Origin of the sequence: Nonomuraea zeae (genome assembly GCF_005889725.1) — a bacterium.
Taxonomy (GTDB): Bacteria; Actinomycetota; Actinomycetes; order Streptosporangiales; family Streptosporangiaceae; genus Nonomuraea; species Nonomuraea zeae.
Genome location: NZ_VCKX01000081.1, coordinates 1 through 43,742 on the forward strand (window position 1 = coordinate 1; position 43,742 = coordinate 43,742).

Consider the following 43,742-nt stretch of genomic DNA (forward strand, 5'->3'; position numbering starts at 1 on the left):
CTCCCCACCCGTGATCACCCCGCCCGTGATTGTCCGTGCCGCCCCGTAGGGTGCCGTGGCATGACACCCTCCGCACAACCGCCGGACCTCGCGGCACACCGCCCCAAGCTGGCGTCCGCGACGCCGAAGACCGCCTGGAAGGCCGTCAGGCAGCTCGCGATCCACGGCCGGGGCGAGGCGCTGGGGCTGGCCGCCGAGTTCGCCGGGATCGCACAGCCCGCCCTCGACGACCTGCTCAGGCTCTGGCCGCAGGCCCTCGACCCCGACGGCTTCGCCGAGCGGCTGCTCGCGCCCGCCTTCGACGCGGAGGGCCGCACCGATCTGGTGGTGCGCAGGCGTGACTCGCTCACCGGGCTGCGGCATCTGACGATGCTGCGGACCCTGCGCCTCGACCACTGCAAGGGCCTGACGGACCTGTCGGAGCTGGCCTCGCTGACCGGGCTGGTGGCCTTGGAGCTGGACGGCTGCGTGGCCGTCGGCGACCTGCGGCCGCTCGCCGGGCTCCTGGCGCTGGAGACCGTCAGCCTGCTGAGCTGCACCGGGGTGACCGATCTCGCCCCGGTGCTCGGCCTGCGCCGCCTCAGGCGGCTCGACCTGCGCAGCAGCGGGGTGACCAGCGTCGAGGGGGTCGGCGCGGCCTTCCCCCTGCTCGAACATCTCAGCCTGGACAACTGCCGGTTCATCGAGGACATCCGTCCCCTGTCCGGGCTGAGCCGGCTGACCGGGCTGAATGTCAGCCGTACCAAGATCACGACCATCGAGGGCCTGCACGACCTCGGCTCCGTCACCGAGCTGACCATGCACTGCGCCCGGCTGACCGGCCTCGACGGCATCGCCGCGATGCCCGCGCTGGAGCGCCTGTGGCTCAGCGGCTGCACCAATCTGAAGAGCCTCGACGGGCTCGGCCACCATCCCCGCCTCACGAGCCTCGGCCTGCCGAGCGCGCCGATTCCCGACCTGCGCCCGCTGTCGCGGCTGCCCGCGCTGACCAGCCTCGCCATCGACCGGTTCCAGAAGCTCGGCTCGCTCGACGGGCTCGAAGGGCATCCGTCGATCGGCGAGCTCAGCTTGTGCTACGCCACCGATCTGCGTGACTTCTCCGCGCTCGCGCGCATGCCCGCCCTGCGTGACCTGACGCTCCAGGGGCTCGGCCAGCTCGCCGACCTCGTCCCGTTCTCGGGGCTGTGGCAGCTGGAGAGCCTGCGCGTGGTCTACACCGACACCCTGCGGACCCTCGGCGACGTCGGCGGGCTGCCCGCCCTGCGCACGCTGGAGCTCGACAACTGCGGCGCGCTGCGGGACCTGGGGACGGCGGAGGACCTGCCCTCGCTCAAGGAGGTCCTGATCGAGGACTGCCCGGCGCTGCCGTCCTCCGTGCTCGCCGGGCTGCGTGCCCGGGGCCTGCTGGCGAGCTGACGGCCCCGGGCGCGCGGCTCAGACGCCCGACGGATGCCAGACGGTCTTGGTCTCCAGGAAACGCGTCATGCGCCTGGTCCCCGGGTCGGCCCCGAAGTCCTCCGCCGAGGGGCGCAGGACGCGCTTGAGGTTCTCGGCGGCGGCCTGCTCGCAGCGCAGCGCCAGGTCCTCGTCCTCGACGCCGGTCAGGTCGATCCCGTTGACGTCCATGTGGGCGGCCAGCCAGGGGGCGAGCTCGGCCTGCTGCCCGGTGAGGAGGTTCACCACCCCGCCGGGCAGGTCGGAGGTGGCCAGCACCTCCGACAGCGTGATCGCGGCGAGCGGCGCGGGCTCGGAGGCGACCACGACGCAGGTGTTGCCGCTGACGATCACGGGCGCTACCACCGACACCAGCCCGAGCAGCGGGTCGGCGGGCGCGATCACGCCCACCACCCCGGCCGGCTCGGGCGAGGACAGGTTGAAGTACGGGCCCGCGACCGGGTTGGCCGTCCCGTGCACCGCGGCGATCTTGTCGGACCAGCCCGCGTACCAGACGAGCCGGTCGACCGCCGCGTCCACCTGCTCCAGCGCCGCCTTCTTCGCGCCGCCCAGCTCCTCGGCGAACTGGGCGCGGCGGCCCTCCAGCATCTCGGCGATCCGGTAGAGGATCTGGCCCCTGTTGTAGGCGGTGGCCCCGGACCAGCCGGGGAATGCCTTGCGCGCGGCCACGACGGCGTCGCGGACGTCCTTGCGCGAGGCCCTGGAGGCGTTGGCGAGGAAGTCGCCCTTGGCCGAGGTCACGGGGTAGGACCTCCCACTCTCCGAACGCGGGAACGCCCCGCCGATGTAGAGCTTGTAGGTCTTTCTGACGGACAACCTACTCATCGCCCCGGCCTCTCCACGTGGACTCCTGCGACATCTGGACCGGCACGAAGACCTGCCCGCACCGGCTCACGCCGCAGCGGTGGGCGTACCAGCCGGTGCGCACGGGACGCCCGGCCCTGGCGAAGGCGTGGCCTCGGGTGGCCTGCGCCCGCCGTCTCGGGCGGCGGGGGCGGCGATGGTCACACATCAAGGTAGGCCTCCAGCCCGTGCAGCCCGCCCTCGCGGCCGTAACCGCTCTCCTTGTATCCGCCGAACGGCGAGGCAGGGTCGAACTTGTTGAACGTGTTGGCCCACACCACACCCGCGCGCAGCCGATCGGCCACCCACAGGATGCGCGAGCCCTTCTCCGTCCATACCCCGGCCGACAACCCGTACGGCGTGTTGTTGGCCTTCTCCACCGCCTCCGCGGGCGTCCGGAACGTCAGCACCGACAGCACCGGGCCGAAGATCTCCTCCCTGGCGATCGTGTGCGACTGCGCCACCCCGGTGAACAGCGTCGGCGGGAACCAGAACCCGCGCTCGGGCAGCTCGCAGGCGGGCGACCAGCGCTCGGCCCCCTCCGACTCGCCCACATCGGACAGCTGCCGGATCTTCGCCAGCTGCTCGGCCGAGTTGATCGCCCCGATGTCGGTGTTCTTGTCCAGCGGGTCGCCGACGCGAAGGGTGCCGAGGCGGCGCTTGAGCGCGTCGAGCAGCTCCTCCTGCACGGACTCCTGCACCAGCAGCCGGGACCCGGCGCAGCACACGTGACCCTGGTTGAAGAAGATGCCGTTGACGATGCCCTCGACGGCCTGGTCGATGGCGGCGTCGTCGAAGACGATGTTCGCCGCCTTGCCGCCCAGCTCCAGCGTGAGCTTCTTGCCGGTGCCGGCCACCGCGCGCGCGATGATCCGGCCGACCTCGGTGGAGCCGGTGAAGGCCACCTTGTTCACGTCGGGGTGCGCCACGACGGCCGCGCCGGTCTCGCCCGCGCCGGTGACGATGTTCACCACGCCCGGGGGCAGCTCGGCCTGGCGGCAGATGTCGGCGAACAGCAGCGCCGTCAGCGGCGTCGTCTCCGCCGGCTTGAGCACGACGGTGTTGCCGCAGGCCAGCGCCGGAGCGATCTTCCAGGCCAGCATCAGCAGCGGGAAGTTCCACGGGATGACCTGGCCGGCCACGCCCAGCGGCCTCGGGACCTGCCCGTCCGCCGTCCCGCGGCCGAACCCGGCGTAGGCCAGCTTGTCCGCCCAGCCCGCGTAGTAGAAGAAGTGGGCGGCGACCAGCGGCACGTCCACGTCGCGCGACTCGCGGATCGGCTTGCCGTTGTCGAGCGACTCCAGCACGGCCAGCTCGCGGGCCCGCTCCTGGATGATGCGGGCGATGCGGAACAGGTATTTCGCCCGCTCGGCGCCGGGCAGCGCGCTCCACACCCCGAACGCCTTGCGCGCGGCCTGTACCGCGCGGTCGACGTCGTCGGAGGTGGCGGTGGCGACCTCGGCGAGGGACTCCTCGGTCGCGGGGTTGATCGTCTTGAAGGCGGGGCCGCCGCCGTCGACGAACTCGCCGTCGATGAACAGCCCGTAGGACGGCTTGAGATCGACGACGTCGCGCGACTCGGGTGCGGGGGCGTACTCGAAGATCGCCATCATCAGTCCAGGGTGAAGTAGTCGGGACCGGCGTACCGGCCGGTGGCCAGCTTCTGGCGCTGCATCAGCAGGTCGTTCAGCAGCGAGGAGGCGCCCAGCCGGAACCAGTCGGGCGACAGCCAGTCGTCGCCCGCGGTCTCGTTGACCAGCACCAGGTTCTTGATCGCGTCCTTGGTAGTGCGGATGCCGCCCGCGGGCTTGACCCCGACCTGGCGGCCGGTGGCGTCGCGGAAGTCGCGTACCGCCTCCAGCATCACCAGCGTCACCGGCAACGTCGCCGCCGGCGCAACCTTCCCGGTCGAGGTCTTGATGAAGTCGGCGCCGGCCAGCATCGCCAGCCAGGAGGCCCGCCGCACGTTGTCGTAGGTGGCCAGCTCACCCGTCTCCAGGATCACCTTCAGATGCGCGTCGCCGCAGGCCTGCTTGACCGCGACGATCTCCTCCAGCACCTTCGTGTACCGGCCGGACAGGAACGCCCCGCGGTCGATGACCATGTCGATCTCGTCCGCGCCGGCCGCCACCGCCAGCGCGGTGTCGCTCACCTTGACCTCCAGCGACGTGCGCCCGCTCGGGAAGGCGGTGGCCACCGAGGCCACCTTCACCCCCGACCCGCGCAACGCCTCCACGGCCACCGCGACGAGGTCGGGGTAGACGCACACCGCCGCCACCCTCGGCGCGCCCCCGCCCGGGTGCATCGCCTTGGTGCACATCGCCCGCACCTTGCCGGCGGTGTCCGCTCCTTCGAGCGTGGTCAGATCCACCATGGAAATGGCCAGGTCAATGGCCGCGGCCTTGGCCGTCGTCTTGATCGAGCGGGTGCCCAGCACCGCTGCCCGCTGGTCCGCGCCGACCCGGTCAACCCCGGGCAGGCCGTGCAGGAAAGCTCGCAATGCCGCCTCCGAGGAGGCGACCCCCGCGAGCGAGGTAGTCACAGTTGACACCCTCACAGCATCGCCGACCAGGGCCTCTACCTCCAAACCGGATCTATTACCTAGGCCCTGTCATGTCCTCGACCAGGCACTAGGTATGCGCCATAGGTAGCGGGACGCCGGAGATAAGGCATCCACCCGATGTGCCGGGCGGGGCCTTAGACCGAGCATTAAAGGTGTCAGGAAGAAGCACCACATAACAGGGAGACACCCCATGTACCCCGAGATCGAGTACCAGCTCATGAAGGACCACGCCAACGAGCTGCGCAAGGCCGCCGACGAGCATCGCCGCGTACGCGAGGTTATGCGGGGCAACAAGTCCGAGCGCCGCTCCCTCTTCGGCAAGCGTCGTTCCTCATGATCACCCCACGAGCGCCCGGCCACAACCTCCCTCGTGGCCGGGCCTCCATACCCCCTTAAAAAGCGTCGAAAGCAATCAATGGGACATGACATGCTGGATGACATGCGGGGACGTACGGTCAGTCCCGTCTTCGTCGGGCGGGAAGAGGAGCTGGAAGCTCTCTCCGAAAGCCTCGACGAGGCACGAAAAGGCCAGGTGACGGCCGTACTTCTCGGAGGCGAGGCCGGGGTCGGGAAGACCAGGCTCGTCCAGCGCTTCGCCGAGCGCTGCGTCGAAGGGGGCGCGCACGTCCTGTTCGGCGGCTGCGTCGAGCTGTCCACCGAGGGCCTGGCCTACGCGCCCTTCACCGCCGCGCTCCGGCAGCTCGTCAGAGAGCAGGGCCCGGCCGCGGTCGCCGCGCTGCTGCCCGAGGGCGCCGAGCGCGATCTCGCGCGGCTGCTGCCCGAGTTCGGCGAGCCCAGCGGCGACGGCGAGACCGACACCGGGCGCGCCCGGCTCTTCGAGCAGTTCCTCACGCTACTCGAACGCCTCGCGGACACCCGTCCCACCGTCCTGGTCATCGAGGACATCCACTGGGCCGACCGGTCCAGCCGCGACCTCATCGCCTTCCTCAGCCGCAACCTGCACGCCCCGCAGGTGCTGATCGTCATGACCTACCGCTCCGACGACCTGCACCGGCAGCACCCGCTCAGGCCGGTGCTGGCCGAGCTGGGCAGAGTCGGCGGCGTCCACCGGCTCGACCTGCCGCGCCTGTCGCGGGACGAGGTCGCCGAGCAGATGGCCGGGATCCTCGGCGAGGTCCCCCAGTACGCCAAGGTCGAGAAGGTCTACGAGCGCAGCGAGGGCATCCCGCTGTTCGTCGAGGCCATGCTGGAGGGCGGCGAGGACTGCTCGTTCCCCGAGTCCATGCAGGACCTGATACTCAACTCCGTCGAGCGCCTGCCCGAGGAGACCCAGCGCGTGCTGCGCGTGGCGGCCGCCGGGGGCATCAGGGTCAGCCACGCGCTGCTCGCCGCCGTGAGCGGCCTGTCCGACGTCGAGCTGGAGACCGCGCTGCGCCCGGCCATCGCCGGCAACGTGCTGCAGATCGCCGACAGCCGCGCCTACGTCTTCAGGCATTCGCTGATCCGCGAGGCCGTGCACGACGAGCTGCTGCCCGGCGAGCACCAGCGCCTGCACGCCAGGTTCGCCGAGGAGATCTCCAAGAACCGCCTGCTCGTGCCGCCCGGGCGTGCCTCCGTGGAGCTGGCACACCACTGGTACGGCGCCCGCAACGACCACTGGGCGCTGATCTCCGCGTGGGAGGCGGCCCAGAAGTCGTTCAAGGCGTTCGCGTACACCGAGGCCGTCCCGCTGCTCGAACGTGTCCTCATGCTCTGGGACCGGGTGCCCGACGCGGCCGAGCTCATCGAGGCCGACCACACCACCGTGCTCGAACGCGCCTCGGAGGCCGCGAACGCGGGCGGCGACGTGGACAAGGGCATGAAGTTCGTCAAGGCCGCTCTGGCGGAGCTGGACGAGACGAGGGAGCCGGAGCGGGTCGCTCAGCTCATCGTGCGGCGGGCGGCGTTCAAGAGCTCCAAGGACCACCCTGGCGTCATCGAGGACCTCTACGAGGCCCTGCGGCTCGTCCCGGAGAACAGCCTCGACCACGCCGAGGTCGTCACGCCGCTCAGCCGCCGCCTCATGCTCAAGGGCGAGATCGCCGAGGCGGGCCGGCTCATCGCCGAGGCGCTGCGCCGGGTCAGGGAGCTCGGGGACCGGTGTCTCGAAGCCGACCTGCTGATGAACCTGGCGCTCGGCCACTCGCTCGGCGGCGAGCTGGAGTCCGCGATCGTCATCAACGAGCAGGCGCTGGAGATCGGCCGGAAGGAGGGCTCCGGACGGCTGATCACCCGGGCGATCGGCAACAACATCGACGCGCTGATCGACATGGGCCGCGAGGACGAGGCCCTGCGCATGTCGGAAGACGGCTGGAAGATCGCCAAGAAGTACGGCCGGCTGCGCGGCAGCGGCCTGTTCATCAAGAACAACTGGGCCGAGGCGCTGGAGTCGATCGGCCGCTGGGACGAGGCCGTCGAGATCGTCGAGGGCGCGCTCGGGCACGGGCCCGCGCTGCGCACCAGGCACGCCCTGCTGCGCGTGCGCGCCGACATCGCGCTGGCCCGGGGTGAGCTGCAGCTCGTCGAGGGCATCCTGGGCGAGATCGGCGTGCTCAAGGGCCGCCCCAAGGACCTCGTCCAGGACGTCATCAGCAACGCCCGCCTGCTCATCGGCTGGCACCTGCTCAGGGGCGAGCCGGGAGCCGCGCTCGCCGTGGCCGAGCAGGTGCTCGCGCATCCCAGGCAGTCGAGCAAGGCCATGCTGAGCTGGCGGCTGCTCTCCCTGCTCCGCACGGTCTGCGACGCCGCCGAGCCTGCCGAGCCCGAGAGGACGGCGGCGGTACGCGAGCACGCCGCGGGCGTGGCGGCCGAGCTGTCGCTCATCGGGCCGGTCGCGGAGGCGTACCGGCTGTCGTACAGCGGTGACTTCGACGCCGCCGCGGCGGCCTGGGAGCGGCTCAGGCGCCCGCACAACCAGGCCAAGGCCCTGCTGCGCGCGGCGACCGCCGCGGCCCGCAGCGGGGACCGCGAGGGGGCGGCGGCCCGGCTGCGGGTGGCGCTCCCGCTGGCCCAGGCGTTGCGCGCGACGCCGCTGATCGACGAGATCGAGGCGCTGTCGCGCCGGGTGGGCCTGGGCCAGCCGGCGCAGGAGCCCTCGGAGCTGCTGACGCCGCGCGAGCTGGAGGTGCTGCGCCTGGTGACCCAGGGCCGCACCAACAGGGACATCGCGGCCGAGCTGTTCATCTCGGCGAAGACGGTGAGCGTGCACGTGTCCAACATCCTGGCCAAGCTCGGCGTGACCACGCGCGGCGAGGCCGCCGCCGCGGCCCACCGGCTGTCCCTGCTGTCCCGATAGGCCGGGTAGGCGGGGGGTAGGACCTGGTAGGCCGGGTAGGCCGGTGGCGGACGTTTCAGGGCGTCAGAGGAGCGCCTCGCCCAGAAGCAGGATGCCGAAGACGGCGAACGCCGCGGCGGCGCCGTACCGGATGACCTTCTCGGGCAGGTGCTTACCCAGTAACCGGCCCACCACGATGGCCAGCGCGTCGGCCGCCACCATGCCGATCGTCGAGCCGATCCAGGTGCCGACCCAGCCGTGCTGCGTCGCCAGCGTGATGGTGGCCAGCATGGTCTTGTCGCCCAGCTCGCTCAGGAAGAACGCCACGGTCACCGCGATCAGGGCGTTCCTGGTGGTCCGCTGGGCCTTCTTCGACTCCTCCTCGGTCAGCTCGTCGCCGCGCAGCGTCCAGATCGCGAACCCGAGGAAGGCCAGCCCCGCGACCACCGCGATGGCCGTCGTCGGCAACGCGTCGCCGATGAGGCCGCCCACCGCCACGCTGAGCAGGTGTACGACGGTCGTGGCGACCGTGATGCCCAGAAGCACGGTCCAGGTCTTGAAACGGGTCGCGAACGTCATGGCCATGAGCTGGCTCTTGTCGCCCAGCTCGGCCACGAAAATGACGCCGAGACTGATCCAGAACGCTTCCAACGGTCCTCTTCCGCGCGGCCGAGCCGGAAAGAGGCACCCAGGGAGTTTTCGGGCACGACTTCGGCCCGGCAGCGTCTTTGTCACATGACTGCCAGGCCGAAGGTCTCGTCCGCCCGTGAAGGCCCGCGTGACCGGGCGCGATGAAGCGCCAGCATGTCGATCACACGATTGGGACTACTCCCCTTCGGTATTTCAACCCACCATAACAGCCCAGAACGGCGTCCTATTCCGCCAGGGCGCAGCCGACCATCACCGGCTCGTTGACCAGCGTGACCCCGAACTTCTCGCGCACCCCGTCACGGACCTCCCTGGCCAGGGCCAGCAGGTCGGCCGTGGTGGCCTCGCCCGCGGGGTTGGTGAGCGCCAGCGTGTGCTTGGTCGAGATGCGTACGGGCCCGCGCTCATATCCCTTCGGGAACCCCGCGTGCTCGATCAGCCATGCGGCGGGCACCTTGACCGATCCGTCAGGCATGTCCCATCGCGGATGCCCAGGAGCGCGCACCGCCAGCTCATCGGCCTGCGCGGGCGTGAGCACCGCGTTGGTGAAGAAGGAACCGGCGCTGCGGGTGTCGGGGTCGTCCGGGTCGAGCACCATGCCCTTGCTCCGGCGCAGCCCCAGCACCGCCGCCCGCGCCTCCGCGAGCGGCACCCGGTCCCCGGCCGCCACCCCCAGCCGCCCGGCCAGCTCCGCGTACGCCAGCGGGCGGGACAGCTCCGAGACGTCCAGCGCGTACGTCACCCCCAGCACCACGTGCCGGGACAGGTCGCGCTTAAAGGCGCTGTCGCGGTAGGAGAACCCGCACTGCCGGCCCTCCACGTCGATGACCTGCCTCGTGCGGCGGTCGTAGGCCCGCACGCACCAGATGGTCTGGGAGACCTCCTGCCCGTAGGCGCCGACGTTCTGGATGGGGGTCGAGCCCACCAGCCCGGGAATGCCCGACATGCACTCGATGCCCGACCAGCCCTCCGCCACGGCGCGGGCGACCAGCGGATCCCAGTCCTCGCCCGCCTCGACCGTGACCAGCATCTGCCCGCCGTCGCGCGAGACCGTCACGCCCCGGGTCGCGACCTTGATGACGAGCCCGTCGAACCCCTCGTCGGACACCACGAGGTTGCTGCCGCCGCCGAGGATCAGCGTGGGCACCGCCTTCCTGTCGGCGTCGGCCACCAGGGACACGAGCTGCTCCGACGTGGTCGCCTCCGCGAACTCGCGGGCGGGGCCGCCCAGGCGCAGCGTGGTATACGGTGCGAGCATCTCCATGGGCAACTAGCTTATGAGGCGCGCAGCATCCGCAGCACCCCGTCGTAGTTGCGACGGCACTCGCGGGCCCGGTAGTCGGGGGAGACGTCGTGCCGGCCGAGCCGTTCCACCGGCAGGCGCACTTCCGGGACGACCAGCTCGCCGCGCAGGGCGAGCGAGAGCTCCAGGTCGGCGTACCCGCCGTAGTTCGCGTCCTCGGGCAGCGCGCCCAGCGCCGCCGACCTGCGTACCGCCATGAGGTCCCCGGCCAGCGCCCGCACCTTGCCCGGCCCGGCCTCCCGCCAGCGCATCCCACCGTCCGGCGGCTCCGAAGCCTCCCGTACGTCGTCCAGGGGCTCCATGCCCCGCCACCCGGCCGCCACGGCGCCTTCCACGATGGCCGCGACCAGCGGGGTCAGCGCGTCGCCGAGCAGCGCGACGCTCGTCTCCATCAGCACGTGCACGTCGGACTCGTCCAGCCGCAGCAGCTTGGCCCGGCTCTCGCCCCAGCCCGCCGTGCCGCCGCGCCAGTGCGGCTCCTCCGCGACGTGCCAGACGGCGATCCGCTCGGGATGCCGCTCGGCCAGCTCCTGCAGCACGTCACCGGCGCCGTCCACGTTGCCGAGGTCGAGGGCGAGCACCTGTACGCCGGTGTGCTCGATCACCGACCGCACGCACCTCTCGACGTCCAGCGGCCAGCCGTCGACGAGGAGGCACACGGCGGCGGTCACGTCCTGCGTCTCCACGCGCCGCCGCTCGGCGTTGACGCCCAGCTCGTCGAGGCGGTTCATGGCGAGCGAGGCGTCCCAGGCGCGCTGGGCGTGCAGCATGCCGCCGCCCGTGTCGCCGTGCTGGCCGGGATCGCCGGAGAAGCCCAGCTCGGCGGCCGGGTTGAGCCGGGCGTGCGTGCCCGCCGTCCCCACACCCGTCGCCGTGCGGGGCCTGGCGCCCGCGCCCTCCTGGCCGCCCGTCGTGTCCCGCCCGCTTCCCGCGCTCCCCGCGATCTGCTCGATCCGCGCGGGCCGCAGGGACGACGTGGAGGTGTCGTCGGTCACGGCGGACACCGGGATCGCGCGAACCGAGGGCCAAACCTGTCGCACAGCTTCAGTCATAGGACACGGGTACCCGAGAGCAGCGCGACATATCATCCGCTTCCGGGATGATCAGGACAGCTGCACCACCGCGCGCGCCTTGGACAGCACCCGAGCGTCGCCCGACTTGGCGGTGAGCCCGATGACCACCCGCTTGTCCTCGAGCTTCTCCTCCACGATCCCGCTGACCGAGACCGTCGCGCCCTGGTCGTCGTCGGGAACGACCACCATCGACGAGAAGCGCACCCCGTAGTCGACCACCGCGCCGGGATCTCCCGCCCAGTCGGTGACGAACCGGCCGGCCTGCGCCATCGTGTACATCCCGTGCGCGATCACGTCGGGCAGCCCGACCATCCTGGCGAACCGCTCGTTCCAGTGGATCTGGTTGAAGTCACCGGACGCACCGGCGTACATCACCAGGTTGAGCCGGCGCACGTTGTAGTCCACGGCCGGCAGCTCCTGCCCGACCTCGACCTCGTCGTACTTCACCGTGGCGGTCATCTCAGCCTGCTCCCCCACGCTCGACGATGGTGTTGTAGGTGACGCAGACGGGCTCGCCCTCGACCGTCGTCACGTCGCTGCGAATGGTCAGCAGCTCGTTGCGCCCGGCGGTCCTGATGTCGGTGATGGTAGCGGTCGTGATCAGCTCGTCGCCGGCGCACACGGGGCGTACGTACTCGAAACGCTGCTCGCCGTGGACGACCATGGCGAAGTTGAGCCCCAGGTCGGGATCCACCAGCGCCTCGCCGCCGCTCTGCATGCCGAACACGATGGGGAACGTCGGGGGCGCGATCACATCGGGGTATCCGGCGGCCTGGGCGGCCTCCCTGTCGCGGTAGAGCGGGTTCCCGTCACCGATCGCGGCGGCGAATTCCCGGATCTTCACCCTGCTGACCTCGTATGGGGCGCTGGGCGGATAGCTCCTGCCCACGAAGTCACGGTTCAAGGCCATCAGTGCTCCCTCGCATGTCTTCAGCCGGGCGCTGCTGAGGCCGACGCTAACAGAACAAGGTTCGGCTGTCCCTGCTCATGGCCGGGTTTTTGCTCTCCCCCACGACCCGCATCACCGGGCCTGGCCGATGACCAGCGGGCCGGCCCGGCCGCACCGTGCGGGGCAGCGGCAATCGGCCCGGAAAACACGACAAACCGGCGCCCTGCGATGGAGCGCCGGTTGTGCGATATTCACGATGCAGAGGCAGGAGTGCTGCCCGAGCCCTTGACGGGCGAGTGCTGCCCGAGGCCCTATCGGGTCTCGCGGTGCGCGCGGTGGGTGCGGCAGTTGGGGCAGTACTTCTTCAGCTCAAGCCGATCCGGGTCGTTGCGCCGGTTCTTCCGCGTGATGTAGTTGCGGTGCTTGCACTCCTGGCAGGCCAGCGTGATCTTCGGCCTAACGTCTGTGGCAGCCACTTGGGAGTGCCTTTCTACGTCGGGATATGGACACACCCGTACCCAGGCCGATCGACCTGGGATAGGGCAGTAGCGGAGGCCGGACTTGAACCGGCGACACAACGATTATGAGCCGTTTGCTCTGCCTGACTGAGCTACTCCGCCTTTGAGCCGGTAAGACCCCCCGGCCCCATAGAGGATACCCGACGCTGCGAGCACATTAGTAACTCGCCCAATCGGGTGGGGTCCCACCAGTATGCCTCAGGACCCCCGCCAAACCGAAATCCGTCACCAGCGCCGGTATACCTCTTCCGCCCAACCGTACAGCCCGCTGATCTCCACCACCTCCCCGTCGTCGGCCACGACCGTCCCCCGGTAGTGGCCGAACGCCTGCGCCTCCCTGCTGCGCATGTACAGCGCCCTGCGCACGTCGGCGAGCCTGACGTGCTCCGGCACGAACTCCAGGTCCACCCGCGCGCCGGTGACCCGCCAGGGCGCGTGCCAGTCGGAGGTGTCGTAGCGCCAGACCAGTTCCTCGCTGATCTTGTGGACGCGGCCGTCGAGGATGAGCGCGTTCTCGACGCTGCCGGTGCCGTCGGTCCACTTCCCGCCGATCTGCACGGCCACGTCCCGGCCGCCGGGCCGCCCGGCCGCGGCCCCCCAGTTCCACAGGATGTCGGACGGCCAGCGGCCCCTGCCGAGGTCGAGCGTGGCGAGCGCGTCGCCGGCGGAGAAGGTCCGCGTCCTGCCGTTCACCCGCACGGTGCCCTCGGCGGGCCGCCCGACGTCCTTGACCGTGTACTGGAAGCGCCGCGACGACCAGGGCACCACCAGAGCCAGGCTCTCCCTGTCCGGCACCCGGTGCACCAGCAGGTCGGCCTCCATCTCGGCCGACTTCAGCCGCAGCCGCGTCCCCTCGGCGGTCTCGTCCACGCTGATCCGCACCGCGCCCGCCCCGATCCGCACGCTGCCCTCGCCGCAGCGCTCGGAGAAGGAGACCTGCCTGGCGGGCACCAGCAGCCCTCTGCTGGAGGTCTGCTCGCCGGTGCGGCGGTCGAGGAACCAGGCCGACTCGCCCGCCAGGTAGTCGAGGCTGCTCGCGCTGAACGCGAACACCTGCTCCGGGCTGGTCACGCACCAGTAGTCCCAGCGCATCGTGCGGCCCCAGCCGCGGAGGTTGGCCCGGTGCAGCGGTACGCGGCTCCAGCCGACGGCCGCCGGGTTGAGCCGGCCGTCGGGCAGGCACAGGTCCACCCGCTCGGTGATCTCTCGCTCGCGTACGGCGTGCGGACTCGTTCGCATGGTGCTCTCCGTCATCGGCCCAGCCCAACGCTGAGGTACTTGTAGTCCAGGTAGTCGGCCACGCCCAGGCCGCCGCCCTCGCGGCCGTACCCGCTGTTCTTGATCCCGCCGAACGGCGCCTGCGGCGGCGCCAGCGGCCCGCCGTTCACGGTGACCATGCCGAACTCCAGCTCCTCCGCCACCCGCAGCGTCCTGGTCAGGTCGGCGGTCCACACGTAGGCGGTCAGCCCGTACGCCGTGGCGTTCGCCCTGGCGACCACCTCGTCCACCGCGTCGAACTCGATGACCGGCGCGACGGGACCGAACGTCTCCTCCCGGCAGACGAGCATGTCGTCGGTGACCCCGGAGAGCACGGTCGGCGGGAAGAAGGTGCCGGGACCGTCGATCCGCCGCCCGCCGGTCACCGCCTTGGCCCCTCTGGCCAGCGCGTCCTCGACGTGCCGCTCGACCTTGGCCAGCGCGGCGGCGTCGATCAGCGGCCCCATGTCCACGCCGGGCTCGATGGCCTCGGCGTGCCGGGCCAGCGCCGCGGTGAAGTCCGCGGCCACGTCACGGTGCACGAAGATGCGGTTCGGCGACGTGCACGCCTGCCCCGCGTTGAGGAACTTGCTGCGGGCCACCGCCGCCGCGGCCGCCACCGGGTCGGCGTCGGGGAAGACCAGCACGGGCGCGTGCCCGCCGAGCTCCACGCTCAGCCGCTTGACGTCCTCCGCGCTGCGCCTGATCAGCTCCCTGCCGACCTCGGTCGAGCCGGTGAAGGACACCTTGCGCACGCGCCGGTCGGCCATCACCGTCTCGGCGAAGAGCGCCGGCCGGGCGGTCGGGACGAGGTTGAACACGCCGGGCGGCAGCCCGGCCGCGGTGAACGCCTCGGCGACGGCGATCGCCGACAGCGGGGTCAGCTCGGCGGGCTTGAGCACCACCGTGCAGCCGGCGGCCAGCGCGGGCCCCAGCTTGCGAGTGATCATCGAGACGGGGAAGTTCCACGGCGTGATGCCCGCGACCACTCCGACCGGCTCGGGCAGCAGCCAGATGCGGTTGTCCGCGGTGGCCCCCGGCACCGTCTGCCCGTAGAGCCGGCGGGTCTCCTCCGCCGCCCAGAGCAGGTGCTCGGCGCCCGACAGCACCTCCGCGGTGGCCTCGGCGAGCGGCTTGCCCTGCTCGGCGGTCATCGTCGCGCCGATCGACGCGGCCCGCGCCGTCAGCTCGTCCGCCGCCCGGCGCATCAGGCCGGCGCGCTCGTGCGCGGCCAGCGCGCGCCACCCCGGCAGCGCCGCCGCCGCCGCGTCGACCGCCCGGCCGGTCAGCTCGGCGCCGCCGTCGGCGACCTCGGCGATCGCCGCGCCCGTGGCGGGGTCGAAGACGGTGAACGTACGCCCGTCCGGCTCCGCCTGCCACTCGCCGCCGATCAGCGCCCTGCCCGCGGCCTCAGCCGTTTCCATCTGTCTCCCGTATCCCGTCGATGAGTGCTTTCATGGCGGCCATCTCGTGCGCGTGCTGGAGCTCGCTGGCCAGCGCGATGTCGCCGTCCACCAGCGCGTTCCTGATGGCGACGTGCTCGGCGTGCGACTCCGGCAGCCGCCAGGGCACCAGGCGGAAGCCGCGCTGGGCGGTCTCCGTCCTGGCCCACAGGGTCTGCAGCATGCGGTGGGTCATCTTGCTGTGCTCGGTGTCGCACAGCAGCGAGTGGAAGCGCCGGTTGAGCCCGGCGAACGCGGCCACGTCGCCGTCGCGCACGGCGACCTCGCACTGGGCGAGCACCTCGTCCACCGCCGCCAGCCGCTCGCCGGTCAGGGGCTCGCCGCCGAGCTCTAACGCGAGCGCGGTGAGCGCGGCCCGCACGCTGTACAGCTCGCGCACGTTGTCCACGGTCAGCTCGGCCACCACCGCGCCCACATGCGGGCGCTCGACCAGCCACTCCTCCGAGCAGAGCTGTTTGATGGCCTCGCGCACGGGCGTCTCGCTGATGCCGACGGCCTCCGCCACCACCCGCGTGATGATCTTCGTGCCAGGAGCGGCCTCACCGGTCATGATCAGATGCTTGATGTGCTCCGCCGCCAGGTCTGCCTTGGTGCGGAAAGGGGAACGCGTTACGGCCATGATCGACAGCCCTTCAGACCTGCTGGACGGTGAGCGGCTCGATCGCCGCGTAGTCCAGCTCTACACCGAGTCCAGGACCATCCGGAACGCCCACGAGACCGGAGGAATCGGGCAGCAGCGGCTCGGTCAGCATCGAGTGGAACACCTCCGGAACGATCACCGGCGGATCGTAGGGGTACTCCAGCCAGTCGCAGTTCGGCAGCGACGCGCATAGCTGCAGGTTTCCCGCGACGCCGAGCCCGGTGGCCCACGCGTGCGGGATCACCCGGCGCTGCCTGGCGGCCGCCATGGCGCCGAAGTCGCGCAGCGCGCCGATCTCCTCGCTCTCGTTGGCGTCCGGCTGGAAGATGTCGAAGCAGCCGTCCTCCAGCATCCGTACGAGCTGCCCGATGCCCCGGTTGTGCTCGCAGCCCGCGATCGGGATCGGCGCGGCGGCGGTCAGCTCGCACAGCGCCCGGTAGTCGTGCCGGGGCAGCGGCTCCTCCAGCCAGGCCACGTCCAGGTCGGCCAGCTCCCTGGCCGTCGCGAGCGCCCGGTCGTAGTCCCAGATCATCCGGCTGCCGTCCGGCGCGTAACGCCAGCGGGCGGCGGCCTGGTTGGCGTCCACCATGATGGCCACGTCCGGGCCCACCGCCTCGCGCACGGCCGCGACCTGCGCCACGTCCTCGGCGATCGTGGCGGAGTGGACGCGCAGCTTGATGCCCTGGAAGCCGTGCTCGACCGCCCGCAGGCTGTCCTCGGCCCGCTGCTGCGCGCTGCGCACCTCGCCGAAGCTCGCGTAGGCGCGGACCGCTCCCGAGTGCCCGCCCCACAGCTTGTACAGCGGCTGCCCGCAGGCCTTGCCGACGGCGTCCCACACGGCCACGCCGACCACCCAGGGCCGCGGGAAGACGTACTCGGCGACGTACCGCAGGCGGTTGGCCACGTGCGTGGTCGCGAACGGGTCGAGGCCGACGAGCTGGGGCCTGATCCACCCGCGGATGGCCTCCAGCAGCATCGGCCCGGTGCCGTGGCCCATGTCGCCGCCCGACACGCCGATGATGCCCTCGTCGGTCTCCACCTCGACGATGACCGCCGACATCACGTCGTGCGCGCCCTCGGGCGCCCACGACGGGACGAACGGCCGCGGGTAGGGCATCTCGATGACCCGCCCGCGCACGTCTGTGATCCTCATCTGCCTCTCACCCCTTGGTCGCGCCGTCGGCGAGACCCTTGATCAGGTACTTCTGGACGGCCAGCGCGAAGATCACCACGGGCAGCACGGTGAGCACGCCCACCGCCGCCAGCGGCCCCCAGAGGCCGCCCTTCTCCGTGTCGGCGGCGATGCCCGCGATGGCGACCGGGATGGTGACCGCCTTGTCGTTGGTGAGGATCAAGGCGAACAGCAGCTCCTCCCAGGCCAGGATGATGCAGAAGATCAACGTGGAGATCAGCCCGGTCATGCTGGTGGGCACGATCACCCGGAAGAACGCGCCGAACCTGGTGCATCCGTCGAGCATCGCCGCCTCCTCCAGCTCGGGCGGCAGGCTGCGGAAGAAGGCCCGCATGAGCCACACCACGTACGGGATCAGGAAGGTGACGTAGGCCAGGATGACGGTGATGTACTGGTCGGTCAGCCCGAGCTTGCGCGCCACCAGGAACAACGGCACGACCAGAGCGATCGGCGGCACCGCGCGGGAGGCCAGGATCAGCCCGCCCACCACGCCCGCGCCGCGCATCTTCATCCGCGACAGCGCGTAGCCGGCCATCGACCCGGCCACCATCGAGATGGCCGACGCCCCGACGGCCACGATGATCGTGTTGACCATGCGGGGCAGGATGCGGGCCTGCTCGAAGTAGCTGGTGTAGTTGTCGAAGGTGAGCCGGCTCAGCCAGCGCGGCGGGACGGTGAAGATGTCCTTCGGCAGCTTGAACGAGATGCTCACCATGTAGATGACGGGCAGCAGGAAGAGCAGTGTGACCAGGACGGCCCCGGCGATCGCGGCGTAGCGTCCCGTCTTCGACCTCACCATCGGTTCTCCAGACGGTGGCTGATGCGGAACAGGACGAAGGTCAGGGCCATGGTCACCACCAGCACGATCGTCGCCATCGAGGACGCCGTGCCGAACTCCAGGCTCCTGAACCCCTTCTCGTAGATGTAGAGGTTGAGCACGTTGGTGGCGTTGCCCGGACCGCCCTTGGTGGCGGCGAGCGCGATGTCGAACATCTTCACCGCGCCCAGCCAGCGCACGATGAACGCGGCGGCCATCACCGGGACCAGCAGCGGCAGCGTGACGTGCCGCAGCGTCTGCCAGCGGCCGGCGCCGTCGGACCTGGCGGCCTCGTACACGTCGCCGGGCAGCGCCATGATCCCGGCCGCGGCGATCAGCACGACGAACGGCGTCCACCGCCACGTGTCGATGATGATCACGCTGGCCATCGCGAGCGTCGGGTCGCCGATCCACTCGACGGGGCCGATGCCGACCAGCCCGAGCACGTAGTTGACCACGCCCCAGAGCGGGTCGAGCAGCATGCGCCACACGCCGCCCGCCACGACCGGCGCGACGACCATGGGCACCAGGAACAGCGCGCGCAGCACGCCGCGCCCGCGCCAGTCCACGTTCAGCAGGAACGCGATGGCGAAGCCCAGCACCATCTGCAGCGGCAGCGCGATCACCAGGTAGATGCCGGTGACCTTGAACGACTCCAGGAAGCCGGGGTCGCTCAGCACCGCCGCGTAGTTGCGCCAGCCCACCCAGCCGGACGGCTGGAAGGAGGCTAGGTCGAAGTCCGAGAGGCTCACCCAGACCGTGTAGAAGATCGGGTAGAGCAGCATGCCGGCCAGCAGCACCAGGGCCGGGGTCAGGAAGAGCCAGGCGGTGCCCGGCTCTCCCAGCCGCAGCCGTTTTGCGATCACTGGCCGTAGCCCTTGGACTTCAGCAGCTCGGTGATCTCCTTTGCGGCCTCGGCGATCGCCTGCTGCGAGGTCGCCTGCCCGGACATGGCCTGGCTGGTCTGCAGCGCCAGGATCTGCTGCACCGCGTCGGACTCGGGCAGGCGCGGGCGCCACATCTGGTTCTTGCTGACCACCCCGTAGCCGGACTTCAGCGCCGCGTACACGGGCTTGGCCCAGTCGGCGGGCGGGGTGCCGTCGAGCGAGGAGTTACGCGCGGGGAACGTTCCGAACGCCTTGCCGGTGAACTGCTCGCCCTGCTTGGAGGTGACCCACTGCAGCCAGGTCCAGGCGGCGGCCGGGTGCTTGGACTTCTTGGAGATGCCCGCCGACCAGATGCCCCGGTGCGCGCCCGCGCCGGCCGTGCCCGCGGGCAGCGTCGTGAGGCCGACCTCGTCGGGGGACAGCGTGGTGGTCTCCTTGTCGACCGCGGTGCCCTTGTACACGCTGCCCCACATGAACATGGTGGCCGTCTTGCCCTGGCGGAAGGCCTCCAGCGGCTCGTTGAACTGGTACGTGCTGGCCCCTGGAGGCGCGTACTTGAGCAGGTCCACCTGCGTCTGCAGCGCCTTGACGCCGTTGTCGTCGTTGAAGGCGACCTGCATCTTGTCGTCGAGCAGCTTGCCGCCGTTGGAGTTGAGCACCGTCTGCCAGATGGTGGGGGTCAGCGGGTCCTTGGTGAAGTACGTGCCGACCGCCCACGAGTCGGTCTTGCCGTCGCCGTCGGTGTCCTGGACCAGCTTCTTGGCGTCCGCGAAATACTGCTCCCAGGTGGTCTGCTCGTTCGGCTCCTCGACCCCGGCCTTCTTGTAGAGGGTCTTGTTGTAGAACATGAGCAGCAGGTTCGAGCGGACGGGCACGGCGTACTGCTTGCCCTCCCACTCCCCCGCGGCCAGCGGCGTCGGGTTGAAGTCCGCCCAGTCGTAGCCCGGATCGTTCCACTTGGCCAGCTCGGCGCCCTTGAGGTCGTACAGCGCGCCGGTCTTGGCAAGCTGCGGCAGCCAGGGGTCGTCGGCGAGCACCGCGTCGTAGGTGGCGGTCGTGCCGGTCAGCTCCAGCATCGTCTTGGCGAGCTGGTCGTTGTACGGGACGCCGTCCACGGTGACCTTGATGTTCGGATACTTCTTGTTGAACTCGGGAACGAGCTGGTCCTGCCACTGTTTGGCGAACGCGTCGTTGGCGATGACCCGGATCGACACCGGGCTGCCCTGACTGCCGAGCCCGCCTCCGTCGGCCGGGACCTCCTCGGCCGCGGAGCCGCAAGCGGCGAGTGCCAGTCCGAGTGCGGACACTGTCGCGACAAGCCGGATTTTCGTTGGCATGTGCCAGCTTCTCCTTCGGGGGGTGTTGGGGGTTTGAGCCGGTTTCAAGCAGTGGGGTCGATCGCGAGCTTCACGACGTCACTGCCGTCGAGGGAGTAGCCGCCGCCGAGCGCCTCAAGCGCTTCCCTCGCCCTGGACAGGGGCATGCGGTGGCTGACGAGTTGGTCCAAGGGCAGGCCGCCACGTCCCAGGACGGTGAGCGCGGTGTGGTACCTGCGTTGCATGTCGGGGCCCGCGCCGTAGACGCCGGCGATCGTGATGTCCCGCTTCAGCAGGTCCGCGTAGGGGTTGAAGGGGATGCTCCCGCGGTCGGTGAAGTTGCCGAGCTCCGCGAGCACGCCGCCGTCGGCCACCAGCCCGAGCGCCTCGGCGAACGACTCCGGCGAGCCGGCCGTGCCGATCACCGCGTCCGCCCCGCCGCCGAGCGCGTCGAAGACCGCCGTCCTGCGCGTGGCGGGGTCGGGCACGCGGTCGAGATCGACGACCTCGTCCGCGCCGAGCGCCGCCGCCAGCGCCAGCCTGGCCGCCGGGCCGCCCACGGCCACGATCCGGGCCGCGCCGGCCGTCCGCGCCGCCACCACCGCCATCAGCCCGATCGCGCCCGTGCCCTGGACGACCACGGTCGAGCCGATCCGGACGCCCGCCCGCTCCACGCCGTGCAGGGCCACCGACAGGGGCTCCTGCAGCACCGCCACCTCCGGGGCCAGGTCGGTCCGGTAGAAGACGGTGCCGGCGTTCGAGGCGTACAGGTGGGTGGCGAAACCGCCGGTGAGGTACGGCGGGCGGTCGGCGGGCGAGGCGAAGCCGTACGAGGGGCGGCGGTCGGGGCAACTGCCCGGCCGCCCGCGCACGGTGCATTCGTAGCACCGGCCGCAGCTCAGGGCGGGGAAGACGCCGACCCGGTCGCCGACGCGCACCGGCCGGCCCGCGTGGTCCGCGGTGACACCCTCGCCGAGCGCCGCCAGCCGGCCGACGATCTCGTGGCCGAGCAGCGCGGGGAAGTGGACGCTGGCCAGCCGGCCGCGATAGATGTGCGCGTCCGTGCCGCACATCCCGCACAGCTCGACCGCCAGCAGGAACTCACCGGGGCCCGGCCGGGGCAGGTCGTAGTCGCGGACCTCCACGGCACCGGCGACGTCCGTGACGATGGCGGCGCGCGCTCGCTCCGTCTCGCTCATCCCGGCCTCCGCATTCTGGATTCTATAGAATGCAGTAGAAGCTAGTTTGTCCGTTTTTGGTCGGTCAAGGACTGTTACCGGAATGTTTCCTAGCAGCTCAAGGCGCACAAGGGTTCGCCGAGCAACGAAAAACGCCCGACCGCGTTACGCGGATCGGGCGTGAGGTCTTGCCAGAGTGCGAGCCCCCAAACGGAATCGAACCGTTGACCTTCTCCTTACCATGGAGACGCTCTGCCGACTGAGCTATAGGGGCCTGTCCGGCGCTGCGGACAGGTGTAACCATACACGGCAGTCAGCGATGATGCGAACTCGTTCGGGCCTTCGCCGACTCCTTCGCCGGGCGTCGCGCCGGGAAGTCGATCACCTCGCACAGGTCGGCCAGATCGACGTGCCTGGCCACCTCCGCCACGGAGGTGCAGTCGGCGACCGTCCCCCCGTGCCTGCGCACGCGCAGCACCTGTCGCCCGGCCCGCAAGACGCCTACGACCTCGTAGCCGTCGAGGCCGACCCATCGCCTGTCCATAGCGGCACAGATTAGCCGCCGGGTCTCTCATTTTCCGCCGCGCCACACGCGTTACAGCCATACCAAGTCGGCACCAAGAGGGGTCTAAGTGCCGGGGCGCACGCTGGTGCCATCTCAGAGAGAGGAGCGCCCCATGACCCCCAACCTGCTCGGAATGCGCATCAACCACCGTGCCATGCGTGCCGACTCCCGCCGGCTCGCCACGGTGATGAACGAGATCGCCGCCGGCGAGCAGCAGGCGTCACCGGCGCGGCTCGCCGCGATCAACGAGTTCGCCGCCGGGCTCTGCACGGGGATCCACCATCACCACCGGGCCGAGGACGACATCCTGTGGCCGGTCATCGTCCGCTCGGCCGGGGCGGAGGTGGACCTGAGCGACCTGAGCGACGACCACGCCGCGCTCGACCCGCTGATGGAGGAGATCACCGCGACCGCGGCCACCCTCGGCACGGACGCGGCCGCCCCCAGGCGGCTGGCCAAGGCGCTGACCACGCTCGCCGACCTGCTCGACGAGCACATCGAGGAGGAGGAACGGCTGGTGTTCCCGGTCATACTCAAGTACGTCTCGGTGGCGGACTGGGCGAAGGTGGAGGAGGGCGTGCGCAAGGGCAGCAAGCTGTCCTTCGAGGTGCCCAGAATCGCCCAGTACGCCAGCCCCGAGGAGCTGGCCGAGCTGCGCCGCGAGGCGGGCCTGGTGCTGCGGATCCTGCTCAGGCTCCTCAACCCCGGGCACCAGCGCCGCCAGCGGCTCATCTTCGGCTGACGGGCGCCCGCCGCATCACGTGCCCTGGGTGAGGCGGCGCGCGGCGGCTCCGGCCCAGTGCGCCGAGCCGACCACGTTCGCGACCTCGACGGCCTTCTCGTAGTGCGCGGCGGCCTCCAGCCCCAGCACCCGCGCCAGGTCCCCGAGCACCGTCGCCACGGGCCCGAGCACGACCGAGCCGCTCTGCATCCCGGCCACCTCGTCCGCCCACGGCAGCAGGTTCCGGTAGGAGCGCGCGGCCGCCTCCCGATCCGCCAGCGCCACGGCGGTCATCGCGCGCTGCGTCTCCCAGAGCAGCCAGTAGTAGTCGCGCGGATGCGGCTCGTCCGGCCGCCAGATCTTCCTGGCGGCCGGCAGGTCCCCGCTGGCCGCCAGCACCCCGGCGTACAGCTCGACCATCCCGGGCCGCGGCACCTGGTCGAAGTGCCCGGCGATCTCCGCCACCGACTTGTGCACGTCGCCGCGGGCGTGCCGCACCACGTAGCGGCCGAGCAGCCCGATCGCCTCCGCGTTCGCGCCGCCGCGCTCGGCCATCAGGTCGGCCAGCCACGTGTACGCGGCCTCCGCCCCGTCGAAGTCACCCGCCACCAGCTGCCGCATCGCCCCGAACAGCGACAGCACGGACAGCGACAGGCCGAGCTGCCCGCTGGTCGAGACCTGGACGCCCGCGTCCGCGTGATGGGTGGCGGTGGCCAGGTCGTTGCGGCCCGCGGCGTTCATCATCAGGCAGAGGTGGCCCAGGGTCGAGTAGCCGACCAGCCGGTGCGTCCCGCCCAGCTCCAGCAGCTCCGCCCCGATGGCGGCGAGCTCGTCGCGGTGCTCCGGCGAGAGCACCGCGAAGTAGCGCGCGTTGAGCCCCATGCAGAGCAGGTCCGGCTGGTCCAGGCGGCGGGCCAGTGCCAGCGCCTCGGTGCCGGCGGCGTCCACCAGGGCGTCGTCGTGGCTCTCCACCGCGAAGACCAGCGCGGCGAGCAGGCGGACCCGCGTGGCGTCGTCGGGGTCCGCGGCCAGCTCGGCCTCGACGGCCGCCACGAAACCGGTGTCGAGCCGGACGTCCTGCTGGATCGTCCAGGTCACCGGCGCGTCGTACGAGGTCAACGCCCGCACCACGGCATCGGCGCGACCGCCGCCGCCGGAACCGGCCTGGCCCGCACCGCCGGGCTCGGCCCGGTCCGTGCCGCCGAGGCCGGCTTTGAGCCGCAGGCCCAGCTCCAGTGCCTGGCTTCTGGCCGACACCGCGCCCACCACGTCACCGGCGTGCCCGAGCGCCGAGACCAGCCCGCACAGCAGGTCCAGCCTGGTCTCGTCGTCGGCGGCGAACTCCAGCGCCGCCCGCCACAGCGCCGCCGCCTCCCGGTGCGCGTACAGCCCGGACGCCTGCACGGCCGCCGCCCGCGCGTACCGCACCGCGCTCGGCGCCGCGGCCTCCAGCGCGTGGTGGGCGAGCGCGGCCACGTCCGCTGGACGGACGTGCTCCAGCGCCGTCACCACCCGCCCGTGCAGCCGGGTACGCCGGATCCTGGCCGTGTCCTCGTAGAGCACCTGCCGCACGAGGACGTGCGTGAACCTGACCCGGCCCGGCCCCGGCTCGGCCAGCAGCCCGGTCATGACCCCGGCCTCCAGCCCGTCGAACACCGTCTCCTCGTCCCCGTCGTGCAGCGCGATCAGCACGTCCACGTCCGCGTCCCTGCCGACGACGGCGGCGTTGCGCAGCACGGTCTGGGCGGTCGCGGGCAGGCGGCTGATCCGGCGCCTGATCAGGTCGCGCACGCCGGGCGGCAGCGCCTCGGCGGCGGCGAGCCCCTCGGAGGCGAGCAGCCGGGCGATCTCGCAGACGAACAGCGGGTTGCCGAGCGTGCGCTCGGTGACCGTCCGGACGGTCGCCGCGTCCGGCTCGCGCTCGGAGTGGCGGGCGAGCAGCTCGGCGACCTCGTTCTCGCCCAGCCCGGCCAGCTCCAGATGCCGGCTGCTGACGGCCAGCGCGGCCAGCGTGGCGGCCAGGTCGTCGGTCGTCTCGGCGGGCCGGTAGGTGGCGATGACCAGCAGCTTGGCGGTCTGCTTGAGGTGCCGCAGCAGGTGCAGGGTCTCGCCGTCGGCCCTGTGCACGTCCTCCAGCACCACGACCAGGGGCGCGTTGGCCGCCAGGTAGCCGGCCACGGCCCTGGCGAGCTGGAACTGGTTCTGGATCGCGACGCCGTCGTGCAGCAGCGGCGCCAGCCTGGCCGGCTCGCCGGGCGGCCGGAGCTCGGCGAGCCGGCGGACGATCTCGCTCCACGCCCACGCGGGCGGCGCGTCGCCGTCGATCTCCGGGCAGCGGCCCACCGCGACCCGCCAGCCGCGCTCGCCCAGCTCGGCCGCGAACGCCTCGGCCAGCGTGCTCTTGCCCGCCCCCGGCTCACCGCCGAGCCAGACCGTCCTGTGCGCGGGGTGCTCGGCTTCCTCGCGGAGTATCGCCAGCTCGCGCACCCTGCCGACGATCGTGGCCGCCGGGGCGGGGGCAGGTTGCCCGCGTACCTGCTCGACGACCTCGGGAGCGTGCAGGGAGTCCGACTGGAGCAGGATGTCCTGTTCGAGGGCGCGTAAGACGGGGCCGGGATCGACGCCGAGCTCGTCGGCCAGGCTCTTGCGGGCCTGGCGCAGCACGGCCAGCGCCTCGGCCTGGCTGCCGGAGCGGTAGTGGGCCAGGGCCAGCAGGCGCACGGCGTTCTCGCGCAGCGGATGCTGGTCGGCGTGGTGGCGCAGCTCGGGCACGGCCTCGGCGTGGCGGCCCAGCATGAGGGCGGCCTCGGCCCGGTATTCGAGGGCGATCAGCCGGAGCTCGGCCAGCCTGGTCGCCTCGGGCGCCGCCCAGTCGTCGGCGAACTCCCCGTACGCGGGCCCCGTCCACAGCCCCAGCGCCTGGTCCAGCAGGTCGTACGCGACCGCACCCGCGCCCTGCTTGAGCGCGGCCCCCGCGGCGTCGATCAGGCCGGGCAGCCGCCACGCGTCCACGCTGCCCTCGGGCAGGCAGAGCCGGTAGCCGGGCGGCGCGCTCACGATCACCGTGGCGGGGGCGCGCGGCGGGCGGTCCGGTTCGAGGACGCGGCGCAGGTTCGAGACGTAGACCTGGAGGGCGGCCAGTGCCTTGGGTGGCGGCTGCCCCTGCCACAGGTCGTCGATGAACCGGTCGGTCGACACCACCTGGCCGCCGGCCGCCACCAGCCGCGCGATCACGGCTCGTTGCCTGGCGGAGCCGAGGTCCAGGCGGCGGCCGTGCATGGTGGCCTGGAGCGGTCCAAGGATGTGGAGATGGAGCATGGGCACCCTTTTCAGTACCGGTAAAAGCCCGCGAAGTCCTTCTTCCGCGCGATGTCGTCGATGCGCACCACGGCCCCGGTCTCAGGGGCGTTCATCATCTTCCCACGGCCCAGATAGATGCCTACATGGTGAGTTTTGACGGACTTTTTCGTGATTTTTCCAAAGAAAACCAGGTCGCCGGGGGCGGGCGCGCGGACGCGGCGCATTTTCCGTACGTGATCGTTGGTGTTGCCCGGCCCCAGCACGTCCCGGCCGTGCGCCAGCGCGTAGACCCATCGCGTGAAACCCGAGCAGTCGAGGCCGCGCGTCCGCCCGGCCGGGCAGGGCTTGATCGTGCCCTGGTAACCCTTGCACGTGCCCTTCGACGGGCCGGGGTCCTCGCTGTGGCCGCCGCCCCACGAGTACACGACGCCGCGCTGCTCGATCTCGTACGCGAGCCGGACGATCCGCGGCGGCACGTACGCGTCCAGCGGCATCGAGGCCGTGGCGAACAGCAGGACGAACGCCGCCGCCACGGCTAACCGCCGCCTCATCCCGTTCCCCCCTTTTGCACTGGGCCCCGGGATACATCCTGCAATATCAGGCCCTAAGGGTGAGCTTCACCGATCCGACGGTGATGTACATGCCGACCGAGCCCTTCGCCTTGGGCTTGGTGGTGAAGGTGAACGTCGCCTTCTTGCCGCGCGGCAGCTCGCCGATCGAGCAGCGCACCGCCGTGCCGCTGAACGTGCACCCCGGCGCCCGCACGACCCGCTGGCCGCCGAACGCCCGCCCCGACAGCTTGACGTCCTTCACGGGGTGGGGGCCGACGTTGGAGATGGTGACCGTGTAGGTCTTCCTGCTCCTGGCCGCGCCCGAGACCTTGACCTCGGCGGGCGGGTTGGCCAGCGTCTTGAGCTGGGACTCCGAGCCGTTGAACGAGTTCTGGCCGCCGGCCAGCGGGCCCTTCTCCGCCGACTGCCAGAACGTGTGCTTCTTCCAGCTCTTCGGCAGCTCACCGGGCTCGCTGCCCCAGCGGGCCAGCCAGAGCGGGTTGGACCTGAACTTGTCGGAGTTCCCCGTGCAGGTCTGCCACCAGCTCGTGGTGGTGTAGATGATCGCGTGCCGGCCGGTGGCCGCCCGATACTTCTTGGTGAAGTCCTTGAGCCAGGTGACCATGTCCTTGGCGGACAGGCCGTAGCAGTTGTTCTTCCCGTTCTTGTCCTTGTACGGGTTGTCCTCGATATCGAGAACTCCGGGCAGCGTTTGGCCGTCGCTGATCCAGTTGCCGCCGTTCTGCAGGAAATAATCCGCCTGGGCTGTCCCATCGGATTCGTGCGGTTGCGCAAAGTGATAAGCACCCCGCACCAACCCCGCCGTCGCGGCACCGCCGAACTGGGCGTCGAAACTTGGATTGCGATAGTTCGTACCCTCGGTGGCCTGCACGAATGCGAACTTTCCACCACCCGAGGAGACGCTTTCCCAGTCGATCTCACCGGTCCAGTTGCTGACATCAACCCCGGGAACTCCGTCGGCCGCCTGGGCGACCCCACCCATCCCGACAACCGCAATTACCGCTACGAATAACAGACGTTTCACGCCGGAGATCATTGCGGAGTTTCACACAATGCCGCAAGTCCAGATATATCCACTGTTATCGAGGTGTCCAGCCGATAGACCGGCCCGAGCCCCAGCGGTCGCGCCCCCGCCACCCATTCCCGCCACCGCTCGTCGTCCACCTCGCCGTCGCAGTGGATCGCATGCCGCCTCCGCCGCTCGTAGCGGCGTCTGGCCAGCTCGGGCGGCACCTCGCACCAGACCTCCCGCACCGCGGCCGGGTCGCGGACGCCCGCCCGTTCGAGACCGGCCAGGACCACCGGCCGCAGCGGCGCCGGCCACGGGCTTTCCAGCACCGCGCCGCGCCCGGCGTTCGCGAGCAGCGTCCACAGGCTCTCCCCCGCCGCCGCGCCCAGCCGCCTGCTCCACTCCCGCTCGCCGACCCCTTCCGGCCTTTCCAGCATGTCGGCCAGCGTCTCCTTCAGGTCGTCCTTGCTGAAGACCGGCAGGCCGAGCGCCCGGCCCAGCGCCCGCGCGACCGTCGTCTTGCCGGAGCCCGGCAGCCCGTTCACCAACACGATCAGCTCGCCCACGCTCCGACATGTTTCCGCAACCCTGCGCGGTCCGGGCGGAAAACTTTTCCGATCCCCGAAAAACCGCACTTCAGAGCCCGGAAATCGGCCGTTCCCGAGCCGGCCGGCCGACGGCGTTTTCGCAGGTCAGCGCCGGTATATGTACGTAATGTTCGCGTTTGCCAAATCAGCATTCCGCTCCGCAAACTGGATCCGATCCTCAAACCGAGCCCCGACCAGGGGTTTCTTCGCCATGCCCGGAGGAGACCGAACATGATCCACACCCGGGGACTGACCCGAGTGTTCACCGTCAAGAAGGAGCGGGTCGAGGCCGTCCGCGGCATCGACCTGGACGTCGAGGCCGGCCAGCTCGTGGCCTTCCTGGGGCCGAACGGCGCTGGAAAGTCCACCACCCTCCGGATGCTCACCACCCTCCTGCCGCCGACCGCCGGCACCGCCACGGTGGCGGGCCGCGACGTGGCCGGCGACCCGGCAGGCGTACGCGCCCGCATCGGCTACGTCGGCCAGCGCAACAGCGCGGGCGAGAACTTCCGCGTCCGCGACGAGCTCGTCACCCAGGGCCGCTGCTACGGCCTCGACGGCAGGCAGGCCGGCACCAGGGCGGACGAGCTGCTCGACCTGCTCGACCTCCGGCCCCTCGCCAAGCGCAAGCCCGGCACCCTGTCCGGGGGCCAGCGCCGCCGCCTGGACATCGCGCTCGGCCTCATCCACCGCCCCGGCCTGCTCTTCCTCGACGAGCCCTCGACCGGCCTCGACCCGAAGAGCCGCGCGGAGATCTGGCAGCACATCCTGCGGCTGCGCGAGACGTACGGGACGACGCTGTTCCTGACCACGCACTACCTGGAGGAGGCCGACAGCATGGCCGAGCGCGTGGTGATCATCGACAACGGCCGGATCATCGCGGACGGCACCGCCGAGCAGCTCAAGAACGACCTCGCGGGCGACCACATCACCATCACGACCGCCACGGACCAGGAGGCGCGGGCCGCCGCCGAGCTCGCCGGCGCGACCGCCGAGGGCACGACCGTGCGCGTGCGCGTCCCCAACGCCGCCGCCGCGCTGCCCGACTACCTCAGAACCCTGGACGGCTCCGGCATCAAGGTCACCGCGGCCGAGACCACCCGTCCCACCCTCGACGACGTGTTCCTCACTCTTACCGGGAGAAGCCTCACCGATGACGACATTCCTGCGTGACACCACCACCGTCTTCTCCCGCGAGTTCGCGCCGGTCGTCCGCGAGCCCGCCGGGCTGCTGTTCGAGATGGGCCAGCCGCTGCTCTTCCTGTTCCTGTTCGGGTCGCTGCTGGACGGGGCGGTCGGGGCGTCGTGGCAGTGGTTCGTGCCGGGGATCCTAGTCATGATGTGCCTGACCGGCCCCATGGGCTCCGGATACACGCTGCTCGTGGAGCTGATCGGCGGCTCGATGGAGCGCCTGATGGTCACGCCGCTGAACCGGACGGCGATGCTGGTCGGCCGGACCATGAAGGAAATGATCATCCTGCTGGCGCAGGCGGTGCTGATCATCCTGCTGTCCATCCCGCTGGGCTTCGAGCTGCACGTGGCGGGCGTGCTGGCCGGGCTGGCCCAGCTGGTCGTCTTCGGCGTCGGGCTGGGCGCGTTCTCGTTCGTCCTGGCCATCAAGTCGGCGCCGGGCGGCACCCTGTTCTACATCGTCAGCCAGTCGATCATGTTCCCGCTGCTGCTGCTCTCCGGCGTCCTGCTGCCGCTGGAGACCGCCCCCGGCTGGCTGCGGGTGGTCGGCCAGGTCAATCCCGTCACCTACATCGTCGACGCCCAGCGCGCCCTGTTCTCCGGCGACCTCACCGCCCCCTCGGTCCTGTACGGCGCCGCGGCCGCCGTCGCGGTCGCCGCGGTGGGCCTGCACCTGGGCAACCGGGCGATGCGCAAGGGCGTCTGACTAAGCTGGCAGGCGTTCCGGGAGGGGGAGCCATGACCGAGCTGATCGCGACGAACACGGTCCCGTGGATCCCCGTGGCGCACCGCCTCGACCTGATGCTCTCCTCCGCCCTCCCGCCTGCCGGGCAGACGACGTCGGCGTTCGCGTTCGTCGCCGACCAGGCGGGCCGGATCCTCATGACGTGCGTGGACCGCGAGGGACGCGGCTGGGACATCCCCGGCGGCCATCTCGAACCCGGCGAGACGGCGCTCGACGCCGCGGTCCGCGAGCTCTACGAGGAGACCGGCCTGCGCCTGCCCCCGTCCGATCTGTCGGTCTTCGCCTGGGAGCGCATCGAGCTGCTGGAGCCGCCGCCGGACGACTACCGGTACGCGCCGCTGACGTACATGGCGATGTTCCGGGCCACCCTGCGCGCGCCGGGCGGCCCGGCCAGCCCGCCGACCGGCTCGGAGAGCACTCACGCCGGCTGGCTCACCCGCGAGGAGATCGAGCGCCGCTGCCCCGGCCGCACCTGGCTGGCGCTACTGGATCTCACGGGCCCGCTCTAGGTCCTCCGACCGGTACCACCGCTCGGGAATGCTCGCCAGCCTGGACGGATGCACCTGCGGTCCCAGTCCGTACAGCTTCTGGAAGCTCATGATCAGCGGCCGCCAGGCGTCCGGGTCGATCCGGTCGCTCGTGCCCTCCATGCGGATCTCGTCGTGCACGTACACCCGCTGCACCCGCACCTCGAACGACAGCACCCCGCCGTCACCGATCGGATGCACGGCCTCGACCACGGCCTCCATGCTCACCGGGCACTCGCCGACCCGCGGAGGCGTCACCGTCTCGGACGGCACGGCGCTCAACCCCGCCCGCCCGAACTTGTCCGCCACGAACCGGTAGCCACGCTCATGCTTGCGGTCGGGAACGGGATCGGACCCGGTGGTCAGCGCCAGCCGGTCGACGGCGTCGGCGAGGTCGTGTGAGGGCAGGTTCAGCACGCACTCGCGCGTCCGCAACAGGTTCTGGCTGGTCTTCGCCCGCGCGCCGAGCCCCAGGACCGCCCGCCATCCGAGCCAGAAGGCCGACGACATGGGTGCCAGGTTGGCCGTTCCGTCCTCGTTCGAGGTGGAGATCAGGACGACGGGGGTGCCGAAGTAGAGGATGTTCGGCTCGATACGGGTCTGCTTGTCAACGACAACGCTCATACGCACCACTTTCGCGCCCGGCCGCGCTCAGGCGCTGGCGGCGATCGGACGTCTCGTTGCCCGGCGGACGGCGCCGTCCGGCTCAGGCCCGATCCGCGGCGGGGCGGTCAGTAGTAGTGGCGCATCAGCTCGGTCGCCCAGGCGGGCTGCACCGTCTCGCCCTGGGGCCCGAACTCCGTCATGTACGGCTTGAGATCGAGCACCGGGCTGCCGTCGATGGCGTCCAGGCCGCGTACGCGCACGTCGAGCCCATCGACGGCGAGCAGGCGGCAGCGGGAGACGCCCAGCCGGTTCGGCCGGTTCTTGGCCCGCTGCGCGAAGATGCCCACCGCCGGCCAGTCCGGATTGCCGCGGGGGCGGCGGGCCGAGGTGTGCACCGACGCCGAGTCCACGAGGTGGAACTGGAAGACCACCTCCAGGTGGGAGAACTCGCTCAGGCCGGCGAGGGCGTCCGGGGCGAAGCGGGTCGCGTCGAGGCGGATCAGCGCCTCCTCGGTGTTCCAGTCGTCGTCGTACGCCTCCGTCCGCCCGCCGGCGACGACGCCCACCGGCTCCAAGGTGATGACGTTCGTGCTCATGGCTCTCCTCCACTGTCGATCGGCGACTGCTGACGACCGTAAGGGTGCGGCACCGTGACCGGATAAGTGACCATGACCGGTCTCCTTCCGGCCGGCCGCCAGCGGTTAGGTAAGGTCAGGGCATCATGATCGGGCGAACCGCCGAGATCGCCCTGCTGCGGGGGCTGATCGCCGAGTCGGGTGCCGGCCGGGGCAACGCCGTCGTCGTGTACGGCCAGGCCGGGATCGGCAAGTCGGCGCTGCTGGCCGAGGTCGCCGGTTCGGCCGGCGACGACCTGCTGGTGCTGCGGGTCACCGGGGGTCGAGGCCGAGGCGGAGCTGCCCTTCGCGGCGCTGCACCTGCTGCTGTGCCTCGTCGACGACGTGCAGTGGCTGGACCGGGCCTCGGTGGACGCGCTGGTGTTCGCGGCACGCAGGCTGGGCGCCGAGCGGATCACCATCGTCTTCGCCGCCCGCGACGACGGCGCCGTGCTGCCCGTCCGCGGCGTCCCCGAGCTGAGGATCACCGGGCTCGACCGGGCCGACTGCGCGCGGCTGCTGGACGAGGCGGCGGCCGACCTGGTGCCCGAGGTGCGCGAGCGGGTGATCGAGGAGGCCAGGACGCAGTTGCTGTACGGCGAGTGGCTCCGAAGAGCGCGCCGCCGACCCGACGCGGGAGTGCAGTTGCGCGCGGCGATGGGCCGCTTCGCCGCGATGGGCGCCGCGCCCTGGGCCGAGCGGGCCCGCACGGAGCTCGCCGCGACCGGTGCCACGAACCGGCAGATCGGCGCCCAGCTCTTCCTGAGCCCCCGGACGGTCGGCTTCCACCTGTACAAGGCCTATCCGAAGCTGGGCGTATCGTCGCGCGCCGGCCTGGCGGCCATCGACTTCGAGAACCGGCATCCCGCCGGCGGGGGTTGAACGGCACCATCCGCACGACGATGATCGAAACGGACCCGCCAGGCCCTCGCGACCTCGTCTGAAGGAGTGCCCATGAACCCCCGGCCGACGTCAGGGATCTCGGAGCCGGGCCAGGGCCAGGGCCAGGAGTCCGAGCGGCGCACGCAGTGGGTGACGATCTCCGTCGTCTATCTCGGCGGGGTCGTCGCGGCGATGAGCCTCGGCAAGTTCGCCTCGGTCGGGCCGGAGGTGGCGGACCGGCTCGGGCTGTCGCTGTCGCAGCTGGGCTGGATCATCTCGGCGGTCGTCGGCGTGGGGGCCGTCGTCGGCCTGCCCGCCGGCTATGTAATCCGCCGCGTCGGCACGGAGAGATCGCTGGTCGCCGGCCTGGCCCTGACCGCGGCGGCGAGCGCGGCGAGCGCGGCGGCGGGCGACTTCACCTGGTTGCTGACCCTGCGAGTCCTCGAAGGCATCGGCTACCTCCTGGTCATCATCGCCTGCCCGGCCCTGGTCCTCCGCCTCTCCGCCGAACGCGACCGCGGCCTGGCCCTGTCGATCTGGGCCACGTTCGTACCGGTGGGCCTCGGGGCGAGCACGCTGGCGGGCGGCGCGGCGGGCGCCGCTCTGGGGTGGCGCGGCTGGATCGGGCTCGTCGCCGGCCTGACGTTCGTGATGGCGCTGGTCGCCTGGGTGCGGCTGCCGCGTGGCCCGGCCCGGCAGGCGGCGGCCGGGGCCGTACCCCGGGCGCGGGCGCTGGCGTGGCCCGGGCTGCTCTCCGCGGCCTTCTGCCTGGCGGTGCTGGTGACGCTGCCGGTGGTCGTCCTCCTGCCCACGCTCCTCATCGAGCAGCACGGACGCTCGGCCGCCGCCGCGGGCGCCATGACCTCGGTGGTCTCGCTGCTGAGCGCGCTCGGCGGGCTGAGCGTGGGCGTGCTGCTCCGCCGTGGCGCGCCGCTCGGCGTCTTAGCCCTGTTCGGGCTCCTCACCGTGCCCGCGGCCTGGCTGATGTACGGCGGCGACGGCTCGCTGGCCGCCACCCTGGCCGGGGCGGGGGTCGTCTCTCTTGAGAACGGGTTCCTGGGTGCCCTCGTCTTCGCCGCCCTCCCCCTGGTGCTGGAGCGCCTCGACCAGGCCGACGTGGGCAACGGCGTGATCGCGCAGATGGGCAGCCTCGGCTCGCTGCTCGGCCCCCCGCTGTTCGGCCTGGTGGCCGGCGGGTCCGACTTCCAGACGCTCGTGCTCATCATCGCCGCCGGGATGCTCGCCGCCATCGGCCTGCTCCTCCTGGTCAGCCGCCGGGCCACCCGCCCCCGGCCGAGCGCCGCCGCCTGGACCAGCTGACCCCCACCCGTATATGTAGACTGCCTACGCCCTGAACGTGTAGCCTGTCTACGTATAGTGCGACGTCGTCGAGCCAGGAGGCGCATCCGTCATGAGCGAGGAGCAGCCCAGGGAATCCGTCTGGCCGGCGGTGCGGCTCGTCGTTCTGGTCGTCGCGGGCATGATCGTCGGCAATGTGCTCGTCACCCTGCTGATGACCCGGGACACGGGCCTGGGCCCCGACGAGGCACTCGCCTTCGGCGGAGGCGCGGCACTGGGCCTGCTGATCGAGTTCGCACTGTTCCGGCGGAAGAAGCGCTGAGGCGCGCCGATCCGGGCTGGCGATCTCGGACCGTACGATGTTCCCGGCCCTTCTTCGCTCGACGGCAGGATTTGCGGCAATGGCTCTTGAGATCATCCAACCCGAGGATCTGGACCGCCCGGAGACCTACAGCCACGTGATCGTCGCGAGCGGCAGCCGGCTGGTGTTCGTGGCCGGGCAGATGTCCGACGACCCCGCGGGCAACCTCGTCGCGCCCGGCGACCTCGCGGCCCAGGCCCGGCAGGTGTTCGCCAACCTCGGCCGCGCCCTCGCCGCCGCCGGCGCCCGCCCCGACCAGGTCACCAAGATCGGCATCTACGTCGTCGATCACCGCCGCGAATATCTGCCCGTCATCGAAGAGGCCAGGGTCGCGCTGTTCGGCGAGCACAAGCCCACCGACACGCTGCTCGGCGTGGAGCGGCTGGCCGCGCCCGGCTACCTGATCGAGGTGGACGCGATCGCGGTCGTCGACTGAGCCCCGGCCGCTCGCCCAGGCCGGTGAGACGTCAGATCTGGCCGCGCAGCCACTCCAGGCCCGATTCGGCGTGGGTGACGATGGTGAAGTGGCTGTCGCCGGCGCAGAGCCGCAGCTCGGCGGCCGGGCAGTGGGCCGCCAGCCACGATCCGTGGCCGGCGGGGATGATCCGGTCCTCGGTGCCGTGCAGGAGAAGGACCGGGACACCGATGGCACCGGGATCGCAGCCCCAGGGAAGGGTGTAGGAGACGTCGTCGTCGATCTGGCCGTAGGGGCCGGCGTCGAGCGCCGGCTGCCCGACCTTGCCCAGCCATCCCCACGGCCCCTCGAACACGGCCAGATCCGCCGGGGTGAACTCGCAGTCGTAGGTGAAACCCGACGCGTCCAGCGCCGCCCTGGCCACGCGGCCCGCCGCCGCCGTCCCCAGCGCGGCCACGCTCGACGGAACCATGCCCGTGAACCAGTCCAGCCCGTCGGCGCCGTACGGGGCGATGCCGGCCAGGCTCAGCACGGCCTGGACGCGGCCGCCCAGCACCGCGGCACATCCCAGGGCATAGGTCCCGCCGCCGGAGTACCCCACGACGGCGAAGCGATCGATGCCGAGCGCGTCCGCGACTTTCGCCGCGTCACCGGCGACCGACGACACGGTCCGCCCCGGGGCGACGCCGGAGCCGCCGTAGCCTGGCCGGTCGAACGACACCCAGCGCAGCCCCAGCCGGTCGGCCGCGGCGAAGAGCGGCTCGGGAGGCGCCCCGAGGTCCGGCGTGCCGTGATGCCACATGACGGGCAACCGCCCGCTCTCCGGGGCCGCGTCGTAGACGTGCAGCGTGCGGCCTCCGCTCACCGGGACGTCCAGCTCGATCATTTCGTCACCCTTCCTCTCACGGGAGCAGGCTGCACGGTCGTCGCTTCGGTGCAGAAGTTTGCCACCGCCGTCTGTCTTCGCCCAGAAGCAGCCCTGACGGCCTACACTCGGCCCGCATGCGACTGAAGACGATCTTCACGCTTCTGGCCGTCTACGCCGTCACGGCGGCGCCCGCGGTCCTGCTCGGCGAGTGGCGCGTAATCGTGCAGCCCGCCTCGGACGACGCGGTCGAGGTGTACTACGAGCTCGTGGAACCCGTGCTGGTCAGGTCGTACGAGGGGATCGAGCCCTTCAACCGGGCGCAGCAGATGGCGGAGGAGCGGGCCGCTGCGCATCCGGACGACCTCGCTCCCCCTTACATCGCGCACGGCGGCCCGTACCGGCTCGTCGCTCCCTACGTCACCGCGCGGGGACGTGAACTGGCCGCCCCGGCGCTCTCCGGTGAGTACTGGTCGGAGGGGAGCCGGATCACGTACTCGATCGTGCCGGAGGTGCGGGCGGTGGCGAACAGCCATGCGGCACTGCACAGGGTGATGGACGACGACGGGCCGATCCGCGAGCCCGCCGCCTTCGCCATGGGGATCGACGCGGAGCTCAACCGGGTCGTCCTGCGCACGAATGCCTTCGACCAGGGGCTGCGTCGCAGACTGGCCGGACGATACGGCGGGCTCATCACCGTCGAATGGAATCCGTTCGGGCAGCGTGCGGTCCTGCAGTGAGCAGGCGCCGGGTCCTGGACCCGGAGAGGGGCCGGGCGGCGCCCGCCCGGCCTGGCGGCTCCCTGCCGGATGCCCGGAGCGAGGAAACCTCCGCCACCAGGTCGGCGACCGCGTTCGGGTCATCGACCCGGCGGGTTCTTGGGCAGCAGCCGAGAAAGCGTTATGTGGGTGAACAGGCCGACAAATCCTGGGTTCGATGCCTTTGATCTACAGCACAAGGACGCTAGGGTCTCCCGACAAGGGCATAGCCGAAGGGGCGGTGGGTGCACGATGGCCGAAACGCGGGGAGTGCTCCTGCCCGCCTACGTGGTGGCGGACGAGTCGGCGTCGATGGGCCCCTACTACCAGGATCTGTCCGGAGGGCTGGCGGCGCTGTGCAACGGGTTACGCGCCGAGCCGATGATCGCGGCGAAGGTGCGGCTCGCGATCCTCGGGTTCTCCGACGACGTGCAGCTGCGGCAGGGGCTGAGCGACATGCGGATGGTCGAGAGGCTGCCGCAGCTCGCGGTCCGCGGCGCGACGAACTACGGCGCGGCCTTCGCCGACCTGTTGCAGCGCATTCCCCATGACGTGCAGATGCTCAAGAACGACGGCTACAAGGTGCACCGCCCGGTGGCGTTCTTCCTGAGCGACGGCCAGCCCACGGACGGCCGGCACTGGCACGACCCGCACCGGATGCTCGTCGACCGGAACACCCAGCCGTTCGCGCCCAACATCATCGCCTGCGGGATCGGGTCGGCGCGGGCCGACACGATGCTCCAGGTGGCGACCCGCCAGGAGTTCGCCTTCGTCGCGCTGCCCAGCGCCGACATCGGCCGGGCGATCGCGGAGTTCTTCCACGCGCTGACGGCGAGCCTGGTCGCGTCCGGCCGGGCCATGGCCGACGGCAACCCAACGCTCGTCGTGAACCGGCCGGAGCAGTTCCGGCTGGCGATCGACGAGGTCTGACGCCGACGCGAGCTCAGGAGGTCGGGTACGTGCAGCGCGTGCAACGACAGGCCGGCCACATCCAGCCGTGGCGACGAGTCGTCATCGACATCCCCGGCCCGGAGTTCGAGCCGGCGCCCCCGCGCCTGGTGGGCGGCACGTGCCCCGACTCCGAATGCGACGGGTGGTCCACCCCGGAGCTGACGCTCCGCTCGGCCTCCGTGCGCGGCGAGCGGCACCGCTACTACCGCCAGCCCCGCCAGGACGCCACCTGTGCCGTGCTGCACGAGGGCACGGGCACCGTGGTGTTCGCCGTGGCCGACGGGCTGTCCAGCGCCACCGCGGCGACGGTCGGCGCGGCCGAGTCCTGCCGATCGGCGGTCTGGGCCATCCACGCGCAGCTCGACGAGGGCGGCCCCGGCCACGATTTCCCGGCGGTCGTCTCGTACGTGGTGGAGACGCTGCGCCGGCAGGCGGCGGCGCTGCTGCAGCGGGAGGACCCGGACCTGGCACAGGTGGAGGAGCTGGTCGCGACCACTCTCGTGGCGGGCACGGCGCGCTCCGGGCCGGACGGCGTCGAGCTGGCCCTGTTCCGGGTCGGCGACTCGGGCGCCTGGGTGCTCGACCTGACCCGGCCGTGGTTCCATCCCCTGTTCGCGCCGAAGACCGAGGGAGACGTGGTCGCCAGCGCGGTCTTCGCCCTCCCCAGGGTGCCGAGGAAGCTGGAGCAGTGGTTCGGGAAGCTGGTGCCCGGCCAGGCCCTGCTGGTGGGGACCGACGGATTCGGCGATCCGCTCGGCGACGGCGGGGGCCAGGTGGGCGCGTTGTTCGCCGAGCACCTGGCCGTGCCGCCGTCCCCCATGTGGCTGGCCCACCTGCTCGACTTCTCCCGGGAGACGTTCGACGACGACCGCACCCTGCTGGCGCTCTGGCCCCGGAGCGAGGGCCGATGAGCCGTACGGACCGCGCCACGCTCAGCCTCGGACGACGCCTCGGCCAAGGCGGCCAGGGGACGGTCCACGAAGTGCTCGACCGCAAGATCAACCGCCAGTGGGACGTCGCCTACAAGGAGTACGATCCGGACGTCCTGCAGCGGCTCGACGTCACGGCCCTCACCGCGATGACGGACCTGATCGGCCGGCTCCAGGGATGGGACGCCGCCTGGTTGTGCGACAAGACGGCCTGGCCCGCCGGGCTCGTGGAGGCGGACGGCGCCGTCACCGGTTTCCTGATGCGGGCCGTGCCCCACAGGTTCTCCTTCGACCTGCGGACGCTGTCGGGCACCGTGCGCAAACTGACGACGATGGAGTTCCTGCTCAACGACGACGCGTACGTCGGCCAGATCGGCCTGCGGGTCAGCGAGCGCGACCGCCTGCTGCTGCTGGCCGACCTGGCCGACACGCTCGCCCGGCTGCACTCGATGGACATCGTCGTGGGCGACCTGTCGCCCAAGAACCTGCTGTTCTCCACCGAGGGCTCGCCGGAGTGCTTCCTCATCGACTGCGACGCGATGCGGCTGGGCGGGACGGAGGCGTTACCGCAGGTGGAGACGCCTGACTGGCAGATCCCCTCCGACGAGCAGAAGGGCACGCCGCAGAGCGACGCCTACAAGTTCGCGCTGCTGACCGTCCGCGTCTTCGCCCGCGACCAGTCCGCCACGGACCTCGGCCGGCTGGCCGCCGTCAGCCCCGCGCTGGCCGATCTCGCGTCGGCGGGGCTGCACCAGCCCCCGTCCCAGCGGCCCGCTCCCGCGCAGTGGGCCACGCTGTTGAGGCAGACCGCGCTGTCGGCCTCCACCGCCCCGACCACCGTGGCACCACCGCCGCTCCCTCCTCCCGGCCCTCCCGGTCCTCCTGGCGTTCCCGGCTCCTTCCCCCAGATACCGCCGCAGACCAGCGGCAGCCCTTTCCCGGCCAAGGTCATCGGCCTCGGCGTCGGCGCGGGAGTGCTCGCCCTGGTGCTGGCCGTGGTGGGCGTGAACGCCGCCGTCAAGAGCGTGAGCTCGAACGCGCCGTCCTCCGGCGCCTCGTTCACCCTCGCCGAGCCCTCCTACACCTACTCCCCCTCCCCGGAGCCTTCGGAATCCGCGTCCGAGGAGCCGACGCAGGAGCCGAGCGACGAGCCCACCGAAGAGCCGTTCAGCATCGCCGACCTCGACAGCTCGGCCACCGACCCGACCCCGCTGACGCCGACGGCCCTGCTGCCGGAGTCCTTCACCACCGCCAAGGGCGTGCGCTACAACCTCAAGGCGAGCGGCGTAGGCAAGTGCCCGGATTCGTACCACGACAGCAATGTCCGCAGCGCTCTGCGCAAGGCACGCTGCACCAAGATGATCAAAGGCGCCTACGTCAACCCGAACGCCCCGGCGAACCGGCGGATCATGGTGTCCGTCTGGGTCGTCCCGCTGAAGAACGCGGACCGGGCCGACACCGCGTACTCAAGGCTCGACACCGCCTACGCGGACGACTGGGGCATCGTGTGCCCCAGGAAGGGCCCGGGGGCCGGGCTCTGCGACTCGGGCAGCTGGAACCGTGCGCAGACGTGGGGGTGGATCGGCTCCACGCACCGGTACCTGCTGCACACCATGGCCATCTACACCAACCGCGCCTCATCCACCAGCGTGCGGCCGTGGCTCAAGGACGCGTCCAAGGCGGCGTTCAACGCGGCCGGGCCCATGGTCTACCACGACAACTGACCTGCGGTCCCGGCGCCGCCCCGCGCTAGAACAATTCCCGGAGCACGTCGTCCACAGGGGAGGCGCTCACCCCGAGGATCTTCTCCGTTTCGGTGAAGTCGACGACGAACGGGTGGCCGGGCTTGGTGAGCACTTCGTGCAGCTCCGCCCAGAACGGCTCGGTGAACGCGAGCAGGGTCAGGTCGCGTTCGGTCATCTCCTCCAGCCGCGGTTCCGGCGCCCCCGCGAGCCGGGCGAGCCGCCCGGCCAGCTCCCGTACCGACAACGTCGCGGTGGGCACGTGCCAGGCCCTGCCGTACGCCTGCTCGTCGCGGCTCGCGGCGACCAGCGTGCGTGCGGCGTCGCCGATCGCCGAGTAGCTGTGCGGCACGTCGAGCTCCTGCGGCACCAGGGCGAGCCGGCCGGCCAGCACCTGCCCCTGCACCATGAGGCTGAAGACCGAGTAGGCGCCGGCGCCGTAGAACTGGCCGGCCCGCACCTCGGTCACCTTCGCCCCCGAGGCGGCGGCCTCCTCCCACACCCGCGCCCTGGTCCGGCCCTTGGGCCCGGTCGCGGTCAGCGGGAAGTCCGGCCGCAGCGGCCCGTCGACCGGCCCGTAGGCGTACAGGTTGCCGAGCATGACGTAGGCGACGCCGGTCCGCTCCACCGCCGTGAGCAGCGACGCCGACAGGATCGGGAACTGCTCGGGCCAGGCGTGGTACGCCGGTGCCGCGGTGGTGAACAGCGTGTCCGCCCCCTCGGTCAGCTCGGTGAGCCGATCGGTGTCGGTCGCGTCCGCGGCGACCCGGTCGATGAGCGGGTGCTCGGGCCCGCCGCCGGTACGGCTGATCATGCGGACCCGCTCGCCGTCCTCGGCGAGCAGCAGAGCGGTCTTCGTCGCGGTGGCCCCGCGACCCACGATGACATGAGATTTCATGCTGACAACGGTGTCGTTCTCTGGCCTCGTGAGATAGTGGCCAGAATGCCAACTATCCGGAGGATCTGGCCATGCATCGCATCGCCGCGGTCGTCGTACCCCCAGTGCTGAGCTTCGACGTCTCGATCCCGCTCATGGTGTTCAACAGCGTCCCGCACTATGACGTGCGCATCTGCACGGCGCGGCCGGGCCCGGTGCCGACCGTGGGCGGGCCGGACGTCGTGGTGACGAACGGCCTGGACGCGGTGGAGTGGGCCGACACCGTGATCGCGGTCGGCAGCGGCGGCGAGCAGGCTCCCCAGGAGGTCCTCGACGCCCTGCGGAAAGCCGCGGCCCGCGGCGCGCGGATCGCCTCGCTGTGCACGGGGGCCTTCGTGCTGGCGCAGGCCGGCCTGCTCGACGGACGCCGCGCCACCACGCACTGGGGGCTGGCCGGCGACCTCGCCGCCCGGTTCCCGTCCGTCAATGTCCGGCCCGACGTCCTCTTCGTCGAGGACGGCGGCATCTTCACCTCGGCGGGCGCCGCCGCCGCCATCGACCTGTGCCTGCACCTGATCAGGCTCGACTACGGCGCCGCGGCGGCCAACGCGGCCGCGCGGCTCGCGGTCGTCGCCCCCGTACGGCCGGGCGGCCAGGCCCAGTTCATCGAGACCCCGCTGCCGCCCGAGCGCGGCACCTCGCTCGCCCCCACCCGCGCCTGGGCGCTGGAGCGGCTCGACCGCCCGCTCACCCTGGCCGACCTGGCCGGGCATGCCAGGACGAGCGTGCGCACCCTCACCCGGCGCTTCCACGCCGAGACCGGGCTGAGCCCGCTCCAATGGCTGCTGCACCGGCGCGTCGACCGGGCCAGGGAGCTGCTGGAGACCACCGCTCTGCCCATGGACCAGGTGGCGGAGAAGAGCGGCCTGGGCAGCGCCGACTCTCTCCGCAAGCATCTGGCCGGCCGGGTCGGCCTGACTCCCACGGCCTATCGCGCGAGCTTCAACCGGGCGCCCTCCGACGCCTCCCGCTGAGACCGGCGGCAGGCCCGGCGCGCCTGCCACGGGGCGCCGAGCCTGCCGGGCGTGCGGTCCCGGCCGGGCGTGCGGTCCCGGCCGGGTCCGGCGCTCAGGTGAGCTGGATGTAGTCCAGCTCGGCGTAGCCGGTCCCGCCGGCGAAGAACGGCGAGCCCTTGGCCAGGCGGATCACGTTGTAGCCGGCTCTGAGGGTGACGCTGGTGCTGACGGTGGCGCCGAACTGGCCCCACCCGGCGGTCGGCGGGTAGCTCACCGTGCTCCAGGCCCCGCCGTTGTAGGCCAGGCCCTGGGTGGCAGTGGCGCCAGTGCCGTTGGCGTAGCCGATGGTCATCGTGTACGCGCGGGCCGCCGGCACGTTGACCACGAAGTCGACGTAGCTGTCGGTGCGCGGCGTGCCGGAGTTGTCGATGCGGCCGACGTAGCCGCCGCCGGACGCGCCGGCGGCGGTCAGCCGCTCGGCGCGGAACGGCGCGGCGTTCTCGGCCTCGTAGCGCTGCTGGTAGGACGGCACGCCGCTGGCCGGCTCGACGACGAGCTGGTACGCGCTGGTGGCGACCATGTTCGGCACGGAGACGCTGAGCTGGCCGTTGCTGACCGTCCTGGTGGTGCTGGACACCGCGGCCGGCGCGGTCACGGCGGTGAAGCGGCCGCTGGAGGGGCTGGACAGCAGCGTGACGCGCACGCTGGAGCCGAGCGCGCCGAGACCGGTGAGGTTGACGGTGTTGGTGCCCGCCTCGTTGCCGAACACCACGTTGACGATCTTGCGGGTGCCGTCGTAGGCGGCGAAGCCGTCCAGGCCGGTCGTCGTGGTGGTGGCGGTGGTGACCATGCTGCCGGCCATGTCGCCGTACCACTTGTACAGCCACCAGGTGCCGGTCGGCTGGTTGTTGTTGACGACCAGGCCGTTCATGGTGCCGTACTCGTACCAGAACGCGCGGTGGGCGGACTCGACGCCGGCGCGCTCCAGCTTGGCGACGTAGCTGGCGATGCGGCCGGGCACGTCGACCTCGGCGGGGGCGGCGTACTCGTTGATGGAGATGCGCCGCGGGCTGATGCCGAGCGAGGACTCCAGGTTGCGGTAGTCGGCGATGTCGGTGGCGATCCTGGTGGGGTTGGTCAGCTCGTGCCAGCAGATGATGTCGGGCAGCGTGCCGGTGTCCCTGGCGCGGGTGAGGAACGACTGCATCCAGGAGCGGTCGTAGACGGCCGTGCTGGGGCCGACGATCGGGGTCTGCGCGTCGAGGGCGCGCACGGCGCGGTGGGTACGCACCCAGCCGTCGTTGAAGTTGCCCGCGGCGGAGGTGTTCCAGGTGTAGTCGGGCTCGTTCCAGAGCTCCCAGCCGATCACGTTGGTGACCGTGCTGGCCGACAACCTGGCGTTGACCATGGTGTTCACCTTGGCCAGCCAGTCGTCCCAGCTCACCCACCGGTACGGGAAGTCGGGATAGATGTCCGGCATCCGGATGAACTGGCCAGCGCCGACCCTGGTGGCCTGGGGGGCGACCAGCAGGGAGTCGCCGCCGGGCGGCTGGCCGTTGGGCCGCTGGCCGACGCCGGGGGCGGGCTGGGTCAGCGAGTTCACCTTGATGGGCAGCAGGGTGGAGTCGGCGGGCCGGGAGTTCTCCGCCAGGCCGTACAGGCCGCCCGAGGCGGCGTGGGTGACCGGCCGGAACGGCTGGGCGACGTTGACGGTGAGGGTGGCCCCCGCCGCGGCGGCGGGGGACGCGGAGATCAGGACGGTGGCGGCGGCGGTGGTCAGAGCGCAGGCAAGGGCTCGTAAGCGTAAGGACACGTCGCTCTCCTAGAGGGGGTGGGGGGTGGACGCGGGCAGCCAGACGCGCATGCCCGAGGGACCTGTCTCTTATACACCTCT

43 protein-coding genes, 2 tRNA genes and 1 pseudogene are annotated in these 43,742 nt (G+C 71.4%); 17 read left to right on the top strand and 29 right to left on the bottom strand.

Features of this window, described 5'->3' with window-relative positions; genetic code table 11:
• Positions 1-60: 60 nt before the first annotated feature.
• On the top strand, positions 61-1,416 hold the full coding sequence (locus ETD85_RS25245) for a leucine-rich repeat domain-containing protein (RefSeq protein ID WP_138692264.1): 1,356 nt from the start codon (positions 61-63) through the stop codon (positions 1,414-1,416).
• An 18-nt stretch (positions 1,417-1,434) separates the two neighbouring features.
• On the opposite strand, the gene ETD85_RS25250 is transcribed toward ETD85_RS25245, so the two are convergent.
• From ETD85_RS25250 to deoC, 3 genes are all read right to left on the bottom strand, one after another.
• A complete protein-coding gene (locus ETD85_RS25250) occupies positions 1,435-2,280 on the bottom strand; it encodes an aldehyde dehydrogenase family protein (protein WP_138692265.1) in 846 nt (281 codons plus the stop codon).
• A gap of 179 nt (positions 2,281-2,459) precedes the next feature.
• On the bottom strand, positions 2,460-3,911 hold the full coding sequence (locus ETD85_RS25255; protein WP_206058560.1) for an aldehyde dehydrogenase family protein: 1,452 nt from the start codon (positions 3,909-3,911) through the stop codon (positions 2,460-2,462).
• On the bottom strand, positions 3,911-4,840 hold the full coding sequence (gene deoC / locus ETD85_RS25260; protein WP_138692266.1) for a deoxyribose-phosphate aldolase: 930 nt from the start codon (positions 4,838-4,840) through the stop codon (positions 3,911-3,913). The genes ETD85_RS25255 and deoC overlap by 1 nt, the downstream gene beginning before the upstream one ends.
• Before the next feature lie 211 nt (positions 4,841-5,051).
• Here deoC and ETD85_RS63270 point away from each other — a divergent pair, with 211 nt between their 5' ends.
• Both ETD85_RS63270 and ETD85_RS66920 read left to right on the top strand, forming a co-directional pair.
• On the top strand, positions 5,052-5,198 hold the full coding sequence (locus tag ETD85_RS63270) for a hypothetical protein (protein WP_170246832.1): 147 nt from the start codon (positions 5,052-5,054) through the stop codon (positions 5,196-5,198).
• A gap of 102 nt (positions 5,199-5,300) precedes the next feature.
• A complete protein-coding gene (locus ETD85_RS66920; protein ID WP_276617276.1) occupies positions 5,301-8,156 on the top strand; it encodes an ATP-binding protein in 2,856 nt (951 codons plus the stop codon).
• Between the two features lie 63 nt (positions 8,157-8,219).
• Here the strand turns inward: ETD85_RS66920 and ETD85_RS25270 are convergent, their stop codons facing one another.
• From ETD85_RS25270 to ETD85_RS25350, 17 genes are all read right to left on the bottom strand, one after another.
• Positions 8,220-8,786 (bottom strand): TMEM165/GDT1 family protein, encoded by a 567-nt coding sequence (locus ETD85_RS25270; RefSeq protein ID WP_138692268.1) that lies wholly within the window; start codon positions 8,784-8,786, stop codon positions 8,220-8,222.
• A gap of 223 nt (positions 8,787-9,009) precedes the next feature.
• Complete coding sequence (locus tag ETD85_RS25275) at positions 9,010-10,047, bottom strand: UDP-N-acetylmuramate dehydrogenase (RefSeq protein WP_206058561.1); 1,038 nt, start codon at positions 10,045-10,047, stop codon at positions 9,010-9,012.
• A gap of 11 nt (positions 10,048-10,058) precedes the next feature.
• On the bottom strand, positions 10,059-11,081 hold the full coding sequence (locus tag ETD85_RS25280) for a hypothetical protein (protein ID WP_138692270.1): 1,023 nt from the start codon (positions 11,079-11,081) through the stop codon (positions 10,059-10,061).
• A 108-nt stretch (positions 11,082-11,189) separates the two neighbouring features.
• Positions 11,190-11,618 (bottom strand): MaoC family dehydratase, encoded by a 429-nt coding sequence (locus ETD85_RS25285; protein WP_138692300.1) that lies wholly within the window; start codon positions 11,616-11,618, stop codon positions 11,190-11,192.
• Between the two features lies 1 nt (position 11,619).
• A complete protein-coding gene (locus ETD85_RS25290; RefSeq protein ID WP_138692271.1) occupies positions 11,620-12,069 on the bottom strand; it encodes a MaoC family dehydratase N-terminal domain-containing protein in 450 nt (149 codons plus the stop codon).
• A gap of 290 nt (positions 12,070-12,359) precedes the next feature.
• Positions 12,360-12,524, bottom strand: coding sequence for a 50S ribosomal protein L33 (gene rpmG / locus ETD85_RS25295; protein ID WP_101786011.1), 165 nt, complete (start codon positions 12,522-12,524; stop codon positions 12,360-12,362).
• Between the two features lie 70 nt (positions 12,525-12,594).
• Positions 12,595-12,668 (bottom strand) — tRNA-Met (locus ETD85_RS25300).
• Between the two features lie 123 nt (positions 12,669-12,791).
• Entirely contained in the window at positions 12,792-13,805 is a 1,014-nt protein-coding gene (locus tag ETD85_RS25305) for a DUF2804 domain-containing protein (protein ID WP_138692272.1), read from the bottom strand.
• Positions 13,806-13,816: 11 nt separating this feature from the next.
• A complete protein-coding gene (locus tag ETD85_RS25310; RefSeq protein WP_138692273.1) occupies positions 13,817-15,247 on the bottom strand; it encodes an NAD-dependent succinate-semialdehyde dehydrogenase in 1,431 nt (476 codons plus the stop codon).
• Entirely contained in the window at positions 15,234-15,905 is a 672-nt protein-coding gene (locus ETD85_RS25315) for a GntR family transcriptional regulator (protein ID WP_138692274.1), read from the bottom strand. The genes ETD85_RS25310 and ETD85_RS25315 overlap by 14 nt, the downstream gene beginning before the upstream one ends.
• A gap of 13 nt (positions 15,906-15,918) precedes the next feature.
• Positions 15,919-17,079, bottom strand: a complete 1,161-nt coding sequence (locus tag ETD85_RS25320) for a mandelate racemase/muconate lactonizing enzyme family protein (RefSeq protein ID WP_138692275.1) — start codon at positions 17,077-17,079, stop codon at positions 15,919-15,921.
• Between the two features lie 7 nt (positions 17,080-17,086).
• Positions 17,087-17,917, bottom strand: a complete 831-nt coding sequence (locus ETD85_RS25325; protein ID WP_138692276.1) for a carbohydrate ABC transporter permease — start codon at positions 17,915-17,917, stop codon at positions 17,087-17,089.
• Positions 17,911-18,801, bottom strand: a complete 891-nt coding sequence (locus tag ETD85_RS25330; RefSeq protein WP_206058564.1) for a carbohydrate ABC transporter permease — start codon at positions 18,799-18,801, stop codon at positions 17,911-17,913. The genes ETD85_RS25325 and ETD85_RS25330 overlap by 7 nt, the downstream gene beginning before the upstream one ends.
• Positions 18,798-20,159 (bottom strand): ABC transporter substrate-binding protein, encoded by a 1,362-nt coding sequence (locus ETD85_RS25335; protein WP_138692277.1) that lies wholly within the window; start codon positions 20,157-20,159, stop codon positions 18,798-18,800. Before ETD85_RS25335 ends, ETD85_RS25330 begins: the two co-directional genes overlap by 4 nt.
• 44 nt (positions 20,160-20,203) lie before the next feature.
• Positions 20,204-21,337, bottom strand: a complete 1,134-nt coding sequence (locus ETD85_RS25340; protein ID WP_138692278.1) for a zinc-binding dehydrogenase — start codon at positions 21,335-21,337, stop codon at positions 20,204-20,206.
• A gap of 180 nt (positions 21,338-21,517) precedes the next feature.
• A tRNA-Thr gene (locus ETD85_RS25345) sits at positions 21,518-21,590 on the bottom strand.
• A gap of 39 nt (positions 21,591-21,629) precedes the next feature.
• Entirely contained in the window at positions 21,630-21,860 is a 231-nt protein-coding gene (locus tag ETD85_RS25350; RefSeq protein WP_138692279.1) for a transposase, read from the bottom strand.
• Between the two features lie 133 nt (positions 21,861-21,993).
• Between ETD85_RS25350 and ETD85_RS25355 the strand changes: the two genes are divergently transcribed.
• Positions 21,994-22,623: a hemerythrin domain-containing protein gene (locus ETD85_RS25355; RefSeq protein ID WP_138692280.1), complete on the top strand. Its 630-nt coding sequence runs from the start codon at positions 21,994-21,996 to the stop codon at positions 22,621-22,623.
• 15 nt (positions 22,624-22,638) lie between these two features.
• On the opposite strand, the gene ETD85_RS25360 is transcribed toward ETD85_RS25355, so the two are convergent.
• Genes ETD85_RS25360 through ETD85_RS25375 form a run of 4 tightly spaced genes read right to left on the bottom strand, consistent with a single transcriptional unit; the run spans position 22,639 to position 28,049 of the window.
• Positions 22,639-25,920, bottom strand: a complete 3,282-nt coding sequence (locus ETD85_RS25360; protein ID WP_138692281.1) for an ATP-binding protein — start codon at positions 25,918-25,920, stop codon at positions 22,639-22,641.
• An 11-nt stretch (positions 25,921-25,931) separates the two neighbouring features.
• A complete protein-coding gene (locus ETD85_RS25365; protein ID WP_138692282.1) occupies positions 25,932-26,453 on the bottom strand; it encodes a C40 family peptidase in 522 nt (173 codons plus the stop codon).
• Positions 26,454-26,499: 46 nt separating this feature from the next.
• A complete protein-coding gene (locus ETD85_RS25370) occupies positions 26,500-27,456 on the bottom strand; it encodes a GH25 family lysozyme (protein WP_170246833.1) in 957 nt (318 codons plus the stop codon).
• A gap of 50 nt (positions 27,457-27,506) precedes the next feature.
• Entirely contained in the window at positions 27,507-28,049 is a 543-nt protein-coding gene (locus tag ETD85_RS25375) for a P-loop nucleotide/nucleoside kinase family protein (protein ID WP_206058566.1), read from the bottom strand.
• A 252-nt stretch (positions 28,050-28,301) separates the two neighbouring features.
• Between ETD85_RS25375 and ETD85_RS25380 the strand changes: the two genes are divergently transcribed.
• The 3 genes from ETD85_RS25380 to ETD85_RS25390 are packed head-to-tail and all read left to right on the top strand — an operon-like array spanning position 28,302 to position 30,515.
• The gene (locus ETD85_RS25380; RefSeq protein WP_138692284.1) at positions 28,302-29,243 is read left to right on the top strand and encodes an ATP-binding cassette domain-containing protein; all 942 of its coding nucleotides are present in this window, start codon (positions 28,302-28,304) and stop codon (positions 29,241-29,243) included.
• Entirely contained in the window at positions 29,224-29,967 is a 744-nt protein-coding gene (locus tag ETD85_RS25385; RefSeq protein ID WP_138692285.1) for an ABC transporter permease, read from the top strand. The genes ETD85_RS25380 and ETD85_RS25385 overlap by 20 nt, the downstream gene beginning before the upstream one ends.
• Positions 29,968-29,999: 32 nt before the next feature.
• Entirely contained in the window at positions 30,000-30,515 is a 516-nt protein-coding gene (locus ETD85_RS25390) for an NUDIX hydrolase (RefSeq protein ID WP_138692286.1), read from the top strand.
• Here ETD85_RS25390 and ETD85_RS25395 read toward each other — a convergent pair.
• Together ETD85_RS25395 and ETD85_RS25400 are read right to left on the bottom strand one after the other, a co-directional pair.
• On the bottom strand, positions 30,489-31,157 hold the full coding sequence (locus ETD85_RS25395; RefSeq protein WP_138692287.1) for a flavin reductase family protein: 669 nt from the start codon (positions 31,155-31,157) through the stop codon (positions 30,489-30,491). The two genes, ETD85_RS25390 and ETD85_RS25395, sit on opposite strands and share 27 nt — an antisense overlap.
• A gap of 107 nt (positions 31,158-31,264) precedes the next feature.
• A complete protein-coding gene (locus ETD85_RS25400) occupies positions 31,265-31,735 on the bottom strand; it encodes an SAM-dependent methyltransferase (RefSeq protein WP_138692288.1) in 471 nt (156 codons plus the stop codon).
• Between the two features lie 125 nt (positions 31,736-31,860).
• Between ETD85_RS25400 and ETD85_RS65920 the strand changes: the two are divergent.
• From ETD85_RS65920 to ETD85_RS25425, 5 genes and pseudogenes are all read left to right on the top strand, one after another.
• A pseudogene (locus tag ETD85_RS65920) lies at positions 31,861-31,971 on the top strand (ATP-binding protein); the annotation flags it as partial.
• A gap of 457 nt (positions 31,972-32,428) precedes the next feature.
• Positions 32,429-32,635 carry a response regulator transcription factor gene (locus ETD85_RS25410; protein ID WP_240779408.1) on the top strand — a complete coding sequence of 69 codons (207 nt, stop codon included), beginning with the start codon at positions 32,429-32,431 and terminating at the stop codon, positions 32,633-32,635.
• A 72-nt stretch (positions 32,636-32,707) separates the two neighbouring features.
• Positions 32,708-33,955, top strand: a complete 1,248-nt coding sequence (locus ETD85_RS25415) for an MFS transporter (RefSeq protein ID WP_138692289.1) — start codon at positions 32,708-32,710, stop codon at positions 33,953-33,955.
• A 91-nt stretch (positions 33,956-34,046) separates the two neighbouring features.
• Positions 34,047-34,256: a hypothetical protein gene (locus tag ETD85_RS25420; protein ID WP_138692290.1), complete on the top strand. Its 210-nt coding sequence runs from the start codon at positions 34,047-34,049 to the stop codon at positions 34,254-34,256.
• 79 nt (positions 34,257-34,335) lie between these two features.
• Positions 34,336-34,731: a RidA family protein gene (locus tag ETD85_RS25425; RefSeq protein ID WP_138692291.1), complete on the top strand. Its 396-nt coding sequence runs from the start codon at positions 34,336-34,338 to the stop codon at positions 34,729-34,731.
• 31 nt (positions 34,732-34,762) lie between these two features.
• On the opposite strand, the gene ETD85_RS25430 is transcribed toward ETD85_RS25425, so the two are convergent.
• A complete protein-coding gene (locus tag ETD85_RS25430) occupies positions 34,763-35,596 on the bottom strand; it encodes an alpha/beta fold hydrolase (protein ID WP_138692292.1) in 834 nt (277 codons plus the stop codon).
• 116 nt (positions 35,597-35,712) lie between these two features.
• Between ETD85_RS25430 and ETD85_RS25435 the strand changes: the two genes are divergently transcribed.
• The 4 genes from ETD85_RS25435 to ETD85_RS25450 all read left to right on the top strand — a co-directional run bounded on the left by ETD85_RS25435 (position 35,713) and on the right by ETD85_RS25450 (position 39,937).
• Complete coding sequence (locus ETD85_RS25435) at positions 35,713-36,315, top strand: hypothetical protein (protein ID WP_138692293.1); 603 nt, start codon at positions 35,713-35,715, stop codon at positions 36,313-36,315.
• Between the two features lie 270 nt (positions 36,316-36,585).
• A complete protein-coding gene (locus tag ETD85_RS25440) occupies positions 36,586-37,263 on the top strand; it encodes a vWA domain-containing protein (RefSeq protein WP_138692294.1) in 678 nt (225 codons plus the stop codon).
• A 29-nt stretch (positions 37,264-37,292) separates the two neighbouring features.
• On the top strand, positions 37,293-38,195 hold the full coding sequence (locus ETD85_RS25445) for a protein phosphatase 2C domain-containing protein (protein WP_170246834.1): 903 nt from the start codon (positions 37,293-37,295) through the stop codon (positions 38,193-38,195).
• Positions 38,192-39,937, top strand: coding sequence for an atrophin-1 family protein (locus tag ETD85_RS25450; RefSeq protein WP_138692296.1), 1,746 nt, complete (start codon positions 38,192-38,194; stop codon positions 39,935-39,937). Before ETD85_RS25445 ends, ETD85_RS25450 begins: the two co-directional genes overlap by 4 nt.
• Before the next feature lie 25 nt (positions 39,938-39,962).
• On the opposite strand, the gene ETD85_RS25455 is transcribed toward ETD85_RS25450, so the two are convergent.
• Positions 39,963-40,853: a Rossmann-fold NAD(P)-binding domain-containing protein gene (locus tag ETD85_RS25455; RefSeq protein WP_138692297.1), complete on the bottom strand. Its 891-nt coding sequence runs from the start codon at positions 40,851-40,853 to the stop codon at positions 39,963-39,965.
• 71 nt (positions 40,854-40,924) lie between these two features.
• Between ETD85_RS25455 and ETD85_RS25460 the strand changes: the two genes are divergently transcribed.
• The gene (locus tag ETD85_RS25460; RefSeq protein ID WP_138692298.1) at positions 40,925-41,866 is read left to right on the top strand and encodes a GlxA family transcriptional regulator; all 942 of its coding nucleotides are present in this window, start codon (positions 40,925-40,927) and stop codon (positions 41,864-41,866) included.
• A gap of 94 nt (positions 41,867-41,960) precedes the next feature.
• Here the strand turns inward: ETD85_RS25460 and ETD85_RS25465 are convergent, their stop codons facing one another.
• Positions 41,961-43,661 (bottom strand): carbohydrate-binding protein, encoded by a 1,701-nt coding sequence (locus ETD85_RS25465; RefSeq protein WP_206058567.1) that lies wholly within the window; start codon positions 43,659-43,661, stop codon positions 41,961-41,963.
• Positions 43,662-43,742: the final 81 nt, after the last annotated feature.

What these genes read in the sequence shown, in the direction of transcription:
- ETD85_RS25250 (WP_138692265.1), bottom strand. Translation starts at nt 2,280, where the DNA reads ATGAGTAGGTTGTCCGTCAGAAAGACCTACAAGCTCTACATCGGCGGG.
- ETD85_RS25305 (WP_138692272.1), bottom strand. Translation starts at nt 13,805, where the DNA reads ATGCGAACGAGTCCGCACGCCGTACGCGAGCGAGAGATCACCGAGCGG.
- ETD85_RS25350 (WP_138692279.1), bottom strand. Translation starts at nt 21,860, where the DNA reads ATGGACAGGCGATGGGTCGGCCTCGACGGCTACGAGGTCGTAGGCGTC.
- ETD85_RS25245 (WP_138692264.1), top strand. Translation starts at nt 61, where the DNA reads ATGACACCCTCCGCACAACCGCCGGACCTCGCGGCACACCGCCCCAAG.
- ETD85_RS25420 (WP_138692290.1), top strand. Translation starts at nt 34,047, where the DNA reads ATGAGCGAGGAGCAGCCCAGGGAATCCGTCTGGCCGGCGGTGCGGCTC.
- ETD85_RS25450 (WP_138692296.1), top strand. Translation starts at nt 38,192, where the DNA reads ATGAGCCGTACGGACCGCGCCACGCTCAGCCTCGGACGACGCCTCGGC.
- ETD85_RS25415 (WP_138692289.1), top strand. Translation starts at nt 32,708, where the DNA reads ATGAACCCCCGGCCGACGTCAGGGATCTCGGAGCCGGGCCAGGGCCAG.
- ETD85_RS25370 (WP_170246833.1), bottom strand. Translation starts at nt 27,456, where the DNA reads ATGGGTGGGGTCGCCCAGGCGGCCGACGGAGTTCCCGGGGTTGATGTC.
- ETD85_RS25430 (WP_138692292.1), bottom strand. Translation starts at nt 35,596, where the DNA reads ATGATCGAGCTGGACGTCCCGGTGAGCGGAGGCCGCACGCTGCACGTC.
- ETD85_RS25385 (WP_138692285.1), top strand. Translation starts at nt 29,224, where the DNA reads ATGACGACATTCCTGCGTGACACCACCACCGTCTTCTCCCGCGAGTTC.
- ETD85_RS25290 (WP_138692271.1), bottom strand. Translation starts at nt 12,069, where the DNA reads ATGGCCTTGAACCGTGACTTCGTGGGCAGGAGCTATCCGCCCAGCGCC.
- ETD85_RS25460 (WP_138692298.1), top strand. Translation starts at nt 40,925, where the DNA reads ATGCATCGCATCGCCGCGGTCGTCGTACCCCCAGTGCTGAGCTTCGAC.
- ETD85_RS25440 (WP_138692294.1), top strand. Translation starts at nt 36,586, where the DNA reads ATGGCCGAAACGCGGGGAGTGCTCCTGCCCGCCTACGTGGTGGCGGAC.
- ETD85_RS25425 (WP_138692291.1), top strand. Translation starts at nt 34,336, where the DNA reads ATGGCTCTTGAGATCATCCAACCCGAGGATCTGGACCGCCCGGAGACC.
- ETD85_RS25435 (WP_138692293.1), top strand. Translation starts at nt 35,713, where the DNA reads ATGCGACTGAAGACGATCTTCACGCTTCTGGCCGTCTACGCCGTCACG.
- ETD85_RS25380 (WP_138692284.1), top strand. Translation starts at nt 28,302, where the DNA reads ATGATCCACACCCGGGGACTGACCCGAGTGTTCACCGTCAAGAAGGAG.
- ETD85_RS25320 (WP_138692275.1), bottom strand. Translation starts at nt 17,079, where the DNA reads ATGAGGATCACAGACGTGCGCGGGCGGGTCATCGAGATGCCCTACCCG.
- ETD85_RS25255 (WP_206058560.1), bottom strand. Translation starts at nt 3,911, where the DNA reads ATGATGGCGATCTTCGAGTACGCCCCCGCACCCGAGTCGCGCGACGTC.
- ETD85_RS25365 (WP_138692282.1), bottom strand. Translation starts at nt 26,453, where the DNA reads ATGAGGCGGCGGTTAGCCGTGGCGGCGGCGTTCGTCCTGCTGTTCGCC.
- ETD85_RS25335 (WP_138692277.1), bottom strand. Translation starts at nt 20,159, where the DNA reads ATGCCAACGAAAATCCGGCTTGTCGCGACAGTGTCCGCACTCGGACTG.
- ETD85_RS25410 (WP_240779408.1), top strand. Translation starts at nt 32,429, where the DNA reads ATGGGCGCCGCGCCCTGGGCCGAGCGGGCCCGCACGGAGCTCGCCGCG.
- ETD85_RS25315 (WP_138692274.1), bottom strand. Translation starts at nt 15,905, where the DNA reads ATGGCCGTAACGCGTTCCCCTTTCCGCACCAAGGCAGACCTGGCGGCG.
- ETD85_RS25360 (WP_138692281.1), bottom strand. Translation starts at nt 25,920, where the DNA reads ATGCTCCATCTCCACATCCTTGGACCGCTCCAGGCCACCATGCACGGC.
- ETD85_RS25310 (WP_138692273.1), bottom strand. Translation starts at nt 15,247, where the DNA reads ATGGAAACGGCTGAGGCCGCGGGCAGGGCGCTGATCGGCGGCGAGTGG.
- ETD85_RS66920 (WP_276617276.1), top strand. Translation starts at nt 5,301, where the DNA reads ATGCGGGGACGTACGGTCAGTCCCGTCTTCGTCGGGCGGGAAGAGGAG.
- ETD85_RS63270 (WP_170246832.1), top strand. Translation starts at nt 5,052, where the DNA reads ATGTACCCCGAGATCGAGTACCAGCTCATGAAGGACCACGCCAACGAG.
- ETD85_RS25340 (WP_138692278.1), bottom strand. Translation starts at nt 21,337, where the DNA reads ATGAGCGAGACGGAGCGAGCGCGCGCCGCCATCGTCACGGACGTCGCC.
- ETD85_RS25395 (WP_138692287.1), bottom strand. Translation starts at nt 31,157, where the DNA reads ATGAGCGTTGTCGTTGACAAGCAGACCCGTATCGAGCCGAACATCCTC.
- ETD85_RS25390 (WP_138692286.1), top strand. Translation starts at nt 30,000, where the DNA reads ATGACCGAGCTGATCGCGACGAACACGGTCCCGTGGATCCCCGTGGCG.
- ETD85_RS25400 (WP_138692288.1), bottom strand. Translation starts at nt 31,735, where the DNA reads ATGAGCACGAACGTCATCACCTTGGAGCCGGTGGGCGTCGTCGCCGGC.
- ETD85_RS25355 (WP_138692280.1), top strand. Translation starts at nt 21,994, where the DNA reads ATGACCCCCAACCTGCTCGGAATGCGCATCAACCACCGTGCCATGCGT.
- ETD85_RS25275 (WP_206058561.1), bottom strand. Translation starts at nt 10,047, where the DNA reads ATGGAGATGCTCGCACCGTATACCACGCTGCGCCTGGGCGGCCCCGCC.
- ETD85_RS25455 (WP_138692297.1), bottom strand. Translation starts at nt 40,853, where the DNA reads ATGAAATCTCATGTCATCGTGGGTCGCGGGGCCACCGCGACGAAGACC.
- ETD85_RS25285 (WP_138692300.1), bottom strand. Translation starts at nt 11,618, where the DNA reads ATGACCGCCACGGTGAAGTACGACGAGGTCGAGGTCGGGCAGGAGCTG.
- ETD85_RS25325 (WP_138692276.1), bottom strand. Translation starts at nt 17,917, where the DNA reads ATGGTGAGGTCGAAGACGGGACGCTACGCCGCGATCGCCGGGGCCGTC.